Source organism: Arthrobacter sp. PvP103 (assembly GCF_017833075.1).
Classification (GTDB): Bacteria; Actinomycetota; Actinomycetes; order Actinomycetales; family Micrococcaceae; genus Arthrobacter.
This window is the reverse complement of record NZ_JAFIBQ010000001.1, coordinates 799511-857181: the sequence shown is the minus strand read 5'-3', so window position 1 is coordinate 857181 and position 57671 is coordinate 799511. Positions and strand designations below refer to the sequence as shown.

The window sequence follows — 57671 nt, the reverse complement described above, 5'->3', positions numbered from 1 at the left end:
GTCCAACATTTCGTCGGCCTCGTCGAGGATGACGATCTTGACGTTCTTCAAGCTCAGGTGCTTCTGCTTGTACAGGTCGATCAGGCGGCCGGGGGTGCCGACAACGATCTCGACGCCCTTCTGCAGGGAATCCACCTGCGGCTCATAGGCGCGGCCGCCGTAAATGGTGGCAATGCGGGCGTTGCGCTTCCGGGCGGCGTTTTCCAGGTCCTTGGCAACCTGGACGGCGAGCTCGCGGGTGGGCACGATCACCAGCGCCTGCGGAGCGCCCGGGACTGCCAGCTTGTCGAAGCCGGGGTCGTCGCGTCCCACCACGCGTTGCAGCGCGGGGATGCCGAAGCCCAGGGTCTTGCCGGTGCCCGTCTTGGCCTGGCCGATGATGTCGTGGCCGGCGAGGGCCACAGGCAGCGTCATAGCCTGGATGGGGAAGGGGTGGGTGATTCCGGCGTCGGCCAGGGACTCGACGATGTCGGCGCGGACGTTGTAGTCCGCGAACGATTTCTCCTCGATCTCGTGCGGCTTTTCGTCCGAGATGATGGTCTCTTCCGGCTCGATCGTTTCAGTGCCGGTTTCGTCGGTCAGAAGTTGGTGCGTATGCAATTCACTCACAGGGGAGTTTCCTTATTCATTTGGGCATTGGCGCTGCTTGCTCAACGGGGCCGGCCGCGAGGCCGTTCCGGAGCACGCTCGGGCGCGCAAGCAAATCCAGTGGAAGCCGATCGCGGGCTATCTAAATGCTGGCACTGGGGACCAGCGGGTGTATCTCAAGATCGCGTAGGGGCGGGCTTGTTGAATTCAAAAATCATGGAAATCAACGACCGGGCATCCATTACTACCCCCTCAGTCTAGCTGTTGCCCGCAACCATCCCCGACTGACGCCCCGGACGCGGTCCGCAATCTGCCGGCAATCACTCCACCAGCTCAAGCCGGATCACCCGCGTGCGGATGTCTGACGAGATCAGCCTGACCCGGACCGTGGTGCCGGATTCGAGTTCGCCGGGGCACCGGGCCGTCACCGCCGGGTCTGCGATCTGGATGATGCCGGACGGTCCGTTGCCGTTCCCGTTCCCGCCGTTCCCGTTGGGCTTGCCCGGTTTCGACCCGGAGATGACTACGGCGTCAAACTCCTGCCCGATGTGGTTGACGAGCAGGGCGGCTTCCACCGTATCCAGGGCCAGCCGTTCCATCCTGGCCGCCAGCTGGTCCGAGGCGCCCATGATTTCCGGCAGCGAGGGCAGTGCCTCGCGGGCCCAGTCGGGAACCGCGGTCCGGTTGCTCAGCGCCTCACAGATCACCAGGACGAAGCGGTCGATCAGGCGGCGCAGCGGTGCCGTGGTGTGTGCATAGGCGGCCCCGATGGCCGACTGGATGGCGTCCTCCGGCACTGTGCCGTCAAAGGGCGTGTAACCGGCGCCCCGGAACAGCATCCCGGCGGAGTGCAGGATGGCCAGCTGGCGGGGGTCGGTGGGGTCAAGGGAGCGCAGGTACTCGCCGTAGCTCGCCTCACCGTCCCACGGCTTTCCGAGCGCGTTTGTCTGCCGCTTGAAATGAAGGAGCGACCGTTCGTCGGGGGCGGGCATGGTACGCAGGATCCCGACCTTGCCTTCGAGCATAAGGTCAGCCGCAGCCATGCCGGTCATGAGGGAGATCTGCGCATTCCAGTCCTCCACGGGGAGGGGCGGAGCCGCCACGATGCGGTAGCCGCCGTCGGGCAGCTGTTCGATTTCCTGTTCCGGCATGTTGAGGCTGGCGCCGCCGCGGAGCCGCTCAAGTTCCACGCGCTTGATCCCCACCTCCCTCAGGAGCAGGAGGACGGGGGCGGCACTGCCGGAATCCAGCTCGGCCTGGACTCCCTTATAGGTGAGCTTCGCCCGGCTCCGGATCCTGGCCCGGCGCACCAGCACCGATACCACTTGGGCCGCCGCATCCAGGTCGAACTCCCACACGAAGGCGGCGCACAACTGGCCGGCAAGCAGGCTGCCGGCCTGTTCGCTGATGACCTCCGGGTGCAACGGAATCCGACCGTCCGGGGCGTAGAACGTCTGCCCCCGTCGGCGCGTCTCGGCGTCGAGCGCACCGCCCGGTGCCACAAAGGACGGCACGTCGGCGATGGCATAGAAAACCTTGTACCCGTCGCCTGACCGCTCGATGAAGAGGGCTTGGTCCAGGTCAGTGGAAGACGGCGGATCGATGGTCACAAAGCCCACATCGGTGAGGTCCAGGTCAGGCATCTTATGTTCCGCGATGGCCGCCAGCGCATCCCGCAGGACATCGTCAGGGAAGGGCCCGGGCAGCTCCAACTCCGTGCGCAGCGCGTTCAGCGCTTCGGCCAGCCGGTTGGTCTGTTCGTGGACATTTGGAGTCAGGTGATGATGTGACACGAAAGTCAGGTTAGCTCCATTTGCGCCATTAGTCTTGGACGATGAGCTCATCCCCGGCTGACACCGCTCGCTACAACCGTTTCGTCGCAGACTTGTTCGGAATGATGGCCTACGGCGAGCTGTCAGCTTTCGAGAGGTTCTCCTCTGACGCGCGGTATTCGCCGACCCTTCACGACCGGGCCGTGCTCGGCAGGATTGCCGTGGTGGAGTTCCGGCACTACGAGCTGGTGAGCGCCCGGCTTGAGGCCATGGGGATCGACGCCGAGGATGCCATGCTGCCGTTCCAGGCGGCCGTGGACTATTTCCATTCACGGACGCGCCCGGCCGACTGGTACGAATCACTGATGAAGGCCTACGTGATCGATACGGTTTCTGCAGACTTCTACCGGGCTATCTCCCGCTATGTTGATGCCGGAACGCGGGACGTCATCGAACAGATCCAGGCCTCCGACGAGACAACGGAAGTTCTCCGCGAACGGCTGAGGAGCGCGCTCGCCGATGATCCGAGGCTCGCGTCGAGGCTTGCCCTATGGGGCAGGCGGCTGCTGGGCGAAGCACTGACCCAGGCGCGACGCGTCAGCTACGAGCATGCGTTCCTGGGAAGCCTGATCGGCGGCGAGGACAGTGCCGCCGCGAAAGAGCTGGTCAGCGGGCTGATCGCCGGTCTGGCGGAGAAGCACTCCAAGCGGATGACGCAGCTCGGCCTGACCGGATAGTCAGGATGCGCCGGCGTCGAGTGCCGCCAGCAGCGACCTCGCGGCCGCGGCGGGGTCGTCGGCCTCGGTGATGGCGCGGACCACCACGATCCGCTCCGCTCCTGCAGCCGCCACCTGTTCTACGTTGCCCAGGTCGATGCCGCCGATGGCGAACCACGGCAGGCGCGGCCCGTCAACCGTTGGCCCCGCAACGCCGCCAGTTGTTTTGGCAGTCGTTTTGCCGGCGGCTTCCGCCGCATAGCGGACCAGCTCGAGGCCGACGGCGGCACGGCCCGGCTTCGTGGGAGTGGCCCACACCGGCCCGACGCAGAAATAATCCAGGCCTCCCGCACCACGGGATGCGGCGATGGCGGCATCGATCTGCCCGTGGCTGTGCGTGGACAGGCCGATCACGGCTTCACCGCCGAGGAACTTCCGGGCGGACGCCAGGGGGAGGTCCTTCTGCCCTACATGAAGCACCGGGGCGCCGGAGAGCGAGGCGATGTCCGCGCGGTCGTTGACCGACCACAGCCGGCCATGGCGGCGGGCCGCGGTTTCCAGTACTTCGAGCAGCTCGAGCTCCTCGGCCGCTTCCAGGCCCTTGTCGCGGAGCTGGATGATGTCCACGCCGCCTGCGTAGGCGGCATCAACGAAGTCGGCAAAATCGCCGCGATCCGTGCGGGCATCAGTGCAGAGGTACAGGCGGGCATCAGTAAGGAGAGCTTGCTCGGTCATGGCACAAGCCTAGTTCCCCTAAACTGGGGGAGTACCGCGGGAGCCCGCCGCAGCTGTCACAAAGCTGCAGGGCTGAGAGGGCGTCAGAGCCGACCGCTTGACCTGATCCGGTTAGTACCGGCGTAGGGAAGGATGACAATGACCCCGCAATCCCCGCCCACCCGCCCACCCGCGCGCAGTCGCGACGGGCACGGCGTGCACATCAGCGCAGACGTCGCCGTGATCGGCGGGGGAGTAATCGGCCACGGCATCGCCTGGGAAGCCCGGAAGTCGGGCAGGTCCGTGGTGATCATCGACGACGCACCGGGAACGGGCGCGAGCTGGGCCGCCGCAGGCATGCTGGCGCCGGTCAGCGAACTCCACTACCAGGAGGAAGACCTCCTGGAGCTCATGCTCCACTCCTCGGGACTGTGGCCGGCCTTCGCGGCCGGCCTGGAAACCGGGCGTGCCTCCCATGAACACGGCGGCGACGGCCCGGACACCGGCTACCTTACGACGGCGACCCTCGCCGTGGGTGCCGACGCCGCAGACCGCCGGGCGCTCGCCGACCTGCGCGCCGTCCAGCAGGCCAGCGGCCTAACGGTGGAACCGCTGACGGTCAGGGAAGCCCGGGCACGGGAGCCGCTGCTGAGCCCCGGGATATCCTGCGCCTTCGACATCCCGGCCGACCATCAGGTGGATCCCCGCAAACTCCTCGCCCGGATCGCGGAGCTCCTGCCAGGGGCCGCCGTGTGTGACCGGGCCGCCGGCCTGCTCTGGGAGGACGGGCGCGTCAGCGGCGTCAGCCTGGCCGGGGGAGGAACCGTGCACGCTGGCGAAACAATCATTGCCAACGGACTGGAATCCGCGTCCCTGGGCGGAATGCCTCCCGGACTTCAGCTGCCGCTGCGCCCGGTGTACGGCGACATCCTGCGCCTGCGCGTCCCCGCCTACCTGCAACCCCTGGTGACATCCACGGTCCGTGGAATGGTCCACGGAGTTCCCGTCTACATCGTGCCCCGGCAGGACGGCACCGTGGTTATTGGGGCCACGCAGCGTGAAGATTCGCTGTCAGGAGCGGGCATCGGCACCGCCGTTACGGCGCCTGCGGGGCCCGTAACACCCGCAGGATCGGCCGTTTCCGCCGGCGGCGTCTACCAGCTGCTCCGCGATGCGCAGGTGCTGGTCCCCGCCGTCGCCGAATTGGAACTGCTCGAAGCCACGGCGAGGGCCCGTCCGGGAACGCCGGACAACGCGCCGCTGCTGGGCCGAGTAGCGGCCGCAGGAACCGGCATGGATATTGAGGGGCTGATCATTGCCACCGGCTTTTTCCGGCATGGCGTCCTGCTCACTCCTGCCGCGGCGTCCATCTGCAGGCAGCTGATGGACGGCGACGCCGATCCACGCTGGACCCCGTTCCGGCCCGACCGGTTTTCCGGCGTTTCGGCCGGACCGGCAACTCCCGCGCACACCGTCACAATTGACCCGAACAAGGAAACAGCATGAACATCACACTGAACGGCACGGCACACGCGGTGGCCGACGGCGCGTCCGTCACCACCCTCGTCAGCCAGGTCACCGGCAGGAACCTCGCGCCAAACGGGCAGGCTGCCGACGGCCAAAAGTTGGGCGTGGCGGTAGCGCGGAATTCCGAGGTGGTGCCGCGCAGCCAATGGTTCGTCACGGCACTGGCCGAGGGCGACGACGTCGAACTTGTTACCGCGGTACAGGGAGGTTGAGCATCATGGCAGGAACAACGGTTGCCGGCACGGCAGGGACCGGGCAGCAGGCTGCGGCGGACGCCTTCATCGTGGACGGCGTGCCGCTGGGATCACGGTTGATCATGGGTACCGGCGGTGCCCCCAGCCTCGATGGGCTGGGGGCCGCCCTGATCGCATCCGGAACGGAACTGACCACCGTGGCCATGCGCCGCTACTCGCCGGCCGAAACAGGCTCGCTCTTCCAGCTCCTGGTGGACCACAACATCCGGGTCCTGCCCAACACCGCCGGTTGCTTCACCGCACGGGACGCCGTGATGACGGCGGAACTGGCGCGGGAGGCGCTGGAGACTGACTGGGTGAAGCTTGAAGTGATCGCCGACGAACACACCCTGCTGCCGGACGCCGTGGAGCTGGTGGACGCCACCGAGCAGCTGGTAAACCGCGGGTTCAAGGTGTTCGCCTACACGAATGACGACCCCGTGCTGGCGCTTCGGCTGGAGAACCTCGGGGCCACCGCCGTGATGCCCCTCGGGTCCCCGATCGGCACCGGCCTGGGCATCCTGAACCCGCACAACATTGAGCTCATCGTTTCGAGGGCATCCGTTCCCGTGGTGCTGGATGCCGGCATCGGCACGGCGTCCGACGCGGCGCTCGCCATGGAACTGGGGTGCGATGCGGTACTGCTGGCGACAGCAGTGACCCGGGCGCAGAACCCGGCGATGATGGGGGAGGCCTTCAAACACGCAGTCATCGCCGGTAGGCTGGCGAAGGCGGCAGGACGGATTCCGCGCCGCGAGCACGCCCTCGCCTCGTCGGCCATGGAAGGCCGGGCGGAGTTCCTGTAGGCGGACCATCCAAGGAGCCAGTGATGACCGGCACGGAAGATATTCTTACCCAAACCCAGATTGACGCCGCACTCGCGGAACTTTCCGACTGGCTCTACCAGCCGGGTGCTCTGGTGACCGTCTTCAAGGCGCCGACGGCGGCCGCTGCGCTTGAGCTGATTGCCGCCGTCGGGCGCCTGGCTGAGGAACAAAACCACCATCCCGATCTGGACTGGCGGTACAACAGGGTGTTCATCCGCTTCAGCTCACACGACGCCGGCACACGGGTGACAGGGCGTGACGTCGCCGCAGCCGCGGCCGTCAGCCGGGCAGCCGCCGCTGTGTCGGCCTCCGCGGAGCCCGGCAAATACCCCCCGCCCGGCGCCTCACGTAGTTAGAGCCGCAGCGCGGCGGTGAGCTCTTTCGTGTCATGCACGGCACGCTTCCGGCCCAGGTACACCGCGGCGGCGAGAGCCGCCCCGGTGCCCAGGACCATGGGCAGCACCCACGGAATCCACGTCAGGCCGGGCTGGTAACCAAGCCCTGCTGCCATGAAGATGATCCAGCTCAGCATCCCCACCGCAGTGGCCACCCCTGCAGGCATGCCGATGCCGTACTTGGCATGCCGCCTGTCGTTGGCCCAGACAACAAAGCCTGCGGCCACAGTCACGAGGGCCACGATTACCAGGGAAAGCATTCAGCGAACTCCTTGCTGCAGGGCGTTTCGGACAGGTGAAGCGGCGGCCTAGAGTTGGCCGAAACCGACGCGGCGGGCTTCCTCGGCGCCGATCTCCACGTAACCCAGGACGTTGGCGGGAATGATGATCACACGGCCCTTTTCGTCAGTCAGGCGCAGTTCGGCGCCCTTGGTAATGGATTCCTCGACGAGCTTTGCTACCGCGTCAGCATCCTGAGCCGATTCCATCACAATTTCGCGGCCAATGTTCTGAATGCCGATCTTTACTTCCACAGCGAGGCCTCCCAGCCAATCAAAGTTCTAAAGGTGTTCTCTATTTGTAGTCTAGGTTTCCTTGGGAAAGCGCGAGATTCCGCGCCAAGCTAAACGATAGATCAGGTCGCTGGCCACATCGAGGTCCAGGTTTCCGTCGGTTTCAAGCCAGTAGCGCGCACTGACCTGCGCCATGCCGGCGAGTCCGCGACCCAGCAACTGGGCCTCCAGCATGGGGAGCTTCGTGTCCTCGGCGATGACCCGCGCAATGGCGTCGGCAAACGTCTTGTTGAATGTTTCGAGCCTGGAACTGACGTCGGCGTCATTGATCAGGTCCGATTCAAACACCAGGCGGTGCGCCTGGTCATCGCTGGCAATGAAGTGATAGTAGGCGCGCATGACCGCCTGGACGCGCTCATCGTTGTCATCGGTGGAATTCAGTGCGCCCATCATAAGCTCGGTCAGGGCACTGAGGTGGCTGTCCAGCAGGGCGAGGTAGAGCTCGCGTTTGGAAGGGAAGTGCTGGTACAGCACCGGTTTGCTGACATGGGCCGTCTCAGCGATCTCGTCCATGGCGGCGCCGTGGTATCCATTGGCCACAAAGACTTCCTGGGCGGCCGCCAGCAACTGGGCGCGTCGTTCGTCACGCGGGAGCCGCGCCGAGCGCGCACCGCCGGCCCGCGCTTGTCCCGCGGCTGCCTTCCCGGCCTGTGTCCGATCAACCGGTGCATGATGAACCACTGTTGGCCTTCTTTCCATTGCAGTTACCTACACTTTACGCGCGGGTAATATGACCTTGCGGCATCTTCGGGCATACATTGAAGTATGGCTTCCACGTTCACCGCAACTGCTGTCCCCGCAACCCTGGATCCGCTCGTGGAACCGGCGGATGCCCTGACCGCCGAAGAGGTGGAGCGCTACTCCCGCCACCTCATCATTCCGGAGATCGGCGCGCTGGGCCAACGCAGGCTCAAGAACGCCAAGGTCCTGGTCATCGGTGCCGGCGGCCTGGGCTCGCCGGCCCTCCTCTACCTTGCCGCCGCAGGGGTGGGAACCTTGGGAATCGTCGACGACGACGCCGTTGACCTGAGTAATCTGCAGCGCCAGGTCATCCACGGCGTTGCGGACGTGGGCCGGTCCAAGATCGAGTCGGCACGCGACTCCATTGCCGCGCTGAACCCCTTGGTGGACGTCCGGCTCCACAACGTGCGGCTCGACGCCTCGAACGCGCTGGAGCTGTTCGCGGGCTACGACCTCATCCTGGACGGCGCAGACAACTTCGCCACGCGCTACCTGGTAAACGACGCCGCCGCCATTCTCGGCAAACCCTATGTCTGGGGCTCCATCTTCCGCTTCGACGGCCAGGTGAGCGTGTTCTGGGAAGAGCACGGCCCGACGTACCGCGACCTCTACCCTGAGGCACCGCCGGCCGGCTCGGTGCCGTCCTGCGGCGAAGGCGGCGTGTTCGGGATGCTGTGCGCCGCCGTAGGCTCGCTCATGGTGACCGAAGCGGTCAAACTGATCACCGGCGTCGGGCGGTCCCTGCTGGGCCGCGTCGCGCTGTTCGACGCCCTCGGCGGCAGCTGGCGGGAGATCAAAGTGGCACGGGATCCGGCGGCCGAACGCATCACGGAACTCACTGACTACGAGGCGTTCTGCGGAATAGTACCGGAGCCGGCCGCGGCCAAAGAGAACACTGTTACGGCCACGCAGCTGGCCACCATGCTGGCTTCGCGCAAAGCGGGGCTGAAGGACTTTGACCTCGTGGACGTCCGGGAGCCGGGTGAGCACGACATCGTCAGGATTGACGGGTCCGTCCTCATCCCGCAGGGGAGGATCCTGGCGGGGGAGGCCTGGGCGGAGCTGCCCCAGGACAAGGACATCGTTTTCCACTGCAAGGCCGGGACCCGTTCCGCAGCGGTCCTGGCCGCGGCCCAAAAGGCGGGCTACCAGCGGGTCAGCCATCTCGATGGCGGCATCCTGGCCTGGGTGCGCGAAGTGGAGCCGGGCAAGCCGGTTTACTGAACAGCCGGACCACCGCCCGATCTCCGCCGGTGCCTGTGTCCTGGTGGGGGCGCGGAGGGCGGAGCATGCACGTCAGGGGCTGGAGGCGGCCGGGATGGCCGCACCGGAGCGGGGCCCGACGGCGAGGATTTCGACATTGCGGAGCCCACCCGGACGGGAAGCTCCGAAGCCCGGTTCAGGGGAGTGGATGCGCACGCCGTGGATCCCTCGGTTGCAGCGCGCGACTGTGGGCGCTCTCGGCGCGGATGATCGGGGTGAACGCCTCCGGCTGAGTTCCTGCCTGCCGGCGTTCCTGCCTGCCCGGCAGTGTAAGGGAAGCTAGGCGGTTTCCCGCCGGACGTCAGCCGGCGCCTGGCCTGCCCGGCCGTGGTCCACGGGGCATTCGGCGGCCGGAGCCGCGGCCGGCTGCTCAACGGTGATGCCGTACAGCGCATCAAGTGCCGCGATGTACTGCTCCTGCTGTCCGTTGGAGGCCAGCTCACGGGCGCGGACGGTGGGAACGTGCAGCAACTGCTTGACCATCCGGCGCAGTGCGAACTCGACTTCCTCGGCGGCGGCGGTGCAGCCGTGGCGTGCCCGGACCTTCTCCATTTCGGCGTCAAGGACATTCATGGTGTGGCGGCGCAGGGCGACGATCGCCGAGTCGACGGACCTGGCTTCGCGCTCCTGTTCAAAAGCTGCGGCGGCGCCGGTGACAATGCCGCTGGCCTGCGCCAGCGACTCGGCCTGCTCCTGGGGGGCAGCGAGCCGCACGGATTCGAGCGTCAGCAGCTCCACGCCGTCGAGCTCTCCAACGGCCGGATCGAAATCATGGGTAAGTGCCAGATCGATGGCGATCAGCGTCTGGGCGGACCCGGCCCGCACGCGGGCGAGCTCCTCCGCTTCCACACGGGTGTCAGAGCCGCTGCAGCCGATCATGACATCCGCTGCGGCCACTGCGGCGGGAAGTGTATCGGAGTCGAGGGCCTTGCCTCCGCGCGTTGCCACGAAGCCTTCGGCGCGTCCGGAGGAGGAAAAGACGGAAATGTCCGTGCAGCCGCGTTCACGGAGCAACGACATGGTGGCCCCGGCATAGGCGCCGGTACCGAAGACCACAGCCTTCTTGGCGGACCAGTCGGGGTTCTCGGAAAGGTCGGTGGCCAGATCCAGGGCCACCGAGACGATGGACAGTCCCCGTGATCCCAGCGCAGTCTGGGCGCCGACATCCTTGGCGGTCTTGGACGCGGCCTGGAAGAGGCGGACGAGGCCGGAGCTGGCAGTGCCTTCGTGCTGGGCATTGATGAGAGCGCGGCGAACCTGTCCGGCGATTTCGCGTTCGCCCACCACTGCCGAGTCCAGGCCGGAGCTCACGGCGAAAAGGTGCTGGCTGACCTCGCCGCCTGTGCGGGTATTGAATGAGCGGGAGACCAGCTGCTCGTTGAGCCCGGTGCGTTCACTTATTTGGGCGACAAGGGCGGCCCGTGCCGCTTCCACGTCATCAGGGTGGGGCGCTTCGCCATAGATTTCGAAGCGGTTGCAGGTGGCAAGCACCACCGCACCCTTCACGGCCGGTGACCCGGAGAGTGCGGATGTAGCCAGCTCGGAAGCACCGGTGCTCAGTTGAGCAACGGTCTCGAGGTCGATGTCGGCGTGTGTAGCCACCAATGAAAAAAGAACCACAGCATCACAATCATAGCTTTTGACTCGCGGCGGAGAACAACAAAGCTCCGTGGCAAAGGGCACCAGGGGCTGTGATTCCCGCCACGGAGGTCCGCGGCGGGCCGCGGATGACAGCCTGTCGTTATCTTTTGCGATCGATTTTAGGGACAATCGGAGTCATGACTTCAAGCGCTGCAACGTCCAACGGCACGGTATCCGACGTCCCGTTCTCCGATGCCACCCTGGATGCAGGACACCCGCTGATGGACGGCCGCACGGCTGATTCGCCGCTCATCACCGCCTACCGCGGCGGCAAGCCGACCCGCCGTCCCGTCTGGTTCATGCGGCAGGCAGGACGCTCCCTGCCCGAGTACCTGAAGGTGCGCGAAGGCGTGGCCATGCTGGACTCCTGCCTGCGACCCGAGCTGGCCTCGGAGATCACGCTGCAGCCGGTGCGACGGCACGACGTCGACGCAGCCATCTTCTTTTCGGACATCGTCATTCCGCTGAAGCTCGCCGGCGTGGGAGTGGACATCGTTCCGGGCGTCGGTCCGGTCCTGGACAAGCCGGTCCGCACCGCCGAGGACGTCGCGGCACTCCCGCAGCTGACCTGGGAAGCGCTGGAGCCCATCCGGGAAGCCGTCCGGCTCACCGTGGCCCAGCTGGGCAAGACCCCGCTGATCGGTTTTGCGGGCGCGCCGTTCACCCTCGCCGCGTACATGGTGGAAGGCAAGCCTTCCCGCGACCACCTCGGCCCGCGCACCATGATGCACGCAGATCCTGAAACCTGGAATGCGCTGGCCAACTGGGCTGCCGACGCGTCCGGCATGTTCCTGCGCGCCCAGCTGGAAGCCGGCGCTTCCGCGGGCCAGCTGTTCGATTCCTGGGCGGGCTCGCTGGGACTGGCCGATTACAAACGCTTCGTGGCCCCGGCCTCCGCCCGCGCGCTGGACCACGTCCGCCATCTCGGCGCGCCACTGATCCACTTTGGAACCGGTACATCGGAACTGCTGGTGGCGATGCGCGACGTCGGCGTCGACGTGGTGGGGGTCGACTACCGGCTTCCGCTGGACGAAGCCAACCGCCGGCTGGGCGGCACTGTGCCGCTGCAGGGCAATATCGACCCCGCGCTGCTGTCAGCCCCGTGGGCAGTCCTCGAGGCCCACGTCCGGGAAGTTATCAAGGCGGGATCCTTCGCACCCGGACACGTCCTGAACCTGGGCCACGGCGTGCCGCCGGAGACCGACCCGGACGTCCTGACGCGCGTCGTCGAACTCATTCACTCCATTTCCCCGGAGTAATCCGGTGAGCGGAGCCACGCCGGAACCGTCCGTGACCTCGGCCGTGGTGGTGGGCGGCGGCATTTCGGGTCTGCTCTCGGCCCTGGAGCTTGCCAAAGCAGGCCGGCACGTCACCGTCCTGGAAGCCGGCGAGGCCTGGGGCGGCTGCGTAGGCAGCCACGTGGTGGGAGGCCTGACGCTGGACAGCGGGGCGGAGTCTTTCGCCACCCGCTCGAGTGCCGTGGCGGACCTCGCGGCGGAGCTCGGCATCGCCGGCAAAATTGTTGCGCCCCATCCTGGCGGGGCCTGGGTCCAGCTCCCCGAGGGTGCCCGGGAACTGCCCAAAACCGGTGTCCTGGGTATTCCGGCCAACCCGTGGGACCCCGAAGTCCGGCGGACACTGGGGTTCGCAGGCTCCCTCCGCGCTTCCGTGGACAGGTTCCTCCCGGCTTCGGTGGGGACCCGCGCGGCCATCACCAGCGTGTCGGCCCTGGTCCGGCAGCGGATGGGCCGCCGCGTCCTGGAACGCCTCGTGGAACCTGTGGTGGGCGGCGTCCATTCAGCCGATCCGGCGCTGCTCGACGTTGACATGGTGGCGCCCGGAGTCCGGGCCGGCATACGGACCCATGGCTCCCTGGCAGCCGCCGTTGCCGCCCAGCGCCGTGGAACCGCAGCGCAGGGTGCCAAAGCCGGATCCGCGGTCGCCGGACTGCGGGGCGGCATGCACTCGCTGGTCACCGCGCTGGTAGCCGAACTGCGGCGTCGCGGCGTGACACTCCTCACCGGTACGCGGGCGGACGCTGTGGCCAGGACCGCGGACGGCTGGCGGGTTTCGGCGGGGGAACGGATGTACGACGCCGGCCTGCTGGTAGTGGCGCTTGACGGCCCCTCCGCCGTCGGGCTGCTGCAGGATGCCGTACCCGGCTTGACGGAGCACCGGCCCGACGCCGGTCCCGATGTAAAGCTTGTGACCCTTGTTGTTGACCTCCCGGAACTGGACCGCCGGCCGCGCGGAACCGGCATCCTGGTGGCTCCGCAGACACCCGGCATCCAGGCCAAAGCGCTGACCCACGCCACCGCGAAATGGGACTGGCTGGCGGCGGCGTCGGGGCCCGGCACCCATGTCGTCCGGCTGTCCTACGGCCGGGGAGAGGGGCCGCGGCAGGATGGCAGCCCCGAGGCGCAGGATGCCGCCGCCGGCCCGCCGGGCGGTGCCGGGCCGGGGGCCGGTGACGAGGGGCTTTTTCAGGCTGCTTTACGGGATGCCTCCTCCCTCCTGACGGTGCCTGTCACAGCCGATGACGTGCTCGACTGGGACGTTGTCAGCTGGGGCGGAGTGCTGCCGTTCGCCGCCGTGGGCCACCGCCAGCGGGTGGCGCAGGTCCGCAGGGTCTGCGCCGCTGAAGGAAGCCTCGTGATGGTGGGCGGGTGGCTGGCCGGCAACGGCCTGGCCGCCGTGGTGGATGACACCAAAAGGCAGGTTGCGGACGTTCTACGCTAGCCCGCGAGTAACGTGTGCCGGGCTCCTTTGCAAGTTTCTAATGGCACGTATTTCTGGCTAGGGTCGATGACTATGGTCATTCAGAAGTCCGAAGAAACTCGAACGCTGACTGGTTTCCATGGGGGTCTTCGGCGCGGCACTGCAGCAGCGGCGCTCGGAGCGGTACTAGTCCTTTCCGCAGGTGTTCCTGCATCCAACGCTGTCTCCCTCGTCCCGGCTCCGGACACTACGGACGGCGCCGACGCCGCCGCCACGACGTCCGTGCAAGCGGGCGTTCCTTCGCTGGATGTCTGGGCATCCGTGGTCCTGGGTCCCAAGCCGGATCCCACCCGCCCGTCCGCACCGGGAAACGGCAAGCCGAAACCGCCGGGGCAGCGGACCCAGCCCACGCCGTCGCCGACTCCGACGACCGACCCCGTCACGCCCGCGCCGTCGCCCGTGCCGACGTCACCCACCCCGTCTCCGTCAGTGCCGTCGCCCTCCGGAGGCACCGTTCCGCCGTCGGGAACTCCCGCACCATCGCCCGCCGGCGGAGCTGCAGTTCCGCCGCAGGCGCCTGCGGCACCTGCCCCGGGCACCGGATCGGCACCCGCCGGCATTCCGGCGGCTCCGCCGGTTCTCCCCGGATCTTCCGCACCCGTTGCTCCCGCAACCGGGACAACCACTCCCGGTCCGTCGGCTGGAGTGCCTGCCCCGGCCGGGGCGGCCCGGCCATCAGGCAGCAAGGCCGCGGGGCCCGCTGCGGCTGCTCCGGCGTCCGCATGGAAGACCACGAACATGTTCGGTCCGGCTAACATGGCCGTCCTGACCTCTGCCGGCGTCGTTCCCCTTTCCGGCCCGGGCTACGGCGTGTCCAGCGCCCCGGTGATGCGGTCGGCTGTGAGCGTTTCGCCCGTCGGTGAATTGTCGCCCCAGGTCTGGTGGGGTGCCGGACTTGTGGCACTGGCCTGCGCCGCAGGCGTTGCCTACGTCCGGATGCGTCGGATCTAAGCCGGCCGTCCGCTGTCCTTCCCGGCCCAATCGCCTAAATATGTGAAATAGCACACTTCTACACGTTGTAGAAGTGTGCTGTTTCGACTTACGTGGCATTGAAGGGGCAGACTGGTAACCATGAGCCACACTTCTGCCGAATCTGTCAGTAAAACCGAAAATTCAGTAGCCGAAGAAACAGAGCAGTTCTTCACTCTCTGGACGGTATTCAAGCGCTCCTCCGACGTAACCCGCAGCGGCGATGCTGCCGCGGACTTCGAAGCCCTGCTGGGCCGCCTGGCCGACGGAGGAGTGGTCCACCGGGGCAGCTACGACGTTTCGGCAATGCGTGCGGATGCGGACATTATGGTGTGGCTCCACGGGCCCAAGCCCGAGGCCCTGCAGCAGGCCGTCCGTGACATCCGCCGCAGCACGCTTTTCGCCGGCACCGAGATCGCCTGGTCCGCCATGGGCGTGCACCGCGAGGCGGAATTTGCGAAGAACCACACCCCGGCATTTTCCCGCGGCGTGGAACCGGCCGAATGGCTGTGCGTGTACCCGTTCGTCCGCTCCTACGAGTGGTACCTGCTCCCCGACGCGGAACGCGGCGCCATGCTTCGCGACCACGGACTGCTGGGCCGCGACTTCCCGCAGGTCATCTCAAACACTGTCTCCTCCTTCGCCCTGGGCGACTGGGAATGGATCCTCGGCCTTGAGGCCCCTGAACTGGTGGACCTCGTGGACCTGATGCGCCACCTGCGCGCCACCGAGGCCCGGCACCATGTCCGCGAAGAAATCCCCTTCTACACCGGCCGGCGGGTCACCGCCGGCGAGATCGCCGAGGTCCTCGCATGAGCCCGCTTGAATCACAGGAGGCACCGGCCTCGGTGACGGCCGTCAACCCGGTCACCGAATCCGGGCGTATGGCTCCGAAGGAATACGACGCCGTCCTCCTCGCCTCATTCGGCGGGCCTGAGGGCCAGGATGACGTCATCCCCTTCCTCCGCAATGTCACCCGGGGGCGCGGAATCCCCGACGAACGGCTTGAAGAGGTTTCGCACCACTACCGTGCCAACGGGGGCATCAGCCCGATCAACCAGCAGAATCGCGAGCTCAAGGCCGGGATCGAAGCGGAACTCTCGGCCAGGGGCATCAACCTGCCCGTTTTCTGGGGCAACCGCAACTGGGACCCCTACATTCCGCAGACCCTCCAGGACGTGTACGACGCCGGCCACCGCAAGGTCCTCATGGTCACCACGAGCGCCTACTCCTGCTACTCCAGCTGCCGCCAGTACCGCGAGGACATCGGCATGGCGCTGACCGAGACCGGCCTGGACGGGAAGCTGGAAGTGGACAAAGTCCGCCAGTACTTCGACCACCCGGGCTTCGTGGAGCCCTTCGTGGAAGGGACCGCTGCCGGCCTTGCCGACGTCCGCGCCCAGCTTGCCGCGGCCGGTACTCCGGACGCACCGGTCCACATCCTGTTCGCCACGCACTCCATTCCGACGCGTGACGCTGAAGCTGCCGGACGCTCCGAGGGTGAACCGCGCACCTTCGCTGAAGGCTCGGCCTACGTGGCGCAGCACCTGGCATCCGGCGCCGAGGTCATCCGACGTGTCGAGGAAGAATCGGGCCTGACCGCCCCATGGTCCCTCGTTTACCAGTCCCGTTCCGGTGCTCCGTCCGTTCCGTGGCTCGAACCGGACATCAACGACGCCATCGAGGAGCTTGCCGGCGAGGGTGTCAAGGGAATCGTGATCGTCCCCCTGGGTTTCGTCAGCGACCACATGGAGGTTGTCTGGGACCTGGACACCGAAGCGCTGGAAACGTGCCGCAACCTTGGCCTGTCCGCAACCCGGGTGCCCACCCCCGGCACGCACCGCAAATTCGTGAGCGGCATCGTGGACCTGGTCTGTGAGCGCACTGCCGCGAACAATATTGCCGACCGGCCGCACCTCACCGACCTGGGGCCCTGGTATGACGTCTGCCGCCCCGGCTGCTGCGCCAACTTCCGGGGCAAGAAGCCCACCATCGCAGGAGCTGACACCTCAGTGGGCACAGGCCACGCCCCCTACCCTTCGGGTTCGGCTGACACTCCGGCTGCCCAGGCGGCGGGACAGGACTCACTGTGACGGTCCGCATCGGGACGCGTGCCAGCAAGCTGGCGTTGACCCAGACCCAGCAAACAGCCGACCAGCTCGCCGCCATTGGCGGGTTCCCCGTGGAACTGGTGCACATCAGGACGGACGGGGACGTCCTGACCGGTTCGCTCTCGCAGATGGGCGGCACGGGAGTTTTTGTGGCGGCCTTGCGGGAGGCGCTCCTGCGGGACGACTGCGACGTTGCCGTGCACTCGCTCAAGGACCTGCCCACCGGAGCCGCGCCCGGGCTGAACCTCGCCGCGACGCCGAAGCGCGTCGACGTCCGTGACGTGCTCTGCGCGCGCGACGGTTTCAAGCTGGCCGACCTCCCGCAGGGCGCCCGGGTGGGAACCGGTTCCCCGCGCCGAGCGGCGCAGCTCCGCGCGGCCCGTCCCGACCTTGACGTCGTGGACATCCGTGGCAACGTGGACACCCGCCTGGGTCGTGTTCCCGGCCTGCCGGGCAACACCACGGATGCCGTGGTGTTGGGCAAATCCTGCGACCTCGACGCCGTCGTGTTGGCCGCCGCCGGCCTCGAGCGCATCGGCCGGCTGGACACCGTTAGCGAATATCTCGAAACAGATGTCATGCTTCCGGCCGCCGGCCAGGGGTCGCTTGCCATCGAGTGCCGCACTGCGGACGCTCCGCGAAGAACGGGATCCACCGAAGGGTCCCAGGGGCCGCTGGCCCAGGCGCTGGCAGCCCTGGACGACACGGACACCAGGCTCGCGGTTACGGCCGAACGGGCGCTCCTGGCCCGTCTGGAGGCAGGGTGCGCAGCCCCGGTGGGTGCCTACGCCTTCCGCAAGGGAAGCATGCTCTACCTGGAGGCCGCCGTCTGCGCTGTCGACGGGTCAGCCACCGTCCGCGACAAGCGGGCGACGGACGGGCTCACCGAGGTCGGCGCGACGCTTCTTGGCATCGAACTGGCTGAGGCGCTGCTGGCAGCCGGTGCAGCCGACATCGCGGACCTTGCCGCTTCCTGAACCGGCGGAGCCGGGCAGATGATGGGGCGGCGCAGTGCCCGCGGTGAGGGCCGCCACGGGCTGCGCGTCCTCGAGGGCGCCCGCGTCCTGGTCACACGCAGCCCGGACCGGGCAGGGGCGCTCCTCGCGGCCCTTCGGGAAACCGGCGCCGAACCGCTGCTGCTGCCGCTGATCGACTTCGAACGCGCCCGGGACCTGCACTCCTTGGAAGTCGCCTTCGACGCCCTGGGCGCCGGCGCGTACACCTGGCTGGTGATCAGCAGCGTCACCACCGTGCAGGCCCTCGAGGAGCTCGCCCGTGAACGGGGCTCCACGCTGAGCCGGTGGCTGCCCGGCTCCCTCCAAGTGGCCACCATTGGCCCCGCCACACGTCGCGAACTGGAATTACGCGGAATCACTGTTGACCTGGCCCCGGCCCGGCTCCAGTCCGGCGTCGGACTCCTGGACATCTGGCCGCAAGGCCAAGGCAGCGTATTCCTGCCCCAGGCAGACATAGCAGATGCCCGGCTTGCCGAGGGGCTGGAATCACTAGGCGCCAGGGTTCAGGCTGTCACCGCCTATCACACGGTGGACTATCCGGCCGATCCGGCCCGCAGCTTCACCCCTTCCGTCGGCAACGATGCGTCAGCCGCGCCCCCGGGCACTGGAGTGCTCACCCCTGCCGAAGCAAAAGCCGAGCTCGACGCCGGGCGGCTCCACGCCGTCGTCGCTGCTTCACCCAGCGCTGCCCGCCGCATCCATGCCGGGCTGTCGCCGCTCGGCGAGTGCAGGTTCGTGGCGATCGGACGTTCAACGGCAGCTGAGGCGGAGTCGCTGGGCCTGCCGGTGGCCGCCGTCGCTGAGGAACCAACAACATCCGGCCTGGTGTCCGCCGTCATCGAGGCCCTTGCACCAGGACATGCCACCCCACCGCCCGCCACCGAGACCTACGTGAAGGACAGAACATGAGCTTCCCGACCCACCGCCCCCGCCGGCTCCGCACCACCCCGGCCATGCGCAGGATGACGGCCGAAAACCGACTGGCGGCCCCGGAGCTGATCCTTCCCGCGTTCATCCGCGAGGGGCTCACGGAACCCAACCCCATCGCCTCCATGCCCGGCGTGGTGCAGCACACCACCGATTCGCTCAAGAAGGCAGCGGCCGAGGCCGTGGAACTGGGTGTCGGCGGAATCATGCTTTTCGGCATCCCCGCCGAGCGCGATGCCCGGGGTACCGCGTCGCTGGATCCCGACGGAGTGCTCAACAAGGCCATCCGGGACGTCCGCGCTGAAGTGGGCGATGACCTGGTGGTCATGAGCGACGTGTGCCTGGACGAATTCACCGACCACGGCCACTGCGGCGTCCTCGATGACGAAGGCTACGTGGACAACGACGCGACGCTGGAAATCTACGCGGCGATGGCCGTGGCGCAGGCGGACGCCGGGGCGCACATGCTTGGCCCCTCGGGAATGATGGACGGCCAGATCGGCGTGATCCGGCAGGCGCTGGAAGACGCCGGGCACACCAACACGGCCGTGGTGGCGTACGCCGCAAAGTACGCCTCCGCGTTCTATGGTCCGTTCCGGGAAGCCGTGGATTCCCAGCTCAAGGGCGACCGCCGCACGTACCAGATGGACGCCGCCAACCGCCGCGAAGCCCTCCTCGAAGTGGAGCTGGACCTGGCCGAAGGCGCCGACCTGGTGATGGTGAAACCCGCCATGAGCTACCTGGACATCCTCGCCGATGTCGCGGCCATCAGCACCGTGCCCGTGGCTGCTTACCAGATCTCGGGGGAGTACTCCATGATCGAGGCGGCCGCCGCCAATGGCTGGATCGACCGGCGCGCGGCCATTACCGAATCCGTGCTCGGCATCAAGCGGGCCGGAGCCAACATGGTCCTGACCTACTGGGCGTCCGAGCTCGCCGGCTGGCTGAAGGAGTCCCGATGAGCGAGGCGTCCGGTACCGGAGACGCCGGGCCTTTGGCCCCCGCCGCGGCGCCCGCCCACAGCCCCACCGCTCCCGTCGGCCCCGGGAAGGTCCTGCTCGGCCTGAACACTTTTGGCGACGTCGGGGTGTACCCCGACGGGCACCCGGTGCCGCACGCGCAAGTGCTTCGCCAGCTGCTGGAACAGGCGGAGCTGGCGGACGACGTCGGGCTCCATGCCTTTGGCGTGGGGGAGCACCACCGCAAGGACTACGCCGTCTCGGCACCCGAGGTGTTCCTGGCCGCCGCCGCAGCGCGGACCAAGCGCATCCGGCTGGGGTCGGCCGTGACCGTGCTGAGCTCGGATGACCCCATCCGCGTCTTCCAGCGTTTCTCCACGGTGGATGCCATCTCCAGCGGCCGCGCGGAAGTCATGCTGGGCCGCGGGTCCTTCATTGAATCCTTCCCGCTGTTTGGCCTGGACCTTGCCGACTACGAGATCCTCTTCGAGGAAAAGCTCGAACTCTTTGACAAGGTCCGCGCGCAGAAGCCCGTCCATTGGGAAGGGCGGACCCGTCCGGCCGTCAACGGGCTGAGCGTCTATCCGCCGCTGGAGCACCATCTGCTGCCGGCCTGGATCGGCGTAGGCGGAACCCCTGAGTCCGTGCTGCGCTGCGCGCAATACGGCTACCCGATTATTTTCGCGATCATCGGCGGCGAACCGCGATCCTTCGCTCCGCTGGCCAACCTTTACCGCGAGGCCATGGCCAAATACGGACACCCGATGCAGCAGGTGGCCACCCATTCGCCCGGACATGTGGCCGAAACAGACGAGGAAGCGCGCGAGGAGTTCTTCCCGCACTGGCTGGGACTCCGGAACAGGCTCGGAGCCGAACGCGGCTGGGGTCCGGGAAGCCGGCACGAATTCGACGCTATGTGCACCCCCGAAGGCGCCCTCTATGTGGGGTCAGCTGAGACGGTTGCGCGCAAGATCGTCCTGCTCAAACGGAACCTGGGCGTGGACCGCTTTGATCTCAAGTACAGCAGCGGCTCCCTGCCACACACCGCGATGATGCGGTCCATTGAACTGCTTGGTACAGCGGTGGCACCCCGGGTGGCCCAGCTCCTGTCCGGGCACGCATCCGGAAACTGAAAGAATAGGAACCATGACTTCCAGCTCTCCTCGCAATGAGGCACTCTTCGACCGTGCACGCCAGCTCATGCCGGGCGGCGTCAACTCCCCCGTCCGGGCTTTCGGTTCCGTGGGCGGGACCCCCCGGTTCATGGTGTCCGCAAAAGGCGCGTACCTGACCGATGCCGACGGTGCCGAGTATGTGGACCTGGTGTGCTCGTGGGGTCCCGCGCTGCTCGGCCACGCCCACCCGGCCGTGCTCGAGGCGGTCCACGCCGCCGTGGACCGCGGACTCTCGTTCGGTGCCTCTACTCCGGACGAAGCCAACCTGGCTGCGATCGTCAAGGAACGGGTGCCGGCTGCCGAACGCGTCCGGATGGTGTCCACCGGAACTGAAGCCACCATGACCGCCATCCGCCTGGCCCGCGGCTTCACCGGACGCGACCTGGTCATCAAGTTCGCCGGCTGCTACCACGGCCACCTCGACGGACTCCTGGCCGCGGCCGGGTCCGGTGTGGCCACCCTGGCGCTGCCCGGTTCCGCCGGCGTCACGGCCGCCACCGCCGCCGAGACCCTGGTCCTTCCGTACAACGACCTCGCCGCCGTGGAGGCCGCGTTCGCCGCCCATGGCAGCAACATCGCCGCCGTCATTACGGAGGCGGCACCCGCCAACATGGGTGTGGTGACGCCCGGCGAAGGCTTCAACGCCGGACTTTCGCGGATTACCCGCGAACACGGCGCCCTGCTTATCGTGGACGAAGTCCTCACCGGCTTCCGTACCGGATACTCGGGCTACTGGGGCCTCACCGGCGGTGCGGCAGACGCCGCCGAACCGTGGAGCCCGGACCTCCTCACCTTCGGCAAAGTCATTGGCGGGGGCATGCCGACGGCGGCTCTCGGCGGCCGTGCCGACATCATGGACTACCTTGCGCCGCTCGGTCCCGTCTACCAGGCAGGCACCCTGTCCGGAAACCCCGTCGCCATGGCAGCCGGCGTCGCAACTCTGGCCCATGCCACCCCTGAGGTGTACTCGTTCATCGACGCACGCTCGCTGGAGCTTTCCGCTGCGCTGTCCTCGGCACTGGATGCCGCCGGGGTGGACCATTCCATCCAGCGGGCCGGCAACCTGTTCTCGGTGGCTTTCGGCACCTCGGCGCGGGGCGTCCACAACTACGACGACGCCCAGGGCCAGGAAGTGTTCCGGTACGCGCCGTTTTTCCACTCGATGCTGGACTCCGGGGTCTACCTGCCGCCGTCTGTCTTCGAAGCCTGGTTCCTTTCCGCCGCCCACGACGACGCCGCCATGAACCGGATCTTCGACGCACTTCCCGCCGCAGCCAGGGCTGCAGCGTCGGCAGCGGTGCCGGCCGGGCTGTAACGGCTCACAACAGAAGTCCCCGCCTCCCGCACGAGTCCCCGCTAAAAGCGAAGGGGAAACGTCCGGGAGGCGGGGACTTTTGCTAAAGCTGTGAAACGGAGGCTTAGAAGGCCACCGTCACGTCACCGTTGGGCCATTCCTTCTCGATGAAGGCCTTGACCTCGGGGGAGTGCAGGAGTTCATCCAGCTTCTTGATCCGGACGTCGTCCTTGGAGTCCTCGCGCCAGGCCAGGAAGTTCGCGTAGGGGTTGTTCTCCACGGACTCCACTGCGAGGGCGTCCTTGGTGCTCAGGCCGGCCTTCAGGATGAAGTTGCCGTTGATGAGCGCCAGGTCCACTGACGGGTCCTTGAGGTCGTTGATCAACAGTTCAGGCTGGTTCTCGGAGAACTTCAGCTTCTTGGGGTTCTGCTCGTCAGTCAGGGTCAGCACGGAGGAATCATCCTTGATGTCCTTCACCAGCCCGGCTACCTGGAGGACCTTGAGGGCCCTGACCTGGTTGGAAGGGTCATTCGTGATGGCAACCTTGGCACCCTCCTGGATGTCCTTGATGTCCTTGACCTTTTCCGAGAACGCGGCGTACGGCTCGATGTGGACGCCTTCGCCGTGGCCGAACTTGTAGCCCTTGGTCTTGACCTGGTCCTCAAACCACGGCAGGTGCTGGTAGTAGTTGGCGTCCAGCGAGCCGTCGCTCAGGGCGGTGTTCGGCGTCTGGTAGTCCTCGATTTCCTTGATGTCCAGCTTCAGGCCGGCCTTCGGCGCGAGGTCCTGGTTGATGAACTCCAGGATCTTCGCCTGCGGGACCGGGCTGGCGCCGACGGTCAGGGTGGCGGGCTTGGCAGGGTCAAGGGTCGTGGCCTCGGAGCTGGGGCTGGACGAGCCGCCGCAGGCCGTCAGCGCCAGTGCGGTGACTATACCGGTGGCCAGGAGGGAGAGTGATTTACGCATCGGATGCGTTCCTTTCGAATTGCTGGGAGTTCGACGGCGGGCTTGCGCCCGGCGCCCGCTCCGGCACAGATGCAGCGGGAGGCTACCTGCTGCGGTGAAGATCGCCGTGGCCGTTGGACGACGGCTGATGGTGAGGGTTTAGCGGTGGTAATGGCTTAGCGGTGGTCGAGGCTGCGGGAGATCTGTTCGCCCACGAGCTGGATGACCTGCACCAGGACGATGATCAGCACGATGGTCACGATCATGACCGTGACATCGAAGCGCTGGAAGCCGTAGTTGTACGCCAGCTTCCCCAGTCCGCCGCCGCCCACCAGGCCGGCCATGGCCGAGTACCCCACCAGGGTGACCACGGTGGTGGTCGTGGCGGCTACCAGGGCCGGGAGCGACTCGCGCAGCATCACCTTGTTGATGACCTGCATCTTGGTGGAACCCATGACCTGGGCGGCGTCGATCTTGCCATGGTGGACGTCCCGGAGGCAGGTCTCCACCAGGCGGGCAAAGAACGGAATGGTGCCGATGGACAGCGATACCGAGGCCGCCACCGGTCCCAGGCTCGTGCCGGTCAGCAGGCGGGCCAGCGGAATGAGGGCGACCATCAGGATTGCGAACGGGATGGAGCGGGTGATGTTGACGATGACGTCACTCATGATCCGGTTGGTGACAGGCATCGGACGCAGGCCGCCCGGCGCCGTGACGTGCAGGAAGACGCCCAGGGGAAGCCCAACCAGCACTGTAAAGAAGGCCGAAATTCCGACCATCTGCAGGGTTTCTACGATTGCTTCGGGCAGGGCCTTGGCAAGGACGGGGTTGCTGAAAATGTCGTTCATGGGTTCCTTCCCGTCACGTCGTTCAATTCAGCAGCATCCGCTTCTGCAGGGTCCGAATCGAGGGGGTCGCCGGCTGCTGTGCTGGTCGCGGCCAGTTTTGCGCCTATTCCGCGCTGGTGGAGGTAGTTGAGGACGGCGTCGTAGTCCGCATTTTCAGCGAGCTGCACACGGAGGTGCCCGAACTGCTGGCCGCCCAGGGTCTCGACGCTGCCGGCCAGGACATTCAGGTCGATGTCAAAGTGCCGCGCTACGCCGGTGAGGACAGGTTCCTTTGCATTGTCACCGGCGAACAGGATTTCCAGGACGGGTCCGCCCTGAAGCGCCCCCTTCAGGGGTTCGGACGCCGGCAGGGGCAGGAGCGCCTTGGCCAGTTTGCTCTCGAGGTCTCCGGCCACGTCCTTGAGGGCGCCGTGCTCGATGATCCGGCCCTTGGACAGCAGGGAGACCGAGTCGCAGACGCGCTTCACGACGTTCATTTCGTGCGTGATGATCAGCACCGTCAGCTGCAAGCGCTTGGTCAGGTCCTGGATCAGGTCCAGGATTTCATCAGTGGTCGCGGGGTCCAGGGCCGAGGTCGGCTCATCGCATAAGAGCACATCGGGGTCGGCGGCCAGGGCCCGGGCGATGCCAACGCGCTGGCGCTGGCCACCGGAAAGCTGGGAGGGGTAGGCGTTCTCGAAACCTTCGAGTCCTACGAGGGACAACAGCTCGGACACCTTGGCCCGGATCTTGTCCTTCGGCGTTTTGACGAGCTCCAGGGGATGGGCCACGTTGCCGGCCGCAGTGCGTGAATCCATGAGGTTGGCATGCTGGAAAACCATGCCGATGCGGCGCCGCGCCGCACGGATTTCGGAGTCCCGGACGGAGCTCAATTCTGTGCCGTCGATGCTGACCGAGCCGGACGTCGGACGATCCAGCAGAGTGAGGCAGCGCACCAGGGTGGACTTTCCGGCGCCTGAATGGCCAATGATTCCATGAATGGAACCTTTGGGAACGGAAAGGGTGACGCCGTCGAGGGCCACTACTTCCTTTTTCCCCTGGCGGTAGACCTTTCGAAGGTCAGTAACTGTGATCATTTATCCTCAGGAGTTGGCCTCGGGCAGGGCATAGCACAAGCACGCTTTTGAACTTAATTATGTCAGCGGACCCTGAAGCGAGTCACTTCCGCATAATATTCGGCTTGGGGTGCTGCTGCCCGCATAAAAGTGCGCCGAGACGCCCCGGTGGCGCTACTCGTGCGGCCCCACAGGGGCAGGCCAAATTGGAGGGGACGAAGCTGCCGGTAGCTGAACGCGCCGGAGACTGTGATCCTCATCCCAGGGGGCGGGCCTCTCCCGGGTGCCCAGCTCGGGGCAGTGGCTAAAAGTCGCCCTTGCTGGCGTCTTCAGGGGGGAGGACGGGCCATTCGCCCTCGATCACGGCAGCGGGCTTGGTCTTGCGCAGATAGGTCTGGAAGTCTGCGGCCTGGCTGGCCGCCCAGCCGACCTGCAGCTGATGGAGCTGCCCGGCTGCCATTCGCAGCTTGGGAAACTTGCCGGCCATGGCGTCAAGCATCCGGAGCGTCGCGAGGGCGTCCGCGGCGGACGTGTGGGCGTTGTCAAGGTTGACCTTGTATTCCTCGCACAGTGCGGTCAGCGTCCTCTTGCCCTTGCGGAACCGGTCCACCTGCTTGTTCATGATGTAGGGATCCAGCACGGGGAAGCGGTTCAGCTGCGGAATGCCGTAGCGGGCCGATTCGGCAGCCAGCACCGTGAAGTCATAGCTTGCGTTGAACGCAATAACCGGGATCCCGTCGTCGAACAACCCCTGCAGCACCGAGGCCAGTTCGCGGGTCACCTCCGCGGCCGGACGGCCCTCCAGCCGGGCTCTTTCGGTTGTGACGCCGTGGACTTCGCTGGCTTCGGCGGGGATCTCGATTCCAGGATCCGCGAGCCACTCATGTTCCGTGATGACACTTCCGTCCGCGTCCACCACCGTGACCGACGCCGTGACGACCCGCGCGGCGCGCGAGTTGCGGCCGGTGGTCTCCAAGTCGAATGCAGCCCGCGGCCGCTTGTCCCACGTGCCGGTAGCCGTGTTGGCGGTGCTGGTGCTACTGGTGGTGATGGTGTTCCTGCTGCTCATGCTTCAAAACTACCTGCTGCCACCGACAGTTTTGTGCCAGGCCGGTGGCGTGCCGCCACAAGGTACCCGCTACGCTGGATCCATGCGCACGGAGTATGTCGAGGCGGTGCTGGCCCTGGTTCAGCTCGTTCCTCCGGGATCAGTTGTGGCGTATGGGGATGTTGCTGAGCTCCTCGGGTCAGGCGGCGCACGGCAGGTGGGCTCCGTCATGAGCCACCACGGCAGTTCCGTTCCCTGGTGGCGCGTGTTGAGGGCAAACGGCGAAGCACCGCAGGGGCTGGAAACCGAAGCCTTGAACTTCTACATCCAGGAAGGCACTCCGCTCCTTGGCCGCTACCTGGACTTCCTCCGGACCGGGGAAGGCCGGTGGCGCGTTGACCTTACCGAGGCAAGGTGGGCCCCCGTCGACGGTGATTTTGACCTCATTGACCTGATTGCAGAGCGGTTGGAGCGGCGGCTCCATAAAATGTCCGCCCCCGATGATGAAATGACTGTGTGACACTTACCAGCGATTCCCCGGAGGTCCGGTCCGGGCCACGAGTCCAGTCCGGCCGGAGGGCAGATGGGCAGCCCGGCCAGCTAACAGTCGCCAGGCCAGCCGGATCGCCCGCCGGCCTGAGGCTCCTCCCTCCCCGCCAGGTCCACAGCGCCGTTCCTGTCCTCACACCGGACCAGCAGGCGGCCGTGGACGTCCCCCACGGGTCCGGCCCGGTGCTGGTTCCGGGTGCTCCCGGGACGGGAAAATCCACTGTGCTCATTGAAGCAGCAGTGCGCCGGGCAGAGCGCGACGGCCTGGATCCGGAAAGAATGCTCGTGCTGGCCCCGAGCCGCCTTGCTGCAGACTCGCTCCGGGACCGTTTCACGGCCCGCCTCAACCGGAGCCTGAGCACGACGCCGGCACGCACCTGGGCATCGTATGCCTTCGACCTGATCCGGCGTGCCAAGGCGGAAGGCATCCTCCCGCTGCCGCGGCCGCCACGTCTGCTGTCCGGACCCGAGCAGGACCTAATTATCAAGGAACTGTTGGAAGGACACACCCTGCCGGGCCTTGAGCTGCCGTGGCCGGACGATCTCGGTGCCGCTCTGGAAACCCGTGGTTTCCGTCAGGAAGTACGCCAGCTCTTTGACCGGATCATCGAATCCGGCCGGACGCCCGCCGACCTGGTGGCTTTGGCCCAGCAGTGCAACCGTCCCGACTGGATCGCTGCGGCCGCACTGTACGCCGAGTACCGCGACGTCCTGGACCTGCGGATGCCGGAGGCATTCGACCCCGCCGGAATCATCACGGCGGCCCGCCAGATCTTCCAGGACGCCCCCGAATTCCTGGCCGCCGAGCGGGAACGCCTCCAGCTGATCCTGGTGGACGACATCCAGGAAGCCAACCCGGCGGTATTCGAACTGTTGGCGGATATCGCGGCAGGCAAGGACGCCTACGTGGCATTCTCCCCGGACACTGTCGTCCAGGGTTTCCGCGGCGCCCGCCCTGACCTCACCGCTGAGTTGCCGCACCTGCTGGCTCCAGCGGACGCAGCCGGACGCAGCCCCCGGGATGCCGCCGCACCGGGTACTGTCCTGGAGCGCCCGCTCTGGCGTACGCACCGCCATACTCCCGCCGTGGCCCTGGCCTGGCTTTCGGTGGCGGGACGGATCTCCCAACGGGCAGGCAGCCAGTCGGCGCGCAGGCTGGAGAGCGCCGAACCGCCATCCAACCGTCCCGAGTCCGGCGCGGTCCCGGCATGCGGCGGAGTCGAAGGCCATATCCTTCCGTCGCCGGTCCAAGAGCTGCGCTACGTAGCCCAGCGCATCCTGGACGCGCACCTGAACGACCGTCGTGAGCTCGGCGACATCGCGGTGATCGTGCGTAACGGCGGGCAGCTGAACCAGCTGCAACGGCACTTGGCCGGCCACGGCATTCCCGTCCGCGTTCCTGTAGCGGAGTCCGCCGTCCGGGACGAAGTGGCGGTCCGCCCCCTGCTTGATGCCTATGCTGTGGCGCTGGATCCCGCGGTCCTGACCCCGGAAGCGGCAGTGGCACTGCTGACATCCCGGATCGGCGGAGCGACCTCCATCGAGCTGCGCCGGCTGCGCCAGTCGCTGCGCCGCGAGGAGATCCTCGGCGGCGGTGGCCGCACCAGTGATGCGTTGCTGGTCGAGTCGCTGCTTGAACCGGGCGCCTTGGCCACCACAGGTATCGAGGGCCGCTCCGCGAGGCGTGTGGCGCGGATGATCGAGGCCGGCCGGGAGGCGGCCCGGGCACCGGGGGCTAACGCGGAGACGGTGCTTTGGGCATTGTGGAACGCCACCGGGCTTGCCGCACGCTGGACTGACGCGGCACTGGCCGGCGGAGCGGCGGGGGCGCGGGCAGACCGCGACCTGGACGCCATGATGGCCCTGTTCCACACCGCCGAACGCTATGTTGACCAGTTGCCGGGGTCAGGGCCGGACCAGTTCCTTGAGTACCTGCTCAGCCAGGAGCTGCCCATGGACACCCTGGCGGCGCGCGCGCAGCTGGAGGATGCCGTTGAACTCATGACGCCGGCGAGTGCCGCCGGACGTGAATGGCCTGTGGTCATCATCGCCGGCCTGCAGGAAGGAGTGTGGCCCAACACCAGGCTCCGGGGAGAACTCCTGGGCAGCACGCTGTTCGCCGACGCCGTGGAGCACGGGGTGGACCACGCCATGCAACTCGGGCCAATCAGCAGGTTGCGGGAAATCCGGTACGACGAACTCCGCAGCTTTTCCACAGCGGTGTCCCGTGCCCGCGAACTGCTAATCTGCACCGCCGTGTCGTCAGAGGACGAACAGCCCTCCTCCTTCCTCGACTACGTCGCACCGCTGCATCCCGGGCAGGACCGGCGGACCTTCACCCCGGTGGAACGTCCCATGACCCTCCGCGCCCTCGTGGCCGAACTTCGGCAGCACGCGCAGCTTGACGGGAGGTTTGCCGCTGAATCCGTCGAAGCAGCCGGGGTCCTGGCAAGGCTCGCCGCTGCCGAGCCTTCCGTTCCCGGCGCCCATCCCGATTCCTGGTGGGGCCTCGCTGCCCTGTCTTCGGAGGAACGGATCGTTCCGCCCGGAGGAACAGTGTTCGTTTCGCCGTCCAAGGTGGAATCCGTCCAAAAGTCGCCCCTTGACTGGTTCATCCAGGCTGCCGGTGGTGAAGCAGCCACCGACTTCGCCAGGAGTCTGGGAACACTGGTCCACGCCATCGCACAGGATCTCCCGGACGCTTCGGGCTCGGAATACCTCGTGGAACTGGTCAGGCGGTGGCCGGCCCTCGGCATGAAGGATAACTGGGAAGGCAAGCTGGATTTCCAGCGTGCCGAGGGAATGGTCCGGAAGCTCGCCCAGTACGTCCTGGTCATGCGCAGCGAAGGCAGGAGCCTTGTCGGCGTCGAGCGGGACTTCGAAGTGAAACTGCCAGACATCGTGGACATCCCGCAGCCGGAAACCTTGGTACCTGCGGCAACCGATGCTGAGCCCGAGGTCAGATCCGCGGTACTCCGCGGTCAGGTGGACCGCCTGGAGATCGATGCCGAAGGACGCCTGGTGATCGTGGACCTCAAAACGGGCAAACGCCAGCCGTCGAAGGCAGACCTGGCCCGCCATCCCCAGCTGGGTGCTTACCAGGCCGCGGTAGTGGCCGGGGGGTTCACCGAACCCGGCACGGCGGAAGGTGACCTTCAGTCCGGCGATAGTCAGCCGGGTGGCGCTGTCCTTGCCCAGCTTGGCACGAGCAGTAAAAGCCCGGGCATCCAGGTCCAGGAGCCGCTGGACGGCTCCGACAACAACTGGGCACTCGACATGGTGAACGATGCCGCACGGCTCATGTCCGGCAGTGTCTTCGAGGCGCGCCACGATCCGGCAAAATCTGGTCACGGCGGCCATGGCTGCCGGCTGCCGGAGGTCTGTCCTCTCTGTCCGCGCGGAAAGCAGGTTACTGAATGACTACGCCACCCGACGTCCCGCCCGCCCGGTTTTCCCCGGAAGAGCTGACTGCCATGCTGGGCGAACGCAACAGCCCCACCGCAGAGCAGTCCGCCATCATTTCCTCGCCGCTCACTCCGCGGCTGGTTATTGCCGGTGCCGGGTCCGGCAAGACCGCCACAATGGCGGACCGTGTGGTGTGGCTTGTTGCCAACGGCTGGGTCCGGCCGGAAGAAGTCCTGGGCGTGACGTTTACGCGCAAGGCGGCCGGAGAACTGGCCAGCCGGATCCGATCCAAGCTCTCGGCCCTGCAACGGATTGCGGCGGAGGACACCGACCACAGGATATTTCCCGAGGGCCTGCTCAGCGAGGATGCCCTGGAACCTAAAGTTTCCACGTACCACTCCTACGCCAGCGGCATCGTGTCCGACTACGGGCTCCGGCTCGGTGTCGAACGTGATGTTGTCCTCCTGGGCGGGGCGCAGGCCTGGCAGCTGGCTAGCGAAGTTGTTGAGGCTTTCGACGGCGAATACGAACATTTCCGTGCTGCCAAATCGACGCTCGTCAAAGCCGTCATCCAGCTCGCGGGCGAGTGTGCTGAACACCTGCGCGATCCGGCCGAGGTGCAGGAATGGCTGATGGAGCGGGTCGCGGAATTTGAAGGCCTGCCCTACGTGGCCGGGGCCAAAAAGAACCCGACACAGGCTGCCGGAGAACTCGGCGCCATGCTGCGCACCAGGGCGAGCGTCGCCGAAATGGTGGGCAGGTATGCTGACGCGAAGCGGGTCCGCGGGGCGTTGGATTTTGGTGACCTGGTGGCGCTCGCCGCGCGGGTCGCCAGTGAGATTCCGCTGGCCGCCGAAGTGGAACGCCAGCGGTTCAAAGTGGTGCTGCTCGACGAATTCCAGGACACCTCGCATGCCCAGCTAGTGCTGTTTTCCAGGCTATTCGGCGGCGGCCACGCCGTGACAGCCGTGGGCGACCCCAACCAGTCGATCTACGGGTTCCGGGGTGCGTCTGCCGGCCAGCTCTTCCATTTTGTTCGGGAGTTCCCTGCCCTGGCCGGCGATTCGTTTGCCGTGGCACCCACCTCCTACCTGACAACCGCGTGGCGTAACGGGCGCAACATCCTTTCCGCGGCCAACGTTATTTCGGCGCCCCTTAGCGCCGCCGCGCTGCAAGCCGGCCCGGCGGGGGAGCGGCAGTCGGCGGATTCCGTGGAGGTCCCGCCGCTGCAGCCCAGTCCGGCTGCGGCCGAGGGGAAGGTTGTCATCGGACGCTTTGCGACGGATGAGGATGAGGCCAGGGCCATCGCAGCGGATGTCCTGCGCTACCGCCTTACAGATTTCGAGGAACCCGTCGGCGCCGACCGCGTAGCTCCTGCGATGGCGGTTCTGTGCAGGCGCCGCGCACAGATGGAATGCGTCCGGCGTGAGTTCGAGCTGCGCGGGATCCCCTACGAAATCGTGGGCCTCGGTGGCCTCTTGGACACCCCGGAGATCGTGGATCTGGTCGCCACGCTGCGGGTACTCGCGGATCCGGGACGTTCGGATAGCCTCATGCGGCTTCTGGCCGGAGCCCGCTGGCGCATTGGCCCGGCTGACCTCATGGCATTCCGGGACTGGTCATCATTCCTCGCGCGCCGCCGGGGGCATCCGCGGACGGACGCAGATGAAGCTGACGATCCGGACGCCGCGGTGATCGAGAGCGACATCACCGATTCGCCGAGCCTTGTGGAAGCCCTGGACTGGCTGCCGCGGGAAGGATGGACCTCGGCCCACGGCCGGACGCTGAGCCCTGCAGCCCTCGACCGGCTGCATGCCTTGTCGGCTGAACTCCGGCAGCTCCGCGGATTTATGGGCGATGACCTCACGACGCTTCTGGGCGAAGTGGAACGGGCCATGCTCCTCGACATCGAGGTGGCGGCCCGCCCCGGCGTCAGCATCCACCAGGCCCGGCGAAACCTGGACGCATTCCACGATGCCGCGGCAGGATTCCTCCACACCTCGCACCGCGTCGATGTCCTCGCGTTCCTGGCCTGGCTGGAAGCAGCGGCAACGGAAGAGGGCGGGCTGGACGTCGCGGCCCCGGAGGTCAACCACGAAGCGGTGCAGCTGCTGACGGTGCACGCGTCAAAGGGCCTGGAGTGGGACGTTGTGTTCGTTCCCGGCCTGAACGCCGGAGCGTTTCCGAGCAGCCGGGATTCGCGGTGGAGCAGCGGAAGCGCTGCCTTGCCCTGGCCGTTGCGGGGAGACCGTGCGGACCTGCCCCAGTGGGACACGGACCAGCCGGATCAAAAGGGCTGGCTGGACGCCGAAAAGAACTTCAAAGCCGACGTCCAGGCGCACGGAGAGGCCGAAGAACGCAGGCTCGCCTACGTGGCGTACACCCGGGCTAAGTTCGTGCTGTGGGTTTCGAGCGCGGCCTGGGTCGGTTCCCGGGCCGGTATGGCGGAGATGTCGCCATTCCTCTCGGAGCTGGCGCCCCTTGCAGGGATCGGCGCAGGTGAAGCCGAAACCGTGGCGGCGGAGGGCAGCACCCGCGGGCGGACGGAAGCGGCGGCCGGGACCGCCGCCGTCGTGCATGCCGCATCGGTGGAGGAATCATCGCTGCCGGCAGAAAGTCCGTTGACCCAGGACCTCGAACTGGCCCACTGGCCGTATGACCCGTTGGAAGGACCGGCCGATCCGCGCACCGGTGCCAGGCTCAGGCTGGTTCCGGGACGGCGGGCAGCGATGGAGGCAGCCGCCGGGCGGGTCCGCGAGGCCTTGGCCGCTGGCCCCGATACGGAGCCGGCGGCGGATTCGGACGCAGGGGAGGGGCCCCGACAGCTCCGGAGCTTCGCGGCCAACTGGGCGAAGGAAGCTGACCTGTTGTTGGAGCGCCGCCATCGCAGGGCCACCGTGCAGGACGTCCACCTGCCGGGCCACATTTCCGCGTCAACGTTCGTGGATCTCGGTGACGATCCTGCAGCAGTGCTTGCGCGGCTGCGGCGGCCGGTTCCCAGGGAACCGGGGATGTCCGCCCGTAAAGGAACGGCTTTCCACGCCTGGGTGGAAGAGCACTTCGGTAAGGCGGGCATGTTGGAGCTGGATGAGGCCCCCGGTTCGGACAGCCACATTGACGAGGCCTACGGGCTGGATTCCATGGTGGAAACATTCAGGAATTCGGAGTGGGCGCACCGTGCTCCCGCCCATGTGGAGGTTCCGGTGGAGACGCGCATAGGGGAGGTTGTGGTGCGTGGCCGGATCGATGCCGTGTTCCGGGACGCCGACGGCGGCTGGGACCTGGTGGACTGGAAGACGGGCCGACGGCCGGCCGCGGGACAGTTGAAGGTGAAGGCTGTCCAGCTGGCCGTCTATCGTCTTGCCTGGGCGCGGCTCAAGGGAGTTCCGCTCGACAGTGTCCGGGCAGCGTTCTACTACGTGGGGGAAAACCAGGTGGTGCGCCCCCACGACCTTGGCACAGCCGAGCAGCTCGAGGACATCGTTACGGCTGCCCTCGGCGGAACGACAGCCCTGCTCAACGCCTCCGGCCCCGCTAGTGGGACTTCGCGTCCACAATCTTGAGGGCAGCGGTGGACGTGTCGTCTGCTGCAGGCGGGGCCGGGGGAGCTGTTTCTCCCGGCCCGTCAGCAGCCCGGCCGGAGTCGCTGTCCGCTGGTGCTGGTCCCGATGCCGGGGCATCGGGTTCGGCGGACTGTTCGACCGGGATGGGTGCCACGTGCACGGCGGGCATGGCGGCGGCCGTTGACGGTTCGTCCAGCGGCACAGGTTCCACCTGCACGGCCGGGACGGACTGCGGCAACGGTTCCACGCTGATGGGCTGACCGCCGTGCTCAGCGATGTCCGCGGCCAGCGACGCCAGCATTTCCTCGGCTTCGCCGATCATGGACTGGTCCCCGGCGGCCAGCCCCTTGACCAGGTACTGGGCGAGCGCGAACTCGGCAGAGAGCGCCGCCCGGCGCAGCAGGTGGGCATCGGGTGCATCCCTGCGGCTCGATGTGTAATGGCGCAACACGGCGTCGACAAAACCCTGTTCATTGGAGGCCACCAGCCACGCCATGTCGTCGGCGGGATCGCCGATGCGCAAATCTGTCCACCCGGTCACAGCCGTCACGCGCTGGCCCTCAACCAGGATGTTGTCTTCGTGCAGGTCCCCATGGACCACGCAGGGATTGAACCGCCATAGGGACACATCCTCCAAGGCGTGCTCCCAGCGGCGCAGCAGCACGGGAGGGATCTTCCCCGTGGTTGCGGCCTGGTCGAGTTCATTGAGCCTGCGCTGCCTGAACTCGTTGGGGGTGTAGCTGGGGAGGTCGGCGTTGCTGACCAGGGTCCGGGGAAGGTCATGTATCGCAGCCAGTGCCGCGCCCACTTCCCGGGCGAGGCCTTCCGGTCCCGCAGTCAGCTCTTCCACGCTGCGGGTGGTGCCAGCCAGATGCGAGTATACAAACGTGCTCAGCGCGCCCTGCCGGACGGTCCCTGCCACCGTGGGCATCAGGAAGGGCAGCTCGGCCCTGATTCCCGGGGCAAACGCGCGGAGGACCATGAACTCCGTTTCCAGCCGGGCGCTGGCCTCCGCGTGGCGCGGTGAGCGTACCCGCCACTGCTTCCCTTCGGAATCCAGGAGAAGTGCCGAATCGAAGTCCGCCGGATCGTCGGGGGCGGAACTCACGGCGGTGGGCGTCAGTCCGGGGACTGCCGCGGTTGCTACAGCTGCCAGTTCGATCGGTTTTCTTCTCACCCATCCACGGTAGATTGACTGGCGCCCAACATGGCGATGTACTACGGCGAGTCTCCAGATCGTGACGATTTCCCTTGCCAAGGCAGCACGTGGAACGCTTCCCCGCGCGGCTGTAGCGCCCGGAGCAAATATCAATTGTCAGCCGGAGTCAGTACGGTGGGTACATGAGTCTTGCGGAGTCCCCGGCATCCAAAAACCAGTTAACAGAAAATGCGTCCCGGGGCAGCACGCCGCCATTGACGCGGCTCCCGGCGAACCACCTTATGGACACAGTCCTTCCGGTCCGTCCGGCCCTTATTGACAGGGGATCGGGCGCCCGGATGAAACCGGGCATGGTTGACTCCGTGGTCGGTTCAGGACGGGCGCTGGCCATGGTCCTCTCGCACCGACAGGCATTGGTCCGTGGCGACAGCCTCCTGCTGACGGACGCCGCCGGGCTCGCGGAGAGCTTGGGCGAAGCCGGAACACCGCCGTCGATGACCATCTACCTCGGTTCCGCCCTCGCCGGCTCACACCTGGACGAAGGTACGGAAATCGTCCTTTTTGTCCTGCCGGAGCCGTTCGAGGTCCGGGCGGAACAGTTCGAACGCGGCATCGCCGGAATCCCATCGGACGCCGTGTGGACGGGGTTCCGGGACGTGGCGGCCCGCCTGAACGCCACCGACACCGCCCTGTTCATCGAAGCCAGTGCCATCGCCAACTGGCATGCCACGCACGTTCATTGCCCGCGGTGCGGTGCCCCGACGGTCGTGGAAGCAGGGGGATGGGTCCGCCGCTGTCCTGCCGACAACTCCGAACACTACCCCCGGACGGACCCCGCGATTATCGTGACGGTGGTCGGCCCGGATGACAGGCTCCTGCTGGGCGGCGGCGGACCACTGGATGCGAAAAACTATTCCACCCTGGCCGGATTCGTGGAGCCGGGCGAGTCACTGGAACAGGCGGTCGTCCGCGAAATCCAGGAGGAAGTTGGTGTTCGGATTACGGCCACCCAGTATCTCGGTTCCCAGTCCTGGCCGTTTCCGGCCTCGCTGATGCTGGGTTTCACGGCCAGGACACTGGATACGGAGGCAACGCCCGACGGCGTGGAGGTCACCCGGGCGCGCTGGTTCAGCCGCGAGGAACTCCAGGCCGCTGTGTTGAGCGGGGAGATCGTTATTTCCAGCCGACTGTCCATCGCCCGTTCCCTGATTGAGCACTGGTACGGCGGCGTCATCCAGGACCGCCCGGCCGACGAATGACTTCACCACGCACTGCGGACCTCCGACTGACAGAACTGATCCACCGAGCACCAATCGACATGAGCACCACGTGACAACTGACAATTTTGAACGCACCCTGCCCGGCGACGGCGCGTCCCCCGATCCCGCCCTGCTGGACACCCGGTCCTTGGAAGAGCGCATTCTCGGCGGTTTGGACGACGAGCAGCGGGAGGTTGCGAGCACGCTGAACGGACCCCTCTGCGTGCTCGCGGGTGCCGGCACCGGAAAGACGCGCGCCATCACCCACCGCATCGCCTATGGCGTGCACTCAGGCGTCTACAGCCCGCAGCGGCTGTTGGCCGTGACATTTACTGCGCGCGCAGCGGCGGAGATGCGGAGCCGGCTCCGGGATCTCGGGGTGGGCAACGTCCAGGCGAGGACGTTCCACGCTGCCGCGCTGAGGCAGTTGCAATTCTTCTGGCCGCAGGCCGTCGGCGGGGCGCTGCCGAATCTCCTCGACCACAAGGCACAGATGATCGCCGAGGCCGCCCGCCGACTCCGGCTCAGCACGGACCGTGCATCCATCAGGGACCTCGCCTCCGAGATCGAGTGGGCCAAGGTGTCCATGCTGACGCCGGCGAACTACCTCGAGAACGCGCAGGACCGCGGCAACCCCGGAGGGTTCGACCTGACAGCTGTGGCACGGGTGTTCCAGTCCTATGAGGACGTCAAAACGGACCGCAACGTCATCGACTTTGAGGACGTCCTGCTAATCACTGTAGGGATCCTGCAGGAGGACCCGAAGGTGGCAGCTACCGTCCGCGAACAATACCGCCACTTCGTGGTGGACGAATACCAGGACGTCTCGCCGTTGCAACAGCGGCTCCTGGAGCTCTGGCTGGGAGGACGCGATGAGCTGTGCGTCGTTGGCGACGCCAGCCAGACCATCTACTCGTTTACCGGCGCCTCACCCAAACACCTGCTCGGTTTCAAAGCCATGTACCCCGGCGCCAACGTCGTCAAGCTGATCCGGGATTACCGCTCCACGCCGCAGGTGGTAAAGCTCGCCAATGACCTGCTCGCGGGACGGCGCAGCGGCGGCCCCGTGGCGGACGCCGCGTGGGCGGCGCCGCTCAAGCTCGTCGCGCAACGGCCGCCGGGGCCTCCGCCGCAGTTCACAGAGTGCGCGGATGATGAAGCCGAAGCCGCGACGGTAGCTATCAAGATCCGCGAACTGCTCGACGCCGGCACCCCGGCCAGCGAGATCGCCGTGCTGTTCCGCACCAACGGGCAGTCCGAGGCCTATGAACAGGCTTTGGCTTCAGCCGGAATCGGCTACCAGCTGCGCGGCGGAGAACGGTTCTTCGCCCGGAAGGAAGTGCGGGACGCAATCCTCCAGCTGAGGGCTGCCACCCGGGCCGCTGCCGAAACGTCGGAACCCGAGCCCCTGGGCCAGCTTGTCCGGGACATCGTGGCGTCCCTGGGCTACACGGAGTCCGCCCCGCACAACGGCGGAGCGCTGCGGGAACGCTGGGAGTCGCTGGCGGCACTGGTTGCCCTGGCGGATGAGCTGGTGCTGAGCCGGGGCCCGCAGTTCAGCCTTTCGGATTTTGTCAACGAATTGCAGGAACGGTCGCTTGCCCAGCATGCCCCCACCGTCCAAGGTGTGACCCTGGCGTCGCTGCACGCCGCCAAGGGGCTCGAATGGGATGCGGTCTTCCTCGTGGGCCTCTGCGAAGGGCTCATGCCGATCTCGTTCGCCGACTCCCCGGAGGACGTGGATGAGGAGCGCCGGTTGCTGTACGTGGGCATCACCCGCGCGCGCGAGCACTTATCGCTGTCCTGGTCGTTGGCCCGGACCCCCGGCGGCAGGGCAAACCGGAAGCCGTCGCGGTTCCTGGACGGCCTTCGGCCGGACTCGGTGGCCAGTTCGACGGCGCGCGGCAAGGGCCCCGCTCCGCGGCGGAAGGCAGCGACACCTGCGATGTGCCGGGTCTGCGGAAGCATGCTGTCCAACGGCGCCGAACGCAAGGTCGGCCGCTGCAGCCAGTGCCCGCCGAGCTACGAGGAACAGACCTTCGACGCGCTGCGCCAGTGGCGGAAGGATGTGGCTCTTGCCGCCGAAGTTCCGGCGTTCGTGGTGTTTACCGATGCGACGTTGACTGCGATCGCGGAGGCACGGCCGGCGTCCCTCGAGGAATTGTCCCAGCTGGCCGGAATCGGTCCCTCGAAGCTGGAGAAGTACGGCGAAGCCGTGCTCGAGGTCCTCACGGAAAGCGGCAGCGCCTGATGGCCGGAAGCGCCCAACCACGGGCGATTCCGCAGACTACCTCCGACGGCGCCCCGGTGCTGGTCCGTCGTTCCGCGCGCCGTCGCCGGACCGTGGCCGCGTTCTGGGAGAACGGAACGGCCGTGGTGGCAATCCCGGCGCATTTCAGCAAGGCACAGGAAAGCGAATGGGTCCACCGGATGCTGGAGAAGCTCCGGCTGCAGGGAACCCGGCGGTCGCGCGGGGCAGGACAGCGCAGGCCGGCCACGGACGCCGCCCTGGCCGCGCACGCAGCCGAACTGTCGGCGAAGTACCTTGGGGGCCGTTCCGTGCCGACTTCAGTGCGCTGGGTCAGCAACCAGAATTCCCGCTGGGGTTCGGCCACACCCGCGGACGGAACCATCCGGCTTTCGGACAAGCTGCGGCCCATGCCGCAGTGGGTGATTGACTACGTGCTGCTGCACGAACTGGCGCATCTGCTCGTCGCCGGGCACAACGCCGCGTTTTGGCGCCTCCTGGAGGCCTACCCCGAAACCCAGCGGGCCAAGGCGTTCCTCGAGGGCGTCGCGTTCGCCACGTCCCGCGGAATCTCACCGGACGTTGACGGAGACAGCACGAGCACTGACGGAACCAACGTTCCGTCAGTGCTCGGCTAGCGGGCAGGAAAGCCAGCAGGTCAGGCCCGAGGCGTCCCGCCGTCGTCGTCCGTGCCCGAACCGCCCGTTTCCGTGGCGGAGCCGTCATTGTCCTTGTCGGGGGCTGCATCGTCCGCGGCCGGTTCGTCGAATCCGCCGTTCAACAGTTTCTGCAGGGCGTCATCCACCTCCGTGTCGCTCGCTTCGGCGAGCTTGCGCCGCGCACTGAACCCCTGCGGGTCGTCCAGGTCCTCGCCTGTGGGCAGGAGGTCCGGGTGCTGCCAGATGGCGTCCCGGCCCTCGGTGCCACGTTCTTCCTTGAGCGAGGCCCACAGGGCGGCAGCCTCGCGAAGGCGGCGGGGACGCAGCTCCAGGCCCACCAGGGACGAGAAGGCGTGCTCTGCCGGGCCGCCGGTGGCACGGCGCCGCCGGACCGTTTCACGCAGTGCCGATGCCGAGGGCAGGAACTTCTCCGTGGCCGCTGCGGTCAGTTCGTCCACCCAGCCTTCAACCAGCGCCAGCGCCGTTTCCAGTTTTTCCAGTGCCTGTTCCTGGGCGGGCGTCCGCTGGGGCATGAAAACGCCCTGGGACAGCGCCTCCTGGATGCCTTCGGGATTGCTGGGGTCGATTTCCCGCGCCAGTTCCTCGATCTTGGACGTGTCTATGTGGATGCCACGGGCGTAGGCCTCGATGGCACCCAGCAGGTGTCCGCGGAGCCAGGGCACCTGGACGAAGAGCCGGGCGTGCGCTGCTTCCCGCACCGCCAGGAAAAGCCGGATGTCGTTTTCGGGCAGGCTCAGGCCTTCGCCGAACTTGGCCACATTGGCCGGGAGAAGGGCCATTTCCAGGTCGGCCAGCGGCACCCCGATGTCCGTTGAACTCACTACTTCCGCAGACAGGGCGCCGATGGCCTGGCCCAGCTGCATGCCGAAGATGGCACCGCCCATGTTCTGCAGCATGGATGAAGCTCCGCCCATCATGGACTTCATTTCTTCGGGCATCTGCTCGGTCATGGCGGTGGACAGTGCATTGGCAATGCTATTCGCCACCGGTTCGGTGAGCCGCTTCCACGTGCCGAGCGTCTCCTCCACCCATTCCGCCCGGGACCATGCCCGGCCGATCAGGCCTGTCGCGGGGAGGTCCGTGACCTGGTCAAGCCACAGTTCGGCCAAGCGCAGTGCCTCATCGATGTCGCGCGACTGTTGCGCCGTGACAGAGGGGTCGGAGCCGCTCGCTGCCACCCGCCTCGCGTTGTCGTGGGCAAGCTGCCAGTTGACGGGCCCTTCAGAGGGGGCGCTCATCATGGCCTGCACCTGCGAGAACATCTGGGCAAGCAGGTTCGGATCGTCAGGAAGGCCTGCGGCCTTGGCCAGCTCGGCGGGGTCTATGTCGCCCATGCCCTTCCCGCCCATAAGGTTCTGAAGCATTTCCGCAAGCGGATCCTTGGGGTTGTCGTCGTCGCCATTGGACGGATTGAGTGGGTTGGAGGTCATGATCCCGCCGATCGTCGGTGTGACTGTTGCTCACCTTCACGGTACCCCGGTGCCTTGGCGGCTGTCTGCCGAATCCGGCCCCGTTCGCTGTAGGCAAAGAGCGGCAGCGCCCGCTCAACGCGTAGTGTTAGTAATCGGAATATTTGCAGGCTGCCGTCAGTGCGATCCGGTTCAGCCACGGGGCCGCGTCCGCGGGCGCAGGTACGGAGAGGTCCTTCATTGACAATCACTCAGGGTGACCAGGTTCCGGGGGATCCGGCGGAATCCGGAAGCGGCAGCGGTAGCCCGCGCGGCAGGCTTTTGCGCCGGCCCAAGTCCCGCCGGGCCAAAGCACGCGATAACCGCTACCCCGCCATGGTGACCTCCGGGCTGGTGGCACTGGCACTGGGTATCACCGCCGCGAGCCTTCCCGTGCCCTATGTCGTGGAATCGCCCGGGCCAACCTTCAACACCCTCGCCAACGACAACGGCAAACCGGTCATCAGCGTGACCGGCCGCGAGACGTTCCCGGCCAAGGGCAACCTGGACCTCACCACTGTCTATGTCGACGGCGGACCCAATGGCCCGGTCAGCGTATTCGAGGCTTTCTCAGCCTGGCTGGACAAGTCGAAGGCTGTTTATCCGGAAGAGCTCATCTTTCCGAGCGGGGTCACCAAGGAGGAATCCCAGCAGGAGAGTGCTGTGGCCATGACCACTTCCCAGGAGAACGCCACGGCGTCCGCCCTGAAGGAGCTTGATATTCCCTTTGAGCAGAAACTGCGGGTGGCCGACCTCGCGGAGCGGTCGGCGTCCGCCGGCAAGCTGCAGGCCGGCGATGTGTTCAACACTGTGAACGGCAAGCCTGTGACGTCGCTCAGCGTAGTGCAGGAGGAACTTGCCGCCGGGCAGGGCAAACCGGCCATCGTCGTCGTCGACCGGAACGGAACGCCGGTGACCGAAACTATTACCCCCACGGAGAACGCGGCAGGCAAGTTCATCCTTGGTGTGCTGCTGCAGTACGACTTCAAGTTCCCCTTTGACGTGAAGATTTCCCTCGACAAGGTGGGTGGCCCCAGCGCGGGCATGATGTTCGCCCTGGGCATCATCGACACCGTCACCCCGGGGGACCTGACCGGAGGCAAACACATCGCCGGGACCGGCACCATCACGCCCGACGGCGTCGTGGGATCCATCGGCGGTATCGGACAGAAGATGTACGGTGCCAGGGCGGACGGCGCGGAGGTGTTCCTGGCACCGGCAGCCAACTGCCCGGAAGTGGTGGGACACATTCCGGACGGGCTGCAGGTGGTCAAAGTCGAGAACCTGGCCGAGGCACGGGAAGCCGTCACCGTGATCGGTTCAGGCGGGGACACATCCGGGCTTCCCGCGTGCACCAGCAACTAGACTAATTGCAGGAACTAAGCACTAGTGCCACTCGTGGCACTAGTGAACGCTGCTGAGCCCCGTGTTCGGGGTGACGCGGCAGTTCTAGCAGCACATCATCACGCGCACCCTGATTTCTTGACAAGACCAGTAACTGACAACCAGCTATGAGGTACCGAGTTTGTCCCGTCCCGCCAGCTCCACTCCGCCCGGAAGACCCCAGCCAAGGCGAGGTGCCTTGACGCCGACGTTGATCGTCGTTGCACTGGTTGTGGTCGGATTCATCTTCTTCGCCAATGTCTGGACCGATGTCCTCTGGTACCAGCAGCTCGGGTTCTTTGAAGTATTCCTCACGGAGAACCTGGCCCGGATCATCATCTTCCTTGCCGGCTTCGCGCTGATGTTCGTGGCCATGTTCTATGCCATTCGGATCGCGTACCACGCCCGTCCCGTCTACGCGCCGGACTCGGAGATCAGGGACAACCTGAACCGCTACCAGGCTCAACTGGAACCCGTCCGCCGGGTGGTCATGATCGGTCTGCCGGTGCTGTTCGGTCTCTTTGCCGGAAGTGCGGCCGCCAGTCAGTGGCAGAAGGTGCTGCTGTTCCTGAACCAGGAGCCGTTCGGCCAGAACGATCCGCAGTTCAACCTGGACATCAGCTTCTACCTGATGACCCTGCCGTTCCTCGGCTTCGTGACCGGCTTCCTCATCAGCGTCGTTGTGGTCGCTGGTATCGCGGGAATCCTGACGCACTATCTCTACGGCAGCATCCGGATCATGGAACGCGGCATCTTCACCAGCCGTGCCGCCCAAATCCACCTCGCCGTCACCGGTGCGGTCTTCCTGCTTCTGCTTGGCGTGAACTTCTGGCTGGACCGCTATTCCTCAGTTCAGAACAGCAACGGACGCTGGGCCGGCGCCCTTTACACGGACGTCAACGCCGTCATCCCCACCAAATCGATCCTGGCTGTAGCCGCCGCGCTGGTGGCAATCCTGTTCATCGTCGCCGCAGTGATCGGCAAATGGCGACTGCCCGTCATCGGCACGGCAATGCTGGTCATCACCTCCATCCTCGCCGGCGGTGTCTACCCGTGGGTCATCCAGCAGTTCCAGGTGCGCCCGTCGGAACAGACCCTCGAGAGGCAGTTCATCGAGCGGAACATCAGCATGACCCGCGCCGCCTACGGCCTGGATAAGATCCAGGAGAAGCGGTACAACGCCACCACTAACGCCACCACAGGAGCACTGGCACCGGACGCGCAGACCACTGCCAATATCCGCCTCCTGGACCCGAACCTGATTTCGGACGCCTTCTCCCAGCTTGAGCAGTACCGTCCCTACTACCAGTTCCCGAGCGCGCTCAACGTGGACCGGTATGAAGTTGACGGCAAGGTGCAGGACACTGTGATTGCTGTCCGCGAGCTGAACCCGGACGGCCTCAGCGCCAACCAGCAGTCCTGGCTGAACCGGCACGTGGTCTACACCCACGGTTACGGCGTAGTGGCCGCTAAGGGCAACAAGTTCACCGCCGACGGCAAGCCTGAGTTCCTGCAGGCCGGCATTCCATCCACCGGCGTGCTCGGCAACGATTCGACGTACCAGCCCCGGATCTACTTCGGCGAAAACTCGCCCGAGTACTCGATCGTAGGGGCACCCGAGGGTTCGCCGCACCGTGAGCAGGACCGTCCCGCCGGCAAGGAAGGCGATGGCGAAACCCAGTACACCTTCACCGGCAACGGCGGCCCGAACGTAGGCAGCTTCTTCAACAAGGTCCTCTACGCGATCAAGTTCCAATCGTCCGACCTGCTGCTGTCCGACGGCGTCAACGCCGAGTCGCAGATCCTCTACGACCGCAACCCGCGGGACCGCGTCGAAAAGGTGGCCCCCTACCTCACGGTCGACGGCAACGCCTACCCGGCGGTGGTGGACGGCCGCGTGAAGTGGATCGTGGACGGCTACACCACCAGCCAGTACTACCCGTACTCGCAGCAGGAGCAACTGTCCGCAGCCACCGCTGATTCGCAGACCACGGCCGGGCGCACGGTCGCGTTGCCGAATAGCTCGGTGAACTACATCCGCAACTCCGTGAAGGCAACGGTTGACGCCTACGACGGCTCGGTGACGCTTTACGCCTGGGATGATCAGGACCCGGTGCTGAAGGCATGGCAGAACGTCTTCCCGACATCCCTGAAGCCCTATTCGGAGATGTCCGGCGCGCTTATGAGCCACGTCCGCTACCCCGAGGACCTGTTCAAGGTCCAGCGCGAACTGCTGGGCCGCTACCACGTCACGCAGCCGGACAACTTCTACACGAACAACGATGCCTGGTCCGTGCCGAACGATCCCACGGTCAAGGAAGAGGTCAAGCAGCCGCCGTTCTACATGTCACTGCAGATGCCGGACCAGGACAAGCCCGCCTTCCAGCTCACGTCGTCGTTCATTCCGCAGGTGGTCAACGGCACCGCTCGCAACGTGCTCTACGGCTTCCTGGCCGCGGACTCCGATGCCGGCAACCAGAAGGGCGTGAAGGCGGAAAGCTACGGCCAGCTACGGCTGCTGCAGATTCCTCCGGAAGCTCAGGTCCCGGGCCCGGGCCAGGCCCAGAACAAGTTCAACTCCGATCCCACAGTGTCCCAGGCGTTGAACCTGCTCCGGCAAGGCGCGTCGGCCGTCCTCAACGGCAACCTGCTGACCCTCCCGGTGGGCGGCGGTTTGCTGTACGTGCAGCCTGTCTACCTCCGCTCCACGGGCGAAACGTCCTACCCCACACTGCAGCGCGTGCTGGTTGCCTTCGGTGACAAGATCGGGTTCGCGCCGACACTGGATGAAGCGCTGAACCAACTCTTCGGCGGCCAGTCGGGCGCCAAGGCCGGTGACTTTGCCAATAACGGCCAGACACCGCCGCCCGCAGCCGGAGGAAGCACTCCGCCGGCCACCGGTGGTACGGACGCCAAGGCGGAACTGAAAGCCGCGCTGGATGAGGCGAACGCAGCCATCCGTGCGGGCCAGGAGGCTCTGGCCAAGGGGGACTTCGCCGCCTACGGCGAGCAGCAGAAGAAGCTGTCCGCCGCCCTCCAGAAGGCGATCGATGCCGAAGCGAAGCTCGGTTCGGAAGGTGCCTCGCCGACGCCGGGAGCCACCACGGCTCCCACAGCGACCCCGTCGGCCGCCGCGACGCCGTCGCCCTCTCCGAGTAACTGATCAGGGGGAGCGTGCTCCCCGTAACGCCCGCCCGCAAGGCCGGTTTCCCTTCCAGCAGGAAGGGGAAACCGGCCTTTGCGGTTTCCGGCTGGAGTACCAATTCCCGGGCCCGGTAGCGCCGGTCAGGAAGCCCGGTAGCGCGGGTCCGGAAGGCCCGTGTCGACGCGGAGACGCAGATCACGTCCCCTCAATTTGGTCTGACGTTCACCGGCAGGTAATGTTGTTCTTGCGACGCGGGGTGGAGCAGTTCGGTAGCTCGCTGGGCTCATAACCCAGAGGTCACAGGTTCAAATCCTGTCCCCGCAACTGACGGAAAGACCCGGAATTCTCGAAAGAGAATTCCGGGTCTTTTGCTTTGCTGCCGGCGGGTTGCACATGGGCCGTCCGGCGGACCGTTGAGCGGACCGCTCGGTGGAGCGTCCGGCGGACCGTTGAGCGGACCGCTCGGTGGAGCGTCCGGCGGACCGGTAGTGGTCCAGGCATGGGGTGGTCGGGACGGTCCCAAAAGTAGGGTAGTGTTGATCAAGCGACGCGGGGTGGAGCAGTTCGGTAGCTCGCTGGGCTCATAACCCAGAGGTCACAGGTTCAAATCCTGTCCCCGCAACCACTATGAGAGGCCCTGACCGGGAATTATGCCGGTCAGGGCCTCTTTTCTTGTCTGAAGCACTCCAACTACTAGCATTTCCTAGTATTCTCATTCCCGGGGGCAACGACCTGCGGTGCCATGCGGCTGTTCGATGTCGATCAACGCATGGGCTGGCCGCCGCCTCCAGGCGGGGGTCGCTATGTTGCGGGGCATGACCGAAGCCCCGCACGGGTTCGCTCTTCCGCTGTTCATGATTCAAGCTATTAAGGCGCACTTAACCCGGCCGCCGCTCCTGTCGGTGCACCCGGCAGGGCGGACCCGCCTGTTTCTAGTCGATCATTCTCGAGAGGAATGCTGCTCGATGTCTCTACCAACCAAGAAGAAGTCCGGACCTGCGAAGAGCAAATGGGCCAAGCTGTACTGGGCAGTTCCGGCCGCGCTCGTTGCCCTTCTTCTCGTGGTACTGCTCGCTAAGTGGGTCACGGGGCTCGCCGGGGTAAAAGACTTCCTGGCGGCCTACCCGGGCCATACAGAGCTGCCTGAGGGCACTCCCGTGGGGTTTCCGGCTTGGTTGGCGTGGCAACACTTCCTCAACGGCTTCTTCCTGCTGCTGATCATCCGTTCCGGCTGGCAGGTGCGCACGCAGACGCGTCCGGCCGCCTACTGGACCCGGAACAACAAGGGCCTGGTCCGTACCAGGAATGCGCCGACGAAGATCAGCCTGGCGCTGTGGTTCCATCTTGTCCTTGACGCGCTGTGGATCCTCAACGGCATCGTGTTCGCGGTCCTGATCTTCGCCACCGGCCAGTGGGCCAGGATCGTACCCACCAGCTGGGATGTCTTCCCGAACGCGCTCTCGGCCGCGCTGCAGTACGCCTCGCTGAACTGGCCGACGGAGAACGGTTGGGTCAACTACAACGCCCTCCAGCTATTGACGTACTTCCTGACCGTCTTCATCGCGGCGCCCCTGGCCTTCATCACGGGCCTGCGGATGTCCTCGGCGTGGCCTAAGAATGCCAAGGCGCTGAACAAGGCCTATCCAATCGAGGCTGCCCGCGCCGTGCACTTCCCGGTGATGATCTACTTCGTCGCCTTCATTGTGGTCCACGTTTTCCTGGTGCTGGCCACCGGAGCCCTCCGGAACCTCAACCACATGTACGGCGGCAGCGACGACGTCAGCTGGGTGGGATTCGGCATCTTCGCGGCGTCCGTCGCAGTGATGGTCGCCGGGTGGTTCCTGGCACGGCCGCTCTTCCTGAGTCCCATAGCTTCCCTGATGGGCAAGGTCAGCAGCCGCTGACCGGTCCGCAGCAGGGGCGCCGGACCCTGCCGCAGCCTAGCTGTCCTTGAGCTTCTGGTATGTCTCCAGGGCCCGCTCACGCGACTCGGGCAGGCCCACCAACGGCTCCGGATAACCGGCGGCCAGTTCCGGCGCCTTCCACGGTTCGTGGATCTCTTTGTCACTCAGGTTCGCGATCTCCGGAATGAACTCCCGCAGGTAGCGGCCGGCGGCGTCGAATTTCTTGCTTTGCGTCACGGGGTTGAAGATCCGGAAATAGGGGGAGGCGTCCGCTCCGGAGCCCGCCACCCATTGCCAGTTGGCCGGGTTGCTTGCGGAATCGGCGTCCACCAGCGTGTCCCAGAACCAGGCTTCGCCCAGCCTCCAGTCCGCGAGCAGGTTCTTCACCAGGAACGACGCGGCAGCCATGCGGACGCGGTTGTGCATCCAACCCGTCTGCCACAGCTGGCGCATCCCGGCGTCCACCAGCGGATAGCCTGTCCGGCCCTGCTGCCAGGCTTCCAGTTCGGCGTCCGACGGCGTCTGCCATTCGAACCGGTCAAAGTCGGGACGGTAGTTTCGGCTGGCCAGCTCCGGGTTCTCGTACAGAAGCTGCCAGCAAAACTCGCGCCAGCCCAGTTCGGAGCGGAAGATTCCGACGTCGGCAGGAGCCTGGCGCGGGAAGCGCTCACGGAGCGCGTGCCAGATGCGGAAGGGACTGATCTCACCAAAGCGAAGATGGGGGGAGAGGCGGCTGGTGCCTTCGACTCCCGGCCGGTCGCGGCCGGTTCCATACTCCTCGACAGGGCCGTCCAGGAAGTCCTTCAGACGGCTGTGGGCGCCCGCTTCGCCGGGCGTCCACTGTTCCGCGAGTCCTGCGCTCCAGTCGGGCGTGCGGGGGAGAAGCGCCCAGCTGTCCAGGTCATCGCTTTGGGGCGGCCCGCCGTCTCCGTGCCCGGCGGGATGAGGCAGCGTGCCGGGGCCGTCGGAGGGGATCCGCGGCTCTCCGCTTTCGAGGCATGCGCGCCAGAAGGGCGTGAAGACCTTGTACGGCCCGCCCGCCCCGGTGCGGACGGTCCAGGGCTCGAACATGAGGCTGGCCTGGAAGCTCGCCGCATCAAGTCCCTGTTCCCCTGCCCAGGCTTTGACGCCGGCGTCGATGCTGCGTTCAGGTCCGCCGTACCTGCGGTTCCACCTGAGATGGGTGGCTCCGGTTTCGGCAGCCAGCTCCTGGATGATTCCTGCAGCGCTCCCGCGTCGAAGGACCAGTCGGGAGCCTGCCGCTTCCAGACCGCCGGCCAAGGACACCAATGAATGGTGGAGCCACCATTTGGCCGCCCCGCCGAGGGGCCGCACCCCCGGTGATTCTTCATCCAGAATGTAGACGACGGTCAGCGGGTGGCCCATGGCCGCCGCATCGGCCAGGGCCGGATTGTCATCGAGCCGAAGGTCGTCACGGAGCCAGACAATGGTGGAAGGCATGGTTCCACGGTACACGCCGGCGGGCGCTATTTACCGGCCGGTAACTTGGCCGTAGACTCGCTCCAGTTGTCCCCTGCGTTCATTCTCCGCACGGACGGTTCCGTTCGGATCAGGCTTTTTTCCTGTTGACATCGGCACCCGGCTGAGGCGGCCGGACGTCGGCCACCTGTGCGCCGCAATCTTGCCGCGTGCAGAAAAAGGATGACCAATGAAGCTATTCCTTTCCCCGGCCACGCGGCCCGGGACAGCTCGCCCGTGGCTCGCGGCCGCCAGAGCGCTCGTTGCGGCAATCGCAGCCGCTGCCACCGTGTCCGCTGCCATTGCCCCTTCGGCCCACGCCGCGCCCGTCGGCGGCGATGAGTGGGTGGTCAGCATGGGGGATTCCTACATTTCGGGGGAAGCGGGCCGCTGGGCCGGCAACTCGAGTGATCCCGGCCAGACTGATGCGCTGGGTGACGCGGCCTATCTTGATGCCGGTCGATCCGAGAGTACGGCCGGCTGCCACCGCTCCTCCTCGGCGGAGATCAGGATCGGGCAGGCACAGTCAGCGAATCTGGCGTGTTCCGGTGCCAAGACGGCCACGTCCTGGAACTCCTCCGGGGAATTCAAGCCTGGCCTGGATTTCTACAACGATGCTGCCGGCAATATGGGGCAGGCCCTTGCCCTGCAGAACTTCGCATCGGCCCACCGGGTCAAGATGGTGGTGGTCTCGGTGGGCGGGAACGATCTTGGTTTCGCCGGCATCATCGCCACGTGTGTGTCAAAGTTCATGACCAGCCCGTCCTGGGCTCCGAGTTACTGCAAGGACTCTACTGCGGTGGCTACGAACTTTTCGGCGACAAACCGGGCCGCAGTGGCATCCCGGATCGGCGTCTCGCTCGCGAACGTGGCGCAGGCCATGGCCGGCGCCGGCTATGCGCCCGGTGAATACAGCCTGGTGGTGCAGAACTACGTCTCGCCGCTGCCGCGCAGTTACGACATTGCCTACCCCGAAGCAGGGTTCAGCAGGCAGAGCACCTACGGTTGCGGATTCTGGAACGCGGACCTGGATTGGGCTTCGGGTACTGCCGTCCCCGCCATCAACTCCACCATTTCGGCCGGCATCGCTGCTTCGGGTCTGGACGGCGCTCACACGCTGAACGTGGCCGCGCTCTTCACCGGCCACGAACTGTGTGCGGACACAACGAAGAAGCTGGACAGCACCGCGCTGAGTGACTGGCGGGGCGCAGGCGCCGCGGACGTCAGCGAATGGATCAACGAGGTCCGGACCGCCAGCACCGTGTTCAGCGACTACTACATCCAGGAATCGCTGCACCCCAACTATTGGGGCCAGCTGGCCCTGCGCAACTGCCTGCGCCAGGTCTACAACGACGGCGACGTTCGTTCCGGCAGTTGCGTGGCGGCCGGGGCCGGGCTGACCACGGCAGGAGAACCTGCTGTCGCTCTGCGCTAGCCCGCTTTACGGCAAAGACGCAGCGAGGCCGGGGCCCCTTCGCGGGACCCCGGCCTCTCTGTGGTCCGGCCAAAACCGGAGGCGCAGCCTAGAGCTTGTCGAAATCAGCTTCTTCAACAGTGGAGCCGGCAGCCGAAGAATTGGCTGACGATCCGATGGCAGGCTTCGCGCCGCCGGACTTCAAAGCCGCGAGGCGGGCTTCGATCTCCGTCTGTTCGCCGAGGTCTTCCAGCTGGTTGAACTGTGCGTCAAGGCTGGACGCTGCCAGTTCCTGCTGACCGCGGACCTTGGCTTCTTCGCGGCGGATCTTCTCTTCGAAGCGGCCCACCTCGCTGGTGGGATCCATGAAGTCGATGCTCTTGAGGGCGTCGTGCACCTGGGACTGCGCGGCGGCGGTCTTGGAGCGGGCCACCAGCTCATTGCGCTTGCTGGTCAGCTCGTTGAGCTTGCCCTTCATCTGGTCCAGGCCGGTCTTGAGTTTTTCCACGACTTCGGTCTGCGAAGCGATGCTGGGCTCGGCAGCCTTGGCCTCGTTCTCGGCTGACATCTGGCGCTGGATGGCGACCTTGGCCAAGTTGTCGAACTTCTGGGCGTCCACGGTGTCGCCGCTGCTGCGGTACTCGTCGGCTTTGCGGGACGCCGCCAGGGCCTTGTTGCCCCAATCCTGGGCGTTCTTGACGTCCTCGTTGTAGTCGTCCTGGAGCATGCGCAGGTTTCCGATGGTCTGCGCAACGGCAGATTCAGCTTCGGCAATGTTGTTCGTGTAGTCCCGGACCATCTGGTCCAGCATTTTCTGCGGATCTTCGGCCTGGTCCAGCAAAGAGTTGATGTTCGCCTTTGCCAGCTGCGCCATACGGCCGAAAATGGACTGCTTAACCATGGTGTTGCCTTTCATCCTGCTCAGTGGTCGCCACTGAAATCAGTGAACAGTTGATGTACCGTTTCTACCCGGCGGCCGGCGGTACCGGCCGCCGCCTAGTCTGTGGATCGGCTAGAAGCTGCCGGAGTCCCCGCCGCCGAAATCGCCTCCGCCGAAGTCCCCGCCTCCGCCGCCGAAATCGCCGCCGCCCCAGCCGCCGCCGTCGCTGTGGCCGCCGCCCCAGCCGCCGCCGCTGCCTCCGTTGAGGATGGAGTTGATGAGGATGCCGCCCAGGATGGCGCCGCCGAGGCCGCCTCCGCCACCGCCGCCGAACATGCCGCCGCGGCCATAGCCCTGGTTTGCGTAGCCGAAGCTGTCCACATCCCCCTGGGCGAGTTGCGCGGCCTGGGCTGCCAGTGCGTGGGCCTGCTGGGCATAGGTCAGGGCGGTGACGGGATCATTGCGGGATATGGACAGGGCATAGTCCAGGTTCCGCTGGGCCTCGGCAAGGCGGGTCCGTGCTTCGGTTCCTACTCCGCCGCGACGCGCAGTGATGTAGTCCGAGGTGGCACTGATCTGGGCCTGGGCCGACATGATGGTCTGCTGCAACGACGCCTGCGCACGGCGGGCCTGCTCCTGCTGGTCGCGGATACCGGTCAGGGACTGGTCCAGTGACTGATGGGCCGCCTCCACCCGCTCCAGCGTGGCAATCGGATCGATCTTCCCACCCTGGATCTCCGCCTTGACCTGTGCCAGGGCCGCTTCCACTCCGGCTACCGGTCCGGCAAGTTCCGGATGGGCTCCTGACTGGATCATCGCTCTTGCCTGGGCGAGGTCCTGGGAGGTGTCCGCAACGGCGGCCTCAAGGCTGTTGCGTGCCTCGTCAAGGTTTCCGGAGACCTTGGTGATGGCTTCGAGGAGAACTTTTGTCTGGTGCAGGCTTTCCTCGGCGGCGCGGACGGCAACGGCGGCCAGGCTGCCCTCGCCGGAGGCCAACTTGTCCTGGGCAGTCGAGCTGGCATTTTGCACGAAGGCGAGCCGCTCCTTGGCCTGCCCGATGTTGTCCGAAACTTGCGCAAGGGCGCTGTCGGCATACTTGGCCCGCAGTTCAGTCAGTGTTTGCTCCGCGCTGGCGATCCGGGCGTCAGCATCGGTGGCACCGGCGTTCACTGCGGCAAGGGCCTGCGGTGCGTTCTTCTCCAGCTCCCGCAGGGAGTCGAAGTCTGCCTTTTGTTCCTGGAGGGAGGCCAGTGCAGCCTCCGAGCGGCGGATGATTTCGCCGAGCCAGCTGCGCTGCTGCTCCTCGGTGTCCGGAATATGGTCGTCAAGCTGCTGCTGCAGTTTGAAGGACTCGGACATGTGGCCCTTGGCTTCCTGCAGCGCCTTGGTGAAGTTTCCGACGGCGGCATCGCCGTACTGCGCCTGGGCGAACCCGAGTTCCTGTTCGCTCGAGTTGATGGCGTTATCAGCCTCAATAAGCAGCGAACCGCTCTTCCGGCGCAGTTCGTCCACGCTCAGTGAAGCCAGCGGGTCCAGCTCGGCACCCTGCGGGCCATAACTGGCACTCGAGGCGACTGCAGCCTTCTTCCGGCGGTTCCGGAAATAGAGGTAAGCACCCGCGCCACCGGCTACAACGACGCCGGTGCCGACTAGTACTGCCGCTCCGGCACCATCACCGGATGAGACGGTACCGCTGCCGCCGCCCGCGGCGTCGCCGACTGCCGATGCGGTGTCAATGGCGGCCTGGGCGTAGTCCTTCTTGCCACCGGCAAGGTTAGCCACGATGGCGTTCTGGGTGATGTTCGACTTCTTGGCGTAGATCGAACTCTTCGTAGACGGCGCAAAGTAGTACTGGCCTGCCGTGGAGATGGCGAGCAGGACGTCAGCGTTGCCCATCTTCTTCTGCGTAGCGACAGCCTCGCCCCAAGCCGTCGGGTCATCAGGGCTCTCGAAGGAGTTCACCGTAACCACGTAAAGGTTGTATTTGTGGTCCTTGAGGAGCTTCTGGATTGCGTCCTGCACTTCAGCCTTGCGGCTTCCGAGCACATTGGCCTTGTCCACGATGTTAGTGCCGGACGGAATAGGCACCGGGGCTTCGGCCCAGGCTGAGGTGGCGGGGACCGCCAGCAACCCGGCAAGGCCGATCACGGCGAGGAGACGTTTGAACTTAGACCGCATGTGCAACCCTTCAGCACTTCTGCGACTGATTCGGGCCGAGCCAGTCGTCACAGAATGCAGCAGCGCCCCCACGCATGTGTAAAGCCGCAGGTCGCTGTGGCAATTCCATTTGATTCTATGGTGCACCAATATGCCCGTCCACAACGGGGAATATGCCACCAGCGAAAAGCGCTGCACCCGTGGCCCGGACCCGCAAAAAATGGATTCCGACGGCGTTCAGGAACCTCCCAGCCAACGTCCCCTTTAGCTTCAGTCTGAGGGTCCATAGTTAAAGGCAGACAAGGACGAAAGGAAGTCTAATGACTGAGAACCCAGCACAGGGTGGATCGCCTGAGAACAGGGGTCCGGAAAAGCCCCGGGATGGCTGGCCCGCGCAGCCTCCTCATGCCGACACCCAACCGCTGGACGCGGCACACCGGGCGCAGCCGCAGTCAGCGGAGAAGCCGGCCGGAGACTCAGACCATGACAACCCGACCGCCCGGCTGGACCAGGCCCGGTCCGACAACGGACAGGCGCACCCCGGCGCGGACGGTGCCCCGCAGCCCGTCTATCCGCAGCACCAGCCGTTCTACGGCCAGCAGGGCGGCGCCGCCACCCAGCATGGCGCCCACACAGGAAGCGGCACATATTCAGGTGCCGGAGCCCCCCAGGCCGGCGGCCCGTACCAGGCCCACCAGCACCACCAGGGCAGCATCTACGCCTCCGATCCCGCGAGTGCGCCGAAGCGGAAAGCTGCCTTCGGCGTGGGAACCCTGGTTGCCAGCATCCTTGCCGCCGGCCTCGTGGGCGGCGGCGTGGTGGCGGCCAGTGACGCCTTCCTGACCAACGGTTCCACGTCTGCTGTCAGCGGCACCGGCAGCCAGCCCGGCACCGTGATCGTGAACAACAAGGACGACGTCAACGTCATCACTGCTGCTTCGGTGAAGGCGTCGCCGAGCGTTGTGACCATCAAGGCGACGAGCGGTAGCGACGGCGGCACCGGCTCAGGCATTATCCTCGACGACCAAGGCCATATCCTGACGAACACCCACGTGGTGACACTGGACGGCAAAACGGCCAACGCCACCATCGAAGTCCGCACGAATAGTGGCAAGGTTCTCACCGCCAAGATCGTGGGCACGGATCCCCTGAGCGACCTGGCTGTCATCAAGGTGGACAACGCGTCCGGGCTGACTCCGGCAACCCTTGGCGACTCCGGCAAGCTGAATGTGGGGGACACGGCCATCGCCATCGGTTCACCCCTGGGCCTGACAGGCACCGTCACCGACGGCATCGTCTCCACCCTGAACCGGACCATCAGCGTGGCTTCTTCTGCCGCGCCGAAGGATGGAGCGGACGATTCGCAGAGCAACGGCGAGGGCGGCTTCCAGTTTGCGCCGCCGGACGGCGGCCAGAGCCAAAGCCCCTCGAACCAGGGCTCCATCTCGATCAACGTGATCCAGACCGACGCCGCCATCAACCCCGGCAACTCCGGCGGTGCCCTGGTCAACAGCAAGGGTGAAGTCATCGGCGTGAATGTTGCCATCGCCTCGGCCGGGGGTGACTCAAGCTCCAGCACCAGCGGCAACATCGGCGTGGGCTTCAGCGTTCCCATCAACCACGCCAAGCGCGTGGCCCAGGAGATCATCGAGAACGGCAAGGCGACGCACGGCCAGTTCGGAGTCAGCGTCAAGGCGAAGTCGTCGACGTCGTCGAGCTCTTCCTTCTCGGTGGGCGCCGAAGTGGCCACAGTGGAGTCCGGCTCCGCTGCTGCCAAGGCCGGACTCAAGGTGGGCGACGTCGTCACGAAGTTCAACGACCTCACCATCAGTGATCCCAATCAGCTGACCGCAGCCGTCAGGGAGCAGCCCGCGGGCGCGTCTGTGAAGGTCACCATCCAGCGCGGAGGCCAGGAACAGCAGGTTGACGTGACGCTCGGCGCGGCAGCGGAGCAGTAAGGGCCGCATAAGGTTCCGGGCATAGGGCAGGACATGCCCCGGGCCCGCAGCAACCCGACCGTGGAGGCGGGGACACCGGTACGGTGGTCCCGCCTCCACGGTGTTAACCCGCGGTCCTTGGTGCCGCCTGACACAGGCGTTAACGGGACGGCGCGGGTGCCCCGCTATATGGTTAGCTTGGATCTACCCGCACCCCGGGGGAGATCCGCGGCCATGACCTCACCCGGCTGGCTATCCACAAGCATGGAAGGCTGCTGTACAGAAAGTGGAAGAGACATTGAAGATCATCGTTCTGGTCAAACATGTACCAGACGCGCAATTGGACCGTCACCTCAGCGACGAGGACAACACCACCGACCGCGCCGATAGCATCCTGTCCGAGCTGGACGAATACGCCCTGGAAGCTGCACTGCAGCTGACCGAGGCCCGCGGCGGAGCCAAAGCCGGCAACCAGGTCATCGCCCTCAGCATGGGTCCGGCGGGCGCCGTCAACGCCATCAAGAAGTCACTCCAGATCGGCGCCACCGAGGGCGTCCACCTCCGTGACGACGCCCTTGCCGGATCCGATGCCGCTGCGACCTCCCTGGCGCTGGCAGCAGCGGTCCGGCACATCGGAGCCGACGGCCCGGTGGACCTGGTCCTGACCGGCATGGCATCCACCGACGGCGAAACCTCCCTGGTGCCCGCGCAGCTTGCAGAGCGGCTTGACCTCCCGCAGGTCACGTTTGCCTCCGAACTCGAAGTTGACGGCGGCCGCGTCATCGCCCGCCGCGACAGCGACACCCACTACGACACCGTCGAGGCAACACTGCCCGCCGTCGTGTCCGTGACCGACCAGATCAACGAACCCCGGTTCCCCAACTTCAAGGGAATCATCGCGGCCAAGCGCAAGACGATCACCACCCTCACGCTCTCGGAGATCGGTGTGGACCCCGCAGAGGTGGGCAAGACCGGTTCCTGGACCGAAGTGAAAACGGCAGCTGCACGTCCGCCGCGCACCGCCGGCACCATCATCACCGACGAAGGCGACGCCGGCATCAAGCTGGTGGACTTCCTGGCCGCCCAGAAGCTGCTCTAAGAGGATCCCCGACATGGCAAAAGTACTTGTATTCATTGACAACCCCGGCCGGGCCCTCAAGAAGAGCAGCCTGGAACTGCTGACAATCGCCCGCTCGCTGGGTGAGACGGCCGTCGCCGTCAACGGCGCGCTGAACGACGACGTCGTAGCCGCCCTGGGCGCCCACGGCGCCACGGCCGTCTTCCGTCCGTCGTTCGAGGACCTCGACGCCTACCTGATTGGTCCCAAGGCCGCCTACCTTGCCGGTGCCGTTGCGGCTTCGGGCGCCACCACCGTGCTCCTGGAGAACTCGTTCGACGGCAAGGAGATCGCAGCCCGGCTTGGCATCAAGCTCGGCGCGGGTGTCATCACGGACGTCGTAGGCGTTGAACCTGACGGCACTGCCCACAAGTCCGTCCTGGCCGGGTCCTACACCACCACGGCCAAGGCCACCACGGCCGTTTCCGTGCTGACGGTCAAGCCGAACAGTGTCACGCCGGATCCCGCCGCTGCGGCAGCGAGCCCGGAAGTCCTCACCGTTGACGTTCCGGACTCTGCCACGGCCGGCGCTGCCCGCATTACCGGACGCAAGGACAAGCCCGCCAGCGGCCGCCCGGACCTCACCGAAGCCCGGATCGTGGTGGCAGGCGGTCGCGGCGTGGATGGCGACTTCGGCCCGGTGGAGGAGCTTGCCGACGCCCTCGGTGCTGCCGTGGGTGCTTCCCGCGCCGCTACGGACGCCGGCTGGATCGGCCACGATGCGCAGGTGGGCCAGACCGGCAAGACCGTTTCCCCCCAGCTGTACATTTCGGCCGGCATCTCCGGCGCGATCCAGCAGAAAGCCGGCATGCAAACCGCCAAGGTCATCGTTGCCATCAACAAGGATGCCGAGTCGCCCGTCTTCGAAATTGCCGACTTCGGGATCATCGGGGATCTCTTCCAGGTCCTTCCGCAGGCGACTGAAGAGATCAAGAAGCGCAAGGGCTGATGATTTGAGCACCAACGCCACGGCGCAAAGCCCGTTCAATCCGGAACACCACCGGATTGAGCGGGTCCTTTGTTTTACCGCCCACCCGGACGACATCGACTTTGGTGCCGCCGGAACCATCGCAGCCTGGACCAGGGCCGGGGTTGAGGTGAGCTACTGCATCATGACCGACGGCGACGCCGGCGGCTTCGATCCCGCGCAGCGCGAGGAGATAGTGGCCATGAGGGCCGAAGAGCAGCGCCGCGCCGCCGCCCTGGTCGGCGTGACGGACATCCACTACCTGCACGAGCGGGACGGCTACCTGGAGCCCACGCACGAGGTGATGAGGGGAGTGGTGAAGCTGATCCGTGAGATCCGGCCCGACGTCGTTCTTTCCATGCATCCTGAACGCAACTGGAACCGCATCCAGAAGAGCCACCCGGACCACCTGGCCGTGGGCGAAGCCGTCACCCGGGCGGTTTATCCTGCCCTGGAAAACCCTTTCGCCTACCCCGACCTTGCCGAAGCGGGGCTGGCGGCCTACAAGCTACCGTGGCTGTGGTTGTTTGCCGGGCCGGAGGAACGGGAAAACCACTTCGTTGACGTCACTGCCCACGTGGACAACAAACTTGAGGCCATCCACGTGCACGCCAGCCAGCACCCCGACCTTGAAGCGATGGACCGGACGGTCCGGGGCCTTATGCTGGCCGCCGGCGAACGGGCCGGATTGCCTCCCGGACACAGCGCCGAGGCCTTCCACGTGGTCTCCGTTAACGGCCAAGGGACAATTGCGGGTTTCTAGCGCTGCCTCGCGGAGGACTAACTGAGCCGTGCCGCCGCGTAGGCCTTGATTCCCTCGAAAAGGTAGGGAGCCAGGCCTGCGCGGCTCTTGTCGTAGAAG

The 57671-nt window shown here is 66.2% G+C and carries 48 protein-coding genes, 2 tRNA genes and 1 riboswitch (2 of these 51 running past the window's edge); of the genes, 32 read left to right on the top strand and 18 right to left on the bottom strand.

Annotation, left to right across the window (positions count from 1 at the left end):
- Window positions 1-609 carry the beginning of a DEAD/DEAH box helicase gene (locus JOE41_RS03930; protein ID WP_011692625.1) on the bottom strand. Its footprint begins 1149 nt before the window's first position, so only the first 609 of its 1758 coding nucleotides appear in the window; its start codon is at window positions 607-609; the stop codon falls past the left edge of the window.
- A 299-nt stretch (window positions 610-908) separates the two neighbouring features.
- A complete protein-coding gene (locus JOE41_RS03925; protein ID WP_011692624.1) occupies window positions 909-2381 on the bottom strand; it encodes an RNB domain-containing ribonuclease in 1473 nt (490 codons plus the stop codon).
- A gap of 41 nt (window positions 2382-2422) precedes the next feature.
- Here JOE41_RS03925 and JOE41_RS03920 point away from each other — a divergent pair, with 41 nt between their 5' ends.
- Window positions 2423-3097, top strand: coding sequence for a ferritin-like domain-containing protein (locus JOE41_RS03920; RefSeq protein WP_209751000.1), 675 nt, complete (start codon window positions 2423-2425; stop codon window positions 3095-3097).
- On the opposite strand, the gene thiE is transcribed toward JOE41_RS03920, so the two are convergent.
- On the bottom strand, window positions 3098-3811 hold the full coding sequence (thiE, locus tag JOE41_RS03915; RefSeq protein ID WP_209750997.1) for a thiamine phosphate synthase: 714 nt from the start codon (window positions 3809-3811) through the stop codon (window positions 3098-3100).
- Window positions 3812-3837: 26 nt separating this feature from the next.
- A riboswitch (TPP riboswitch) is annotated at window positions 3838-3957 on the top strand.
- On the opposite strand from thiE, the gene JOE41_RS03910 reads away from it, so the two are divergent.
- The 4 genes from JOE41_RS03910 to JOE41_RS03895 all read left to right on the top strand — a co-directional run bounded on the left by JOE41_RS03910 (window position 3944) and on the right by JOE41_RS03895 (window position 6733).
- A complete protein-coding gene (locus JOE41_RS03910) occupies window positions 3944-5296 on the top strand; it encodes an FAD-dependent oxidoreductase (RefSeq protein WP_245200617.1) in 1353 nt (450 codons plus the stop codon). Its footprint overlaps the riboswitch before it by 14 nt.
- Window positions 5293-5529, top strand: coding sequence for a sulfur carrier protein ThiS (gene thiS, locus JOE41_RS03905; protein WP_011692620.1), 237 nt, complete (start codon window positions 5293-5295; stop codon window positions 5527-5529). The genes JOE41_RS03910 and thiS overlap by 4 nt, the downstream gene beginning before the upstream one ends.
- Before the next feature lie 5 nt (window positions 5530-5534).
- Window positions 5535-6356: a thiazole synthase gene (locus JOE41_RS03900; RefSeq protein ID WP_011692619.1), complete on the top strand. Its 822-nt coding sequence runs from the start codon at window positions 5535-5537 to the stop codon at window positions 6354-6356.
- Between the two features lie 23 nt (window positions 6357-6379).
- On the top strand, window positions 6380-6733 hold the full coding sequence (locus JOE41_RS03895) for a 4a-hydroxytetrahydrobiopterin dehydratase (protein ID WP_209750995.1): 354 nt from the start codon (window positions 6380-6382) through the stop codon (window positions 6731-6733).
- On the opposite strand, the gene JOE41_RS03890 is transcribed toward JOE41_RS03895, so the two are convergent.
- From JOE41_RS03890 to JOE41_RS03880, 3 genes are read right to left on the bottom strand one after another with little or no spacing between them, the layout of a single operon-like run.
- The gene (locus JOE41_RS03890) at window positions 6730-7032 is read right to left on the bottom strand and encodes a hypothetical protein (RefSeq protein WP_209750993.1); all 303 of its coding nucleotides are present in this window, start codon (window positions 7030-7032) and stop codon (window positions 6730-6732) included. The two genes, JOE41_RS03895 and JOE41_RS03890, sit on opposite strands and share 4 nt — an antisense overlap.
- 48 nt (window positions 7033-7080) lie before the next feature.
- Window positions 7081-7305 carry a DUF3107 domain-containing protein gene (locus tag JOE41_RS03885; protein WP_011692616.1) on the bottom strand — a complete coding sequence of 75 codons (225 nt, stop codon included), beginning with the start codon at window positions 7303-7305 and terminating at the stop codon, window positions 7081-7083.
- A 51-nt stretch (window positions 7306-7356) separates the two neighbouring features.
- Entirely contained in the window at window positions 7357-8043 is a 687-nt protein-coding gene (locus JOE41_RS03880) for a TetR/AcrR family transcriptional regulator (RefSeq protein ID WP_011692615.1), read from the bottom strand.
- Window positions 8044-8109: 66 nt separating this feature from the next.
- Between JOE41_RS03880 and moeB the strand changes: the two genes are divergently transcribed.
- A complete protein-coding gene (gene moeB, locus JOE41_RS03875) occupies window positions 8110-9309 on the top strand; it encodes a molybdopterin-synthase adenylyltransferase MoeB (RefSeq protein WP_209750990.1) in 1200 nt (399 codons plus the stop codon).
- 72 nt (window positions 9310-9381) lie between these two features.
- On the opposite strand, the gene JOE41_RS21095 is transcribed toward moeB, so the two are convergent.
- Both JOE41_RS21095 and JOE41_RS03870 read right to left on the bottom strand, forming a co-directional pair.
- Window positions 9382-9504, bottom strand: coding sequence for a hypothetical protein (locus JOE41_RS21095; protein WP_280873375.1), 123 nt, complete (start codon window positions 9502-9504; stop codon window positions 9382-9384).
- Window positions 9505-9627: 123 nt separating this feature from the next.
- Complete coding sequence (locus JOE41_RS03870; RefSeq protein WP_043429913.1) at window positions 9628-10968, bottom strand: glutamyl-tRNA reductase; 1341 nt, start codon at window positions 10966-10968, stop codon at window positions 9628-9630.
- Window positions 10969-11126: 158 nt separating this feature from the next.
- Here JOE41_RS03870 and hemE point away from each other — a divergent pair, with 158 nt between their 5' ends.
- The 10 genes from hemE to hemL all read left to right on the top strand — a co-directional run bounded on the left by hemE (window position 11127) and on the right by hemL (window position 22239).
- Complete coding sequence (gene hemE / locus JOE41_RS03865; RefSeq protein ID WP_011692612.1) at window positions 11127-12248, top strand: uroporphyrinogen decarboxylase; 1122 nt, start codon at window positions 11127-11129, stop codon at window positions 12246-12248.
- A 4-nt stretch (window positions 12249-12252) separates the two neighbouring features.
- Complete coding sequence (locus tag JOE41_RS03860) at window positions 12253-13728, top strand: FAD-dependent oxidoreductase (protein WP_209750988.1); 1476 nt, start codon at window positions 12253-12255, stop codon at window positions 13726-13728.
- 72 nt (window positions 13729-13800) lie between these two features.
- Window positions 13801-14718, top strand: a complete 918-nt coding sequence (locus JOE41_RS03855) for a hypothetical protein (RefSeq protein WP_198011512.1) — start codon at window positions 13801-13803, stop codon at window positions 14716-14718.
- Between the two features lie 120 nt (window positions 14719-14838).
- Window positions 14839-15552, top strand: a complete 714-nt coding sequence (gene hemQ / locus JOE41_RS03850; RefSeq protein WP_011692609.1) for a hydrogen peroxide-dependent heme synthase — start codon at window positions 14839-14841, stop codon at window positions 15550-15552.
- Complete coding sequence (locus JOE41_RS03845; RefSeq protein ID WP_209750986.1) at window positions 15549-16829, top strand: ferrochelatase; 1281 nt, start codon at window positions 15549-15551, stop codon at window positions 16827-16829. Before hemQ ends, JOE41_RS03845 begins: the two co-directional genes overlap by 4 nt.
- A complete protein-coding gene (gene hemC, locus JOE41_RS03840; protein WP_011692607.1) occupies window positions 16826-17824 on the top strand; it encodes a hydroxymethylbilane synthase in 999 nt (332 codons plus the stop codon). Before JOE41_RS03845 ends, hemC begins: the two co-directional genes overlap by 4 nt.
- Window positions 17825-17842: 18 nt before the next feature.
- Window positions 17843-18772, top strand: coding sequence for a uroporphyrinogen-III synthase (locus JOE41_RS03835; protein WP_011692606.1), 930 nt, complete (start codon window positions 17843-17845; stop codon window positions 18770-18772).
- Window positions 18769-19752 carry a porphobilinogen synthase gene (hemB, locus tag JOE41_RS03830; protein WP_209750984.1) on the top strand — a complete coding sequence of 328 codons (984 nt, stop codon included), beginning with the start codon at window positions 18769-18771 and terminating at the stop codon, window positions 19750-19752. The genes JOE41_RS03835 and hemB overlap by 4 nt, the downstream gene beginning before the upstream one ends.
- Window positions 19749-20882 (top strand): LLM class flavin-dependent oxidoreductase, encoded by a 1134-nt coding sequence (locus tag JOE41_RS03825; RefSeq protein WP_245200616.1) that lies wholly within the window; start codon window positions 19749-19751, stop codon window positions 20880-20882. Before hemB ends, JOE41_RS03825 begins: the two co-directional genes overlap by 4 nt.
- 13 nt (window positions 20883-20895) lie before the next feature.
- On the top strand, window positions 20896-22239 hold the full coding sequence (hemL, locus tag JOE41_RS03820; RefSeq protein WP_011692603.1) for a glutamate-1-semialdehyde 2,1-aminomutase: 1344 nt from the start codon (window positions 20896-20898) through the stop codon (window positions 22237-22239).
- Window positions 22240-22342: 103 nt separating this feature from the next.
- Here the strand turns inward: hemL and JOE41_RS03815 are convergent, their stop codons facing one another.
- The 4 genes from JOE41_RS03815 to JOE41_RS03800 form a co-directional block, all read right to left on the bottom strand.
- On the bottom strand, window positions 22343-23185 hold the full coding sequence (locus JOE41_RS03815; protein WP_011692602.1) for a MetQ/NlpA family ABC transporter substrate-binding protein: 843 nt from the start codon (window positions 23183-23185) through the stop codon (window positions 22343-22345).
- 155 nt (window positions 23186-23340) lie between these two features.
- Entirely contained in the window at window positions 23341-24012 is a 672-nt protein-coding gene (locus JOE41_RS03810) for a methionine ABC transporter permease (protein WP_011692601.1), read from the bottom strand.
- The gene (locus tag JOE41_RS03805) at window positions 24009-25088 is read right to left on the bottom strand and encodes a methionine ABC transporter ATP-binding protein (RefSeq protein ID WP_209750981.1); all 1080 of its coding nucleotides are present in this window, start codon (window positions 25086-25088) and stop codon (window positions 24009-24011) included. The genes JOE41_RS03810 and JOE41_RS03805 overlap by 4 nt, the downstream gene beginning before the upstream one ends.
- Window positions 25089-25371: 283 nt before the next feature.
- Window positions 25372-26136 carry a 3'-5' exonuclease gene (locus tag JOE41_RS03800; RefSeq protein WP_245200615.1) on the bottom strand — a complete coding sequence of 255 codons (765 nt, stop codon included), beginning with the start codon at window positions 26134-26136 and terminating at the stop codon, window positions 25372-25374.
- 82 nt (window positions 26137-26218) lie between these two features.
- Between JOE41_RS03800 and JOE41_RS03795 the strand changes: the two genes are divergently transcribed.
- The 3 genes from JOE41_RS03795 (at window position 26219) to JOE41_RS03785 (ending at window position 33632) form a co-directional block, all read left to right on the top strand.
- Window positions 26219-26635, top strand: coding sequence for an MGMT family protein (locus tag JOE41_RS03795; RefSeq protein WP_209750979.1), 417 nt, complete (start codon window positions 26219-26221; stop codon window positions 26633-26635).
- A 116-nt stretch (window positions 26636-26751) separates the two neighbouring features.
- On the top strand, window positions 26752-30084 hold the full coding sequence (locus JOE41_RS03790; protein WP_209753530.1) for an ATP-dependent DNA helicase: 3333 nt from the start codon (window positions 26752-26754) through the stop codon (window positions 30082-30084).
- Window positions 30081-33632, top strand: coding sequence for an ATP-dependent DNA helicase (locus tag JOE41_RS03785; protein WP_209750977.1), 3552 nt, complete (start codon window positions 30081-30083; stop codon window positions 33630-33632). The genes JOE41_RS03790 and JOE41_RS03785 overlap by 4 nt, the downstream gene beginning before the upstream one ends.
- Here the strand turns inward: JOE41_RS03785 and JOE41_RS03780 are convergent.
- A complete protein-coding gene (locus JOE41_RS03780; RefSeq protein WP_011692595.1) occupies window positions 33604-34809 on the bottom strand; it encodes a macrolide 2'-phosphotransferase in 1206 nt (401 codons plus the stop codon). The genes JOE41_RS03785 and JOE41_RS03780 overlap by 29 nt on opposite strands.
- A gap of 164 nt (window positions 34810-34973) precedes the next feature.
- Here JOE41_RS03780 and nudC point away from each other — a divergent pair, with 164 nt between their 5' ends.
- The 3 genes from nudC to JOE41_RS21155 all read left to right on the top strand — a co-directional run bounded on the left by nudC (window position 34974) and on the right by JOE41_RS21155 (window position 38936).
- Entirely contained in the window at window positions 34974-36050 is a 1077-nt protein-coding gene (gene nudC / locus JOE41_RS03775) for an NAD(+) diphosphatase (RefSeq protein ID WP_374068676.1), read from the top strand.
- Between the two features lie 70 nt (window positions 36051-36120).
- Window positions 36121-38301, top strand: coding sequence for an ATP-dependent DNA helicase UvrD2 (locus tag JOE41_RS03770; protein ID WP_374068675.1), 2181 nt, complete (start codon window positions 36121-36123; stop codon window positions 38299-38301).
- Window positions 38301-38936, top strand: coding sequence for a M48 family metallopeptidase (locus JOE41_RS21155; protein WP_011692592.1), 636 nt, complete (start codon window positions 38301-38303; stop codon window positions 38934-38936). Before JOE41_RS03770 ends, JOE41_RS21155 begins: the two co-directional genes overlap by 1 nt.
- Before the next feature lie 20 nt (window positions 38937-38956).
- Here JOE41_RS21155 and JOE41_RS03760 read toward each other — a convergent pair whose 3' ends face one another.
- A complete protein-coding gene (locus JOE41_RS03760) occupies window positions 38957-40408 on the bottom strand; it encodes a zinc-dependent metalloprotease (RefSeq protein ID WP_209750975.1) in 1452 nt (483 codons plus the stop codon).
- A gap of 219 nt (window positions 40409-40627) precedes the next feature.
- On the opposite strand from JOE41_RS03760, the gene JOE41_RS03755 reads away from it, so the two are divergent.
- The 5 genes from JOE41_RS03755 to JOE41_RS03735 all read left to right on the top strand — a co-directional run bounded on the left by JOE41_RS03755 (window position 40628) and on the right by JOE41_RS03735 (window position 46858).
- Complete coding sequence (locus JOE41_RS03755; protein WP_209750973.1) at window positions 40628-41791, top strand: PDZ domain-containing protein; 1164 nt, start codon at window positions 40628-40630, stop codon at window positions 41789-41791.
- A gap of 160 nt (window positions 41792-41951) precedes the next feature.
- Window positions 41952-44972 (top strand): UPF0182 family protein, encoded by a 3021-nt coding sequence (locus JOE41_RS03750; protein ID WP_011692589.1) that lies wholly within the window; start codon window positions 41952-41954, stop codon window positions 44970-44972.
- A gap of 232 nt (window positions 44973-45204) precedes the next feature.
- Window positions 45205-45278 (top strand) — tRNA-Met (locus tag JOE41_RS03745).
- Between the two features lie 224 nt (window positions 45279-45502).
- Window positions 45503-45579 (top strand) — tRNA-Met (locus tag JOE41_RS03740).
- A 340-nt stretch (window positions 45580-45919) separates the two neighbouring features.
- Window positions 45920-46858 (top strand): cytochrome b/b6 domain-containing protein, encoded by a 939-nt coding sequence (locus JOE41_RS03735; RefSeq protein WP_209750971.1) that lies wholly within the window; start codon window positions 45920-45922, stop codon window positions 46856-46858.
- A gap of 36 nt (window positions 46859-46894) precedes the next feature.
- On the opposite strand, the gene JOE41_RS03730 is transcribed toward JOE41_RS03735, so the two are convergent.
- Window positions 46895-48319: a deoxyribodipyrimidine photo-lyase gene (locus JOE41_RS03730; RefSeq protein WP_209750969.1), complete on the bottom strand. Its 1425-nt coding sequence runs from the start codon at window positions 48317-48319 to the stop codon at window positions 46895-46897.
- 208 nt (window positions 48320-48527) lie between these two features.
- Here JOE41_RS03730 and JOE41_RS03725 point away from each other — a divergent pair, with 208 nt between their 5' ends.
- Window positions 48528-49772, top strand: a complete 1245-nt coding sequence (locus JOE41_RS03725) for a hypothetical protein (protein ID WP_209750967.1) — start codon at window positions 48528-48530, stop codon at window positions 49770-49772.
- 88 nt (window positions 49773-49860) lie between these two features.
- On the opposite strand, the gene JOE41_RS03720 is transcribed toward JOE41_RS03725, so the two are convergent.
- Together JOE41_RS03720 and JOE41_RS03715 are read right to left on the bottom strand one after the other, a co-directional pair.
- A complete protein-coding gene (locus JOE41_RS03720) occupies window positions 49861-50652 on the bottom strand; it encodes a PspA/IM30 family protein (protein ID WP_043430842.1) in 792 nt (263 codons plus the stop codon).
- A 111-nt stretch (window positions 50653-50763) separates the two neighbouring features.
- On the bottom strand, window positions 50764-52809 hold the full coding sequence (locus tag JOE41_RS03715; protein WP_209750965.1) for a TPM domain-containing protein: 2046 nt from the start codon (window positions 52807-52809) through the stop codon (window positions 50764-50766).
- Window positions 52810-53108: 299 nt separating this feature from the next.
- Here JOE41_RS03715 and JOE41_RS03710 point away from each other — a divergent pair, with 299 nt between their 5' ends.
- The 4 genes from JOE41_RS03710 (at window position 53109) to JOE41_RS03695 (ending at window position 57572) form a co-directional block, all read left to right on the top strand.
- Window positions 53109-54746 (top strand): S1C family serine protease, encoded by a 1638-nt coding sequence (locus JOE41_RS03710; RefSeq protein WP_209750963.1) that lies wholly within the window; start codon window positions 53109-53111, stop codon window positions 54744-54746.
- 277 nt (window positions 54747-55023) lie between these two features.
- Complete coding sequence (locus JOE41_RS03705; protein ID WP_209753527.1) at window positions 55024-55824, top strand: electron transfer flavoprotein subunit beta/FixA family protein; 801 nt, start codon at window positions 55024-55026, stop codon at window positions 55822-55824.
- 13 nt (window positions 55825-55837) lie between these two features.
- Window positions 55838-56791, top strand: coding sequence for an electron transfer flavoprotein subunit alpha/FixB family protein (locus tag JOE41_RS03700; protein ID WP_209750961.1), 954 nt, complete (start codon window positions 55838-55840; stop codon window positions 56789-56791).
- Window positions 56792-56795: 4 nt separating this feature from the next.
- A complete protein-coding gene (locus tag JOE41_RS03695) occupies window positions 56796-57572 on the top strand; it encodes a PIG-L deacetylase family protein (RefSeq protein WP_209750959.1) in 777 nt (258 codons plus the stop codon).
- A 17-nt stretch (window positions 57573-57589) separates the two neighbouring features.
- On the opposite strand, the gene JOE41_RS03690 is transcribed toward JOE41_RS03695, so the two are convergent.
- A protein-coding gene (locus JOE41_RS03690) for a MerR family transcriptional regulator (protein ID WP_209750957.1) crosses the window boundary here: on the bottom strand, window positions 57590-57671 show its 3' end. The gene runs 680 nt beyond the window's last position; only the last 82 of its 762 coding nucleotides appear in the window; its start codon lies off the right edge, out of view; the stop codon is at window positions 57590-57592.

Coding starts and splice junctions, on each gene's coding strand:
- nudC (WP_374068676.1), top strand. CDS start 34,974: ATGAGTCTTGCGGAGTCCCCGGCATCCAAAAACCAGTTAACAGAAAAT.
- JOE41_RS03835 (WP_011692606.1), top strand. CDS start 17,843: ATGATGGGGCGGCGCAGTGCCCGCGGTGAGGGCCGCCACGGGCTGCGC.
- JOE41_RS03720 (WP_043430842.1), bottom strand. CDS start 50,652: ATGGTTAAGCAGTCCATTTTCGGCCGTATGGCGCAGCTGGCAAAGGCG.
- JOE41_RS03715 (WP_209750965.1), bottom strand. CDS start 52,809: ATGCGGTCTAAGTTCAAACGTCTCCTCGCCGTGATCGGCCTTGCCGGG.
- JOE41_RS03825 (WP_245200616.1), top strand. CDS start 19,749: ATGAGCGAGGCGTCCGGTACCGGAGACGCCGGGCCTTTGGCCCCCGCC.
- JOE41_RS03725 (WP_209750967.1), top strand. CDS start 48,528: ATGAAGCTATTCCTTTCCCCGGCCACGCGGCCCGGGACAGCTCGCCCG.
- JOE41_RS03895 (WP_209750995.1), top strand. CDS start 6,380: ATGACCGGCACGGAAGATATTCTTACCCAAACCCAGATTGACGCCGCA.
- JOE41_RS03795 (WP_209750979.1), top strand. CDS start 26,219: ATGCGCACGGAGTATGTCGAGGCGGTGCTGGCCCTGGTTCAGCTCGTT.
- JOE41_RS03735 (WP_209750971.1), top strand. CDS start 45,920: ATGTCTCTACCAACCAAGAAGAAGTCCGGACCTGCGAAGAGCAAATGG.
- JOE41_RS03800 (WP_245200615.1), bottom strand. CDS start 26,136: ATGAGCAGCAGGAACACCATCACCACCAGTAGCACCAGCACCGCCAAC.
- JOE41_RS03810 (WP_011692601.1), bottom strand. CDS start 24,012: ATGAACGACATTTTCAGCAACCCCGTCCTTGCCAAGGCCCTGCCCGAA.
- JOE41_RS21155 (WP_011692592.1), top strand. CDS start 38,301: ATGGCCGGAAGCGCCCAACCACGGGCGATTCCGCAGACTACCTCCGAC.
- hemQ (WP_011692609.1), top strand. CDS start 14,839: ATGAGCCACACTTCTGCCGAATCTGTCAGTAAAACCGAAAATTCAGTA.
- JOE41_RS03805 (WP_209750981.1), bottom strand. CDS start 25,088: ATGATCACAGTTACTGACCTTCGAAAGGTCTACCGCCAGGGGAAAAAG.
- JOE41_RS03710 (WP_209750963.1), top strand. CDS start 53,109: ATGACTGAGAACCCAGCACAGGGTGGATCGCCTGAGAACAGGGGTCCG.
- JOE41_RS03890 (WP_209750993.1), bottom strand. CDS start 7,032: ATGCTTTCCCTGGTAATCGTGGCCCTCGTGACTGTGGCCGCAGGCTTT.
- JOE41_RS03700 (WP_209750961.1), top strand. CDS start 55,838: ATGGCAAAAGTACTTGTATTCATTGACAACCCCGGCCGGGCCCTCAAG.
- JOE41_RS03785 (WP_209750977.1), top strand. CDS start 30,081: ATGACTACGCCACCCGACGTCCCGCCCGCCCGGTTTTCCCCGGAAGAG.
- thiS (WP_011692620.1), top strand. CDS start 5,293: ATGAACATCACACTGAACGGCACGGCACACGCGGTGGCCGACGGCGCG.
- JOE41_RS03730 (WP_209750969.1), bottom strand. CDS start 48,319: ATGCCTTCCACCATTGTCTGGCTCCGTGACGACCTTCGGCTCGATGAC.
- JOE41_RS03910 (WP_245200617.1), top strand. CDS start 3,944: ATGACAATGACCCCGCAATCCCCGCCCACCCGCCCACCCGCGCGCAGT.
- JOE41_RS03815 (WP_011692602.1), bottom strand. CDS start 23,185: ATGCGTAAATCACTCTCCCTCCTGGCCACCGGTATAGTCACCGCACTG.
- hemE (WP_011692612.1), top strand. CDS start 11,127: ATGACTTCAAGCGCTGCAACGTCCAACGGCACGGTATCCGACGTCCCG.
- JOE41_RS03855 (WP_198011512.1), top strand. CDS start 13,801: ATGGTCATTCAGAAGTCCGAAGAAACTCGAACGCTGACTGGTTTCCAT.
- JOE41_RS03760 (WP_209750975.1), bottom strand. CDS start 40,408: ATGACCTCCAACCCACTCAATCCGTCCAATGGCGACGACGACAACCCC.
- JOE41_RS03880 (WP_011692615.1), bottom strand. CDS start 8,043: ATGGAAAGAAGGCCAACAGTGGTTCATCATGCACCGGTTGATCGGACA.
- hemB (WP_209750984.1), top strand. CDS start 18,769: ATGAGCTTCCCGACCCACCGCCCCCGCCGGCTCCGCACCACCCCGGCC.
- hemL (WP_011692603.1), top strand. CDS start 20,896: ATGACTTCCAGCTCTCCTCGCAATGAGGCACTCTTCGACCGTGCACGC.
- moeB (WP_209750990.1), top strand. CDS start 8,110: ATGGCTTCCACGTTCACCGCAACTGCTGTCCCCGCAACCCTGGATCCG.
- JOE41_RS03845 (WP_209750986.1), top strand. CDS start 15,549: ATGAGCCCGCTTGAATCACAGGAGGCACCGGCCTCGGTGACGGCCGTC.
- JOE41_RS03920 (WP_209751000.1), top strand. CDS start 2,423: ATGAGCTCATCCCCGGCTGACACCGCTCGCTACAACCGTTTCGTCGCA.
- thiE (WP_209750997.1), bottom strand. CDS start 3,811: ATGACCGAGCAAGCTCTCCTTACTGATGCCCGCCTGTACCTCTGCACT.
- JOE41_RS03900 (WP_011692619.1), top strand. CDS start 5,535: ATGGCAGGAACAACGGTTGCCGGCACGGCAGGGACCGGGCAGCAGGCT.